This window comes from Aquimarina algiphila (genome assembly GCF_947494415.1).
In the GTDB taxonomy this organism is placed as follows: domain Bacteria; phylum Bacteroidota; class Bacteroidia; order Flavobacteriales; family Flavobacteriaceae; genus Aquimarina; species Aquimarina algiphila.
The window spans coordinates 403,700-461,370 of record NZ_CANLVC010000009.1; the positions used below are offsets into that span (position 1 = coordinate 403,700).

The window sequence follows — 57,671 nt, forward strand, 5'->3', positions numbered from 1 at the left end:
CCATTTTGTTCTATATGTAAAACATAAAAACCATCAAGTAACTTATGGGTGTCGATAGTAATAATATCTTTATCTAGCACATTTTTAGTTCGTTGGGTACGTCCATTTGTGCCAATAAGCTGTATAGAACGAACTGCTTTTTTAGACGTAATCCCTTTAATAGTTAGTTTATCGTTAAAAGGAATAGGAAATACTTTTATTCCATCAAAATCACTAAGATCTACAGCTGGAGGAGGAGTATTTAAAATCTTTTTACTAGCAAATCTGCCAGCATTTTGTGACGGAGTGTATCTTACTGTAAATTCTGCAACCGATGCCCATCTTTTGTCATCAACTTCAGAGAGTGCTCTAAAATAAATATAGCGACATCTGAAAGTGTCAAATTCTACAGTTTGTTTAAGTGTAGATTTTTGAAATGTTCCTGTTGATAACTGTTGCCAACTATTACCATCCCAACCAAATATAATATAGTCTTTTACCATTCCAGTTGTACCAGTCTGTCTTCCTTGATAAGAAAATCCGACTAAATCTCTTTGTTGACCGAGATCGATAGCTATAAAATGTGGGTGTGAAGTATTATCATCATACCAGTTACTATGCCAATATGTACTAGGATCTCCATCGGCAGCTTTTTCTTTTGAATGATCTGCATTACTAATTTCCTCGCTATTGGTGTCATAAACAGTGCAACCTTCGCAATTGTCGATGACATCTGGTGGAGTTACGATATCCTCTATAATTGCTTGAATAGTATTAGAATAACTTGAATAACTATCACTGTCATATGCTCTAACTCTATAAGTGTACGTGCCGTTTGATAAACCTTTGTCTGTATACGTTTGAATACCTGTCCCAACAAAGTCTATTCTTTCATAAGCATTTCCATCACTTCTTTCAATTGTAAAACCATTTTCATTGGTCGAATTATCTTTCCACGTCAATGTGACATCTTTTTCACTTACCTGTATACTCAGGTCAGTAGGTGGATTTATTTCTTCACTATTTTCATCATAAAGGTCAGATTCCCAAATTCCTCTACCATACGTTGCAACACGAATTTTTCGTGTAGGGTAGTGGATTTCTAAATCTGTAGTTTGTACTCCGGGCAAATTGGTTGAAAACGGAACCCAGGAACTAAGATTATCATTAGTATAATACACTCCAGATTGCATACCTACATATAACCCATTGGCTGCGGTGTCATCAAAAACCAGACATTGAGCAGAAATGTTGGGGAGATTTCCTCTAATATTGGTCCATGTACTTCCTGCATCTATTGATAGGTAAACTCTTGACCCAGTAGCAGCAAGAGCTACTCGTTCAGGATTATTAGGGTCAACAGTAATAAAATTAACATCACCTCTAAAATTGCTTATTTCGGTCCAGGTTGGGTTGTTGCGTTGTCCATTTTTGGTTCTCCATACCCGACCTTTTTGAGCTATGTATATATAGTTGTTGTCCGAAGCGGCTATTGCCATTTCATCAAGATTACCACCAACATTTATACTGCTTGTTAAATTCCTCCAGCTACCTCTACTACCACCATTGTTGCTTCGGTACAAATCTCTATATCCAACATAAATATTGTTGTTATTAATAGGATCCATCATAAAAGGTGTTACCCATTCTCCACTGAAATTCCCAGGTTTACTAATGTTTCCTATACTATTTCCACCATCTGTACTTTTATATAAAGAACCAAACTGAGTGGTTCCATACACGATATTTCTATTTTTATGATCTATAAAACACTCCATACCATCGGCACCTAGCCATTCTTTAAATTGTCCTTTTGCTCCTCTCATAATATTGGTTCCATTATCTTGAGCTCCTCCTACTATCATATTGGCATCTGTAGCAGCACCGCCAATACGATAATATTGTCTTACTGCTAATCCTCCTTGTGTTAAATCGGTTGTATTAGCTCCACGATCTCTACTTCTAAAAATACCTCCATCTGTACCTATGTATATATTGCCGTTTATATATTGTAAAACTTCTATATCTGCATGTACATAGGATCGGTCATTGGGTTCATTCCAAGCGGCTAGTGTTGTAAAACTTAACCCGCCATCTAATGATCTTGAATAGTTCATTCCCCCTAAATGTACTTCATTAGCATTGGTATCTGATACAGCAATGGCCATATCACGAGATGCCTGTGTAAAATATACCTGGTTTGTAGATACACTGTTATAATTTGCACGAGTACTAAAACTTGATCCACCGTCTATTGATCTGTATAAATATCCAAAACTACTTTGTCTTTTTTGAACTAAGTACACAATATCTGGATTTGCAGGAGTTACAGCCATTTTCATTCGCTCAGTTCTGGAGATCCCACTAGTGATACGACTAAAAGAACGACCTCCGTTAGTCGATCGATAAAAACTATTTCCGCAAGCATAAACCACATTAGTATTCCCTGGCTTGAATTCAATATCCTCGGCTCTGGAATTTAATACTGAACTAAAAGAATTCCCTGAATTAACCGATCTGTATAATGCTTCTGTAGTACCCACAAATATGAGAGTGCTGTTTGGATGAATGAGAATTCTTCTTGGAGTACCACTTACTCTGTAAACTTCTGACCATGAATCTCCTCCATTTGTTGATTTCATAATCTGACCAGCAGAGTTTCCTAAATATACAATACTACTATTATTTGGATCGATGGCTATAGCCCAAATGGACATATTGGTCATTCGGTCACCAAGAGGTTTCCAACTTTGACCCGCATTTATAGATTTCCAGATGCCACCTCCTGGAGATCCAGCGTATATTATTTTTTGATTTGTAGGTTCTACAGCTATGGCCGTAATCCTTCCTAGTCCTGGAGACCAACTTCTTGTGCGGGTCCAGTTAAAAGGACCTAATTCTTCCCAGTTACTGCTTCTTTGTACATTTCTTGCCGTTTGACTATTGTTTTGATTCCATGATTTCAAAAATCTATCATATTCATTCACAACTTGACGATCACTTATTACACGACCGTTAGCATCAGCATTTCGTTTGGCCCAGTATAAGTTTCTCATATACAATTTATAGCCACTTCCTTTACCTTTTTTATTTTTTTTGTAGTATTTGGTTCCTAAGCGTTCTAGTTTTTTTATGCTGAGGTTATTTTCGTTTTGCATCATTTGAAATAATTCTTGAGCAGAACCTGTATAATTCATTGGGTTGATTAGCAAGAAAAGAACCAGAAGTAATCTCCATTGAAGTAGAGATAATTTTTTGAGTTGTGTCATTGGTTTTGTTTTTAGAATTGATTAGAAGGGTATGTATTTTTATTACATACCCTCACTAAAAATTGATTATAAGAGTTTATTTGATATGAATCTTTTTGGTGAGTGTTGCATCACCGCTAATTATCTGTACAAAGTAAATACCGCTATTGAATGACTGAATATTAAGAGTTTCTTTTATATTTCCGATTGGAGAAGTTTGATTGATAGTTTTAGATACAATATTCCTACCCTGTATATTCCTAACAGTAATGATCGTATTTTCACTATGTACATTCTCAATTTCAAAAGTGATAAAATCTTTAGCCGGATTAGGATAAACTAAGATATTAGAATCTTTTACTGTCTGCGAAGTTGAAACTATGGGTACGGATGCAGGGGTGCCTGCACAAGTTGCTATTTCAATCCAATTAGCTCCGTTCCATTCAAAAACTTTCCCTTCAAATACAACTTGATCACCCACACGATAATTTACACCTTCTGTCCAGGGATCTACACTAGAACATGGATCAACGGTGTTGCTATCACAGTCTACGTATTCCCAATCGTTATTTTCTGTCCTTATCCATACATTACCATTATATATTACAACATCTCCAGGTGAATAGATTGTGTTTTCGGTCCATTGCACGGCTACAGAACATGGATCCGAGCTACATTTCCCTAAATCGTTCCAACCGTTATTTGCTGTTCTCTCAAATAGCCTACCTTGGTAGGTTACTTTATTTCCAGCTACATAGGTTACATTACCAGACCATTCATTAATACCTACGCAGCTTACTTCACCACCACCTCCTCCTGAGCCTTCACAAGTATCTACACAACTGGCTCTGCTGATTGCTCTTCGAATTACATTTCTGGGCTGAGATCCAAAACCTTTTCTTAGGTTTGTTCCCACACTCGTTAAGTGGCAATAACTCATGATTGTTCCTCCATCCGAAGGAATTCCTGGGCGCCCGCAACCTCCTTGGGTATTGTAACAACCATCAATTGCGGTATTATTACCATTCCATACACAAGAATGCGTATGATTTGACCCAAAATTATGTCCTAACTCATGCGCGATTGTAGAGATATTCCAAGAATATCTTGGAACATCTTGATAACTACGGTTTATGCCCGATAAACCATATTTATATGAACCACAAAGAGCATCTACCCAAGCTACTCCCCCAGAGTAATTATAAGTCACAAAATGAGCAAGGTCACCGTTAAAACCATATCGATTTCTGTAATTTCTAAAGCCATCTAAATCATTAAATGGAGTAGATGATGTCCAAACCTTAATGCCAGAAAGCTTTATTTTTATGTCATCATTAGCATACAATATAGCTACTTGATTAAACATAGCCTGTACAAAGTTACTGGCTGCCTGACTTCCTCCTTTATCTCTTACCACATCATTGCCAATGTCAAAAAATATTTCGGGACATTTAACTTGATTTGCTGCTGGAGTTTGTTTTGAAAAATCGTTTTTTTGGATTTCTTCAGTATGTGTATCTACAGTTTGACAAACAAAATCGTTAAGATGACTGATATCTTTATCTTCATATAGGATATGGTGATTACTATTGTCTAGTTTACCAAGTACCAGATTACCACTTTCTCCGTCAAGACTAATTATTCCTGATACTTGATCATCTTGGATGGTAATGGCAGCAATTGAATTAGGACTGTTTTTTACGATTCCACGATAATGTGCGATATTCATATTGGGTTGAATAACTTTTCCAGAAGGCATTTCTACAATTGAAAAGTCATCTGTAGCAATTTCCACTTTTACTAATTCTAAAAGCATTGATGATTTTTTTCCAGGTAAAGAAAGATTCATTGCCTCTGGAGGGGATGATTCAAAACTTTTCATAGCAGAAGAGCTCAGTGATAAAATTGAAAAATCTTTAAATTCTTTTGGAATAGAGGCATTAGATTTTTCATTCTTTAGAAGAAACAAAGAGACTTCTTTAAAAAAATTTCCTGAGTGTTTTGCCGCTGCAATTTGTTGTTTTGGTTGAATGCTCTGGGATTGAGCAAAAAAAGATGTTGTCATCAATAAAATGACGAGAAATGTAAAAATACGTTTCATAAGTTTAGGTTTTAAGATTTAATAATGTATTTATGTTAAGTTGTTGGGTTTAAAAATCATGTATTTTTTCATTGTATCACAGGGGTAATCTTGTGAATAGAGAACCTGATTTGAAAAAATAATAATACAAACACAAAATCATCAATAAAAGACATTATACCATTTTTGGTCAGTGTTTTAGGATGAAAAAGTGTACAACAATTTTTTAAAGTACTTCATGATATTTAATCTGAAATTTGGTTACAATTCAGATGATAGTACTTCTATTTGTATTCGAGAATTCAGAAAACTACAGAATCAATCCGTAGAATTGAGAAAGAATCTAGAAGAGGGTTGGGGTGATTTTTCATTTTAAGAGGTTTTGGGTTAGTTAGAAAGATGGTTATGTAATTTTTACGTTAAATTGGTTAACCAAAATTACACTTTTTTAATTTAATTAGAATATCATAAAGTTAAATATTTTTTTAAATTGTTTTTGTAATTAATTGTCATATAAATCGAGAAACTAGTCTTTTAGAATAATCGTAATTGTCCATTTTTATACTCTTCATGCATGTGACAATTTAAATGCACTTTTTGTGTCTCTGGAAAGTATTTTTTTCTTGCTAAAGAGAATAGTTGATGAATCTGATCAGCGATATTTCCAGACCCTTTCATTCTTCTACCAAATTCACTGTCATTTAAATTGCCTTCGTGACACTCCTTAATTTGATGAAGAATTTTGTCTTTACGATCTGGGAGAGTATTTTCTAACCAAGTGGTAAAAAGTTGCCCAATTGCACCATTAAGTCTTACAATAGTATATCCAACACTTTTTGCTCCTCGCTCAGAAATCTCCTTTGCGAGTGGTAATATTTCATGACTATTAATGGATGGAATTATTGGTGCCATCATTACATTTGTTGGAATTCCAGATGTATTTAAGAGTTCCAGAGTTTCTAATCGTTTCTTAATACTGGCTGTTCTGGGTTCCAAAATTCTTCGGGTTTCTTCTTTTAAGGAAGTGATAGATAGAAATACAGATACAAGATTGTGTCTTGCTAATTCTGTTAAAATATCCAAGTCTCTTTGGATCAATGCGTTTTTGGTTATGATACCAACAGGATGTCTGTATTTTAAAAAAACTTCAAGTAATTTTCGTGTTATCTTAAGCTTCTTCTCGATGGGTTGATAACAATCTGTGTTTCCCGAAAGTGAGATAGGGTATGCTTTCCATGTTGAACTTTTAAGTTTTTTCTCAAGCAATTCAGGAGCATTTTTCTTTACCAAAATTTTACTTTCAAATTCTAAACCAGCTCCATAACCCCAATATTCATGAGAATTTCTTGCATAACAATATACACAACCATGTTCACAACCTTGATAAGGATTTAAAGAGTACATCATACCCACATCTGGGCTGGTCACTTTGTTCACTATAGTTTTTGGAAAAGTTTCAATAAAAGTAGTCTGTGGTTTATCTATTGTTTCTCCTTGTGCAAGACAATAATTAAGAAAGTCATCTCTTGTTTCATGATGATTTTTAAGGAATCTATTGTTGATTTTTTCCTGGGCACCTCTGCCTTTTATATGTTTTTTAGGTTTCATGAGTGTAGTTTTTTTACGGTTTAAAAGTAAAACTTTTGTTGGAATATTTCCTAGTAAAAATGGAAATATTCCAACAAAAGAAAGTAATTTTGTATAAGTGGTTTTTAATAAAAGAATAAAGTCAGTTTTAGGTTAAAAAGAAAAAGTGGTCAGTGATGAAAAACAAGAATTATGAATATGATGTTGCGCTTTCTTTTGCTGGAGAGAATAGGGCATATGTCGAAGAGGTAGCTAATAGCTTAAAAATAAGAGGAATTAAGGTCTTTTATGATCTGTTTGAAGAAACAAACCTATGGGGTAAAAATCTATATGAATATTTATCAGAGATTTATCAAAATAGAGCAAAATATACGGTGTTGTTTATTTCAGGGTTTTATAATCAAAAACTATGGACAAATCATGAAAGAGTTTCGATGCAGGCAAGAGCATTTCAGGAAAGTAGAGAGTATATTCTTCCGGCAAGATTTGATGATACAGAGATTCCGGGAATTTTAAAAACAGTGGGATATATAAACCTTACAGATAGAACTCCAGATGAGTTTGCTGGTTTGATCGAAAAGAAAATAAAGAAAGACCAAACGTTTTTAAAAAGTAGATGGTCCAAAATTTCTACTTTGATTAATCCAAAACCCTACATATTTACGATCAAAATAGAAAGCGAAAGTGGAGAACTCATTAAAAATGCAAAGATTGTATTAGTAGCTAATAATTTGACATACCTCGAAGGATTTACTGATGAAAAAGGACTTGCGCATTTTATTATTCGAACGCGTAAATTGTATACTGCGCTTATCGCACATCCCGAATATCCAGGTGTTATGTTTAAGGATTTAAACCCTAAAGAAGATATATTAATCACAATCGAAAAAACAAAAGGATCAGGGTCTACAATTCTTAATAAGTCAGGAGAAATCCCTTTAATTTCGGGAAGAATTAAACCTGTAGTAAAATCAAATAAAGTATTGTCATTATATGCTGATAATATTGCGATCGAAGGAGGGGTACATCAACCGTATGACTTTGAGTTAAATAAATCTATATGCCTAGAAGATAATGGTGGAAATATCATACATTTAACCTTCAGATTCTTTCAAGGAAGGATCGCTTTAGTAGATTATTGTAAACACAAATCATAGTAATTATGCAAAGAGTAATCATATTTTTAAGCTTAGTGTTGTTTCTGGCATGCAAAGAACAGTCCAAGGAAACGGCCAAAGCACCAGTTGTTGAGACTACAACAGAAGAACTTCAAAAACCTGGAGATAGTTTTGGAATTGTTATTCATGGGGGAGCAGGAACGATCTTGAAAAAGAATATGACGCCCGAAAAAGAATTGGCATATAAAACTAAGTTAGAAGAAGCAATAAAAGTGGGGCATACGATTCTTAAAAATGGAGGAACAAGCCTAGAAGCTGTAGAAAAAACAATAAATATTCTAGAGAATTCTCCTCTTTTTAATGCAGGTAAAGGTGCTGTTTTTAATAGTGAAGGAGTTAATGAATTGGATGCTTCAATTATGGATGGAAGTACCCTAAATGCAGGTGCAGTAGCTGGAGTAAAGACAGTTAAGAATCCTATAAATCTAGCTCGGGAAGTTATGGTTAACTCCCCGCATGTATTACTTTCAGGAAGCGGAGCAGAGTTATTTGCTAAAGAAAGAAATATTGAAATGGTAGATCCAGCATACTTTTTTACAGAAGATCGTATGAAATCTTTAGAAAGAGTAAAAGAAAAGGAAAAAGCAAAGGAAGCCAATACCACAACAGCTTTTTACGACCCTTATATCAAAGACTCAAAATTTGGAACTGTGGGATGTGTGGCATTAGATAAAAACGGAAATTTAGCTGCCGGAACTTCAACTGGCGGGATGACCAATAAAAAATGGAATCGTATAGGTGATTCTCCAATTATAGGAGCTGGAACATATGCAAATAATGCCACTTGCGCTGTATCAAGTACAGGATGGGGAGAATATTTTATTCGCGCGATGGTTGCTCACGATATTTCTGCTTTAATGGAATATAAAGAGCTTTCCCTTCAAGAAGCAGCTCAAATAGTAATACAAAAAAAACTTAAAAACCTGGGAGGCACTGGAGGAATTGTAGCCATAGATAATAAAGGTAATATTGCTATGGAATTTAATACTGCAGGAATGTATCGCGCTACTATGAATGCTGCCGGTGAACTTACTTTAGGAATCTATAAACAATAATAACATAGATTATACATTAGAAAGATAAAAACCCCTCTGTTAAGAGGGGTTTTTGTTTTTTTAGAAATAAGTATTTTTAACAAATAAAAAAAACACTATTTTCAGGGGGTAGTACTACCAAAAATCATTTTACTTTTATCAAACTATTGTAGTATTTTCTAAATGATAAATAAAAACAATATTTGGGGATGGTGTTTTTGTTTTTTAGAAATGTTTGTAGTGAAGTGGAGGGGAAACCACATAGAATGTACAAGAACTAATTCAAAATAAAAAGTAAAACATGGATTATCAAAAACATTTTGATGCTTCTTATGAGAAGCGCAATTCTTTCTGGAAAGAAATAGGAAATCTGGAAAGCGATGTATTGTCTCATTTAATAAATCCAAGTTTTATGGGAGGGCCTACCTGGCCTTCATTAAGACAGTCGTTTATAAAAATAGATACTCCTGGATCAACATTTTTGGCAACCGATGGATTAAGTGATCCATATAGTGATTACGATACCAATGAAAAAAATCAAGCATATAATGGATTAGGTTTTGAATTGTATATAGAAACAGAAAACCTGGAAAATCTAGATACGGTCAAAAATTCGTGGCAGTTTGATATGCTATACCAAGCAGGCTTATTAGCAGCAGATAATGGAAATTTAATCAATCTGTTTCAACAGTATACATACTTGTCTACAGAATTATATAATATAAAAGTACCAGATAATTTTGTTAATGAAGATGGTCGTGTAGGGGTTCTTATGGGATTACAAAGTGATCGAATTCCTAAACAAATAGAGTTAAGTATTGAACCAATCCTTTTAGTAAATGTAAAACTAATCACCCCGGATGAAGTAAAATATATTACAGACCATGGTACAAATGGAAGAAATGAAATAGTAGAAAAGATAATGCAACAAGGTAATGCTACATTCTCTTCCTTGGATCGAAAATCGGTACTATTATAATGTGAAGAGATAGATTATGATTAAAACCTTAATCTCTGTATGAATCATTTGTGTATTTGGCAAGGTAACAGCTCAAAAGAAAATAGATGTAAGAGAAATGTAAGTTATTAGATTCTTCATCCTGAGAAGGAGGAGATAGTCTTATTATTCTCGAATATGGATAAAATCTAAACGAATATAAATTAGATCGTTGCTCTAATTAAAAAAGAATATATTTTTAAATATTGATAGGTACTAAAATTCATAACAAGGGATATACAATAAGATAATATTGGATAGAATTAAATTTATACTACCTTTAATCAGCTAAACATCAACTATATGAAATCATTACGAATTCTTTATATGCTACTTTTTGTAGCATTAGTATTTTCTTGTAAGAAAAAAGACGCTCAAGCTATAGCTGAAGCAAATGCATCTGAGCTAAATAAATATCAGGACTATATTTCAGATGTATCTTCTGGAGTTATTTCGGTATTAGATAATGTGTATGTTGTCTTACAAACTCCGGTAGAAGGATGGAGTGATAATCAGGAATTACCAAAGGATTTATTATCAGTATCCCCAAAAGTTAATGGAAGAATAATTGCAGTAAACAACCGTACAATTTCATTTCAACCCGATGAAAGTTTTGATGAAGATACTGCATATACATTTACATTAGATTTAGAAGAGTTAGTAGAGGATTTTGAAGATGATTTAGACGAAGAATTTGTATTCACCGTAAAAACATTAAAACAGCAATTCTCTGTAATCACTGATAATTTACAATCTTATAGTAAAGATTGGCAATATATTGATGGTACAATTACTTCTAGTGATCAAATGAAGTTTGACACTGCTAAGCAATTGGTCACTGCTATGCAAAAAGGTAAGGAAGTCGCTGTAAAATTTAGTGAATCAATAGATAAAAGTCGTCAGTTTAGTTTTAGAATTGATAGTATTCAGCGTTTTGAAGATGACTCTGAGGTAGAAATTAAATGGTCAGGAGACTCATTTAATATAGAGACCGAAGGCTCAGCAACGTTATCAATACCTGGAAAGAATAATTTCTCGGTGATTAGCATTTCTGTAGCAAATGTGGATAATCAATACGTAGAGATTAATTTTTCTGATCCACTTAAGAAAAATCAAAATTTTAATGGACTGGTTACTATATCAGGGGCTAAAAATCTAAAATATACTGTAAACGGAAATGTTCTAAAAGTATATCCAAAAATTGAACTTAAAGGAATATTAGAAGTTACTGTTTTTGAAGGAATTCGAAGTACAGATAATTATAAACTTAAAAATAAGTATACAGAAAATGTATCTTTCCAACAACCAAATCCAGAGATAAGATTATTACAAAGTGGAGTGATTTTACCAACTTCTGATAACCTCAAGTTTAATTTTGAAGCTATAAACCTTCGTGCTGTTGAAGTGCAAGTAGTTAAAGTATTTGAAAATAATATGCTTCAGTTTTTACAAAACAATAACCTTGATGGATCTAGTAATTTGAGAAGTGTTGCAAGACCAGTCGCCAAAAAATTGATTAATCTTAAAGAAAACCCTTCGTTAAACCTTAGTAAATGGAATGCGTTTGCGATTGATTTAAAAAAACTCATTTCTCCAGACCCCGGAGCAATTTATAGGGTAGAACTTAATTACCGTAAAGCGTATTCACTATACAAGTGCGAAGGAGAAGGAGCAGACGATACACCAATTAAAGATTTAACCAATAATTATGATGAAGAAGAAGAAACAAGTTTTTGGGATAGTTCTCAATACTATTATGATGATTATTATGATTATAGTTGGGAAGAAAGAGAGAACCCATGTAGCACTTCTTACTTTAGGGATAAAAAAATAAGTGCGAACATATTAGCTTCCAATTTAGGAGTTGTGGTGAAGAAAGGATTAAATCAATCCTATGCGATTACTGTTAATGATATCGTAACCACGAGTCCGGTTTCTAATGCCAAAGTAGTTTTCTATAATTACCAGCAACAAGAAATAGGATCGGCTACAACCGATGCAGAAGGAATGACAGGATTTGATGCTGATCGCCCGGCATATTTTGCTATTGTAACATCAGGGAAACAACAAACCTATGTAAAATTAAATGACGGTAATGCACTATCAGTAAGTAAATTTGATGTTTCTGGAGTACGACTTCAAAAAGGAATTAAAGGATTTATTTATGGAGAACGAGGTGTTTGGCGCCCGGGAGATACATTATTTTTATCTTTTATGCTTAATGATAATGCAAATAAACTTCCAAAAGGACACCCTGTAAAGTTCGAATTGCGAGACCCCTACGGAAAAGTAACACATCAGGAAACAAAGACAAACGAAACCAATAATTTCTATAAATTTATAGTCAATACTTCTGATGAAGCCCCTACAGGGAACTGGCAGGCAAAAGTCAAGGTTGGTGGAGCCAGCTTTAGTAAAATACTTAAGATAGAGACCATAAAACCAAATCGTCTTAAGATCAAAACTACATTCGATGATGAAGTATTGGTGGCTGATAAGAATATTAAAGGAAATCTAGAAGTGCTATGGTTGCATGGTGCGATTGCAAAGAATTTACAGACTGATATTAATGTAAGATTTAATCCTGCGCAAACCAAATTTAAAACATTCCCGGGCTATGTTTTTGATGACCCAACACGAAGGTTTGGTACAGAAGAACAAGAAGTGTTTCAAGGAAAAATTTCTGGAGAAGGAAAAGCTTCCTTTAACCTTACCCCTAAACTTGAAAATAAGGCAGCAGGGATGTTAAAAGCTTCTTTTATTACTAAAGTTTATGAAAATGGAGGAGATTTTAGTACCGATGTTATCAGTAAAGACTTCTCTCCTTATAGCACGTATATTGGAGTAAATACACCTAAAGGAGATAAAGCTCGTGGGATGTTACTCACCGATACACAACATAATTTTGAGGTGGTTTCAGTAGATGAAAAAGGAAATCCTAAAGCAGTAAAAGATCTTGAGGTTTTTATCTATAAAGTCGATTGGAGATGGTGGTGGGATTCTTCAGAAGATAATTTGTCTTCGTATAACAGAGGTTCATATCATAATGAAGTATTCAAAACAAAAGTTACAACCAGTAATAGTGGTAAAGCGAATTTCAAATTTGAATTAAAATATCCAGAATGGGGGAGATACCTGGTAAGGGTTGTAGATCCAAATGGAGGTCATGCTACAGGAAAAATAATGTATATTGATTGGCCAGGTTGGGCAGGGAAGTCAAGAAAAAATGACCCATCAGCAGCAACTATGCTTTTGTTTTCTACAGATAAAAACACCTATAATGTTGGTGAGAAAGCAATAGTAACATTTCCATCAAGTGAGGGTGGTAGAGCATTGGTAACTGTAGAAAATGGCACAGAAGTATTATCTTCTCAATGGGTGATTCCTCAAAAAACAGAAACCAAGTTCGAAATTCCAATCGAAGAATTACATACGCCTAATGTGTATATTCATATTACGTTATTACAACCGCATGCCACAACTGCCAATGATTTACCAATACGATTATATGGCGTAGTGCCGATCTCTGTCGAAAATCCAAATACCAAGGTAAAACCTAAGCTAACTATGCCAGATGTGCTTAGGCCAGAAGAGACAATTACACTCAAAGTTGGAGAAAATAATGGTAAAGCGATGACCTATTCTATTGCAATTGTAGATGAAGGGTTATTGGATCTAACAAGGTTTAAAACTCCAAATCCATGGACTAGTTTTTATGCACGTGAAGCGCTGGGTGTAAAAACATGGGATGTATACGATGATGTAATTGGGGCCTATGGTGGAAGTATTAATCAAGTATTTAGTATTGGTGGTGACGCCGAAGCAGGAGGAAGTAAATCTAAAAAAGCAAATCGATTTAAACCAATGGTTGTATTCGAAGGGCCTTTTGAATTAAAGAAAGGAGAAACTCGTGCGCATAAAATCAAAATCCCTAAATATATAGGATCCGTGCGTACAATGATTGTAGCTTCAGATGCAGATAATGCAGCGTATGGTAGTGCTGATAAAACTACTCCGGTTCGAAAACCATTGATGGTATTAACTTCGATTCCTCGAAAAATTACTCCAGGTGAAAAAGTGACAATTCCGGTTACTGTTTTTGCAATGGAAAAGAAAGTGAAAAATGTAAACGTTACTTTAAAACCAAATAAAGGGTTTAAAGTAATTGGCGAGACACAACAGAAATTATCATTTCCACAACCCGATGAGAAAATGGCATACTTTGATATCGAAGTATTAGAAGGAGCTTCGATTACAGATATTGAGGTGGTAGCCAGTGGAGGTGGAGAAAAAGCTTCATATAAGGTGCCAATTAATATTGTGAATCCAAATCCGATGACAACAGAGGTAACCTCAATTGTTCTGGAACCAAATAGTGAACAAGAAGTTAGTTTTGCTGCGTTTGGAATTGAAGGGAGTAATAGTGCGACCATAGAACTATCATCATTACCACCAATGAATTTTGAAAGTAGATTAAGCTATCTTATTCGGTATCCACATGGATGTGTAGAGCAAACTACTTCTGCAGCATTTCCACAATTATATTTGGGAGAAGTATTTAATTTATCCTCAGAAAAGAAGCAGAAAATCCAAAAAAATATAGAAGCAGCTATTTATAGATTGAAACGTTTTATTCAACCTGGTGGTGGGATGTCGTATTGGCCTGGCTATAGTAATCCTAATGATTGGGGAACAACCTACGCAGGGCACTTCTTATTAGAAGCAAATAAGCAAGGATATGTCTTACCTATTGGTTTCAAAAGCAATTGGATTAATTATCAACAGCAACAGGCTAAACGATGGAGAAGTGGTAACAATGATTTGGCACAAGCCTATAGATTATATACACTTGCTCTTGCAGGGAGTCCAGATCTGTCTTCTATGAATAGGTTAAGAGAAACATCGGGATTGTCTAATGATGCCAAATTAAGATTAGCAGCGGGATATGGATTGATAGGTCAGTCTAATGCTGCAATTCAATTATTGAATTCTGCTAATATCGATTTCCAACCAAGAAAGAATAACCATTATACTTATGGTTCTACAAATCGTAATCGAGCAATGGCTTTAGAGACGCTAGTAACATTAGATCAAAAAGCCAAAGCACAGAAAGTGGCAGTAGAATTAGCCAAAGAGTTGTCTTCCAAAAATTGGATGAGTACACAAACAACTTCATATGCATTAATGGGAATGGCAAAATATGCAAAATATGTAGGAGGAAAAGGTGTGAATGTAAATTATATTCTTAATGGTAGATCAATTACTGCTAATACAGGTAAAACATTAGCAACTTCTGGAGAAGTTGCCATTTTAAAGGATAATAAATTAGTACTTAAAAACAATAAAGACAATACTATTTTTGTACAATTAGCTACAAGTGGGATTTTGCCTGTTGGAGAAGAGAAAGTACTTGAGAGTAACTTTAAAGCAATTGTAGATTATAAAACCAAGGACGGAAACATCATTAACCCAATATTACTGACCCAGGGAACCGATTTTGTTGCAGAGGTAACAATTACAAATACAACAGGTTCTAAGGTGAAGGATATTGCATTAACCGAAATTTTTCCATCTGGATGGGAAGTAGTAAATACTCGTTTTACCGATTTTGGATCGTTTAAAGCAAATGCTGTTACACATACAGATATTCGTGATGATCGGGTGAATTTCTATTTTGATTTAAAGCCAAAAGAAAGTAAAACAATGACTATCTTACTTAATGCATCATATTTAGGGAAATATTACCTGCCAGGCATTCAATGTGAAGCGATGTACGATAATGATTATGTTGTGCGAAGTAAAGGAAAATGGGTAGATGTTGTAAAATAGAAGCTTTAGTGGGGTACATGGTCTATGCTATGAGTGTTAATTCAACCATTTTAATGCTATAAGTTGGCAAAAATTAAACACATGCAAAAAAATAAATTAATACTAATTTTAGGATTAGCTCTTCTAATTTTAAGTTGTTCGAAAGGTAAGAAATTAGAATCCAAAGGATTTGCTGTTAGTGAGGTTGCAGAGGATGAAGAAGGAAAGCCTATAGATGGATTAAAAACAGATACATTAAAATTTGAAACCAGACCAAGAAATGTACTATTAACAGCTAATCCTAATCATAGATTGACTCCTGTTTATAAAGTAAATTATACTAAGAAAACAAAAAAGCCATTTACGGGATCAAATAGTTTTCATACCAATTGGAGTGAATATGGTGAAAGTAAAGGGAATCAATGGAATCACAATTATATGCCAGGATTTGAAGCCGTTTATGGGTATAATTTTGTTAATGTTTCTCATTATAATCATCAGACCAAAATAGAGAATAAGTTTTTTAAAAAACCTGTTTTAGTTAAAACGTTATATTACCCGGCATTTTCAAAAGACACTTTAAATGATGTGCCAATTACACGAAAATTCCATATGATTTCAGTATATGATGAGGATACAAATAAAGACGGATTTATAAATGTAAAAGATCTTAGACGTTTTTATTATTTTGACATAAACGGAGAAAATAAAAAACCATTAGTTCCCAAGAATTTTTCGGTGATGAGTTCTGAATATGATCCTGCAAATGATTTCATGTATGTATTCGCAAAATTGGATCAAAATGAAAACGGAAAAATTGAAAATAATGAGGAAACTCAAATCTTTTGGATTGATTTAAATACCCCAGAAGAAAAAGGAGTACAGTATCAAAATAAATAAAAACAATAATAAATTAGAATCAATGAAATTGGTAAAAAAGACAACACAAGTTTTGGCTGCAATGTTTATGCTTGTTATGGTATCATCTTGTAATTCGACTGCAGAAAAAATAGAGGACGAACAGTTAAGTAGCTTTATGCTTGGAGGGATTTATTTTTTTAATGGATACGGTGGAATTGATGAGGTGAAGGAAATGATGAGTTCTGCAGGGTATACAAGTAATGAAGAATTGGTAAGTGGTTACAAAGAGATTTTAGAATTTCCGTTTGAATCATCACAAGCATCAGGAATCAAGAGTATGTTTAGAAATATGTGGGAGATTACAAATAAAGCTACTCTGCTTGAAACTTTGGAAGATTTGAAAACAAGAGAGTATAAATACAAATCATGGGATTATGCAAGAATTGTAAACAATGCTTGTATGGGGTACGCTGCAAATTATTTAACAAAAGATGAGGTGCTTGAGATTATAAAAGAAATTCTTCCGTTGGCAAGAGAAAAATATAAAAATTGGGAAGCATACTTTACCGATTTTAATTTGGGTAGAGTAGATTGGAACCCGAAAGACGAAGAAGGAGAAGCGTTTGAATTTTTATCAAAAAACATAACCAAAGGAGAACAATCAATTTACATGATTTTACCCCTAAATTCTGATAAAGAATAAGATTCTTATGATATAATATTCTCGATTATAAAAGTTAGGATGAATTAGGATTGAGAATTAATATAAAAACAATCATAATATAAAAATGGACAACTACTGCACGATATATTCTCATGAATTATATTTTGATAACATCGTTCCAGAGATACAAAAGGTATTTCCAAAAGGAAAAGTATCAGTCTCAGAACAAGATGGGCAAAAAATCATATATGTATCTATTAAAGAAGGACTTTTTAAACCTAAAAAAGAATTTCAGATCTCGTATCGGGAAAGAGCACAACCTTCTTATCAAATCTCTGAAATAGATTCCCCATTAACGCAAAATTTATCAGGAATGTCTGGTTTTGTAAATTCTTTACCTAGTAGTAATGAAAAGGTTAAAGAGCTATTACTTCAAAAAATACAGACCCTAAATAGTGAATTTCCGATTTTATCAGAAGGAAATCTGGATGAAGAATTAAAAATATTGACCAAAAATATGTGTCAATCTTGTGATGGGATACTATTTATTCGACCTGATACCAATATTAGTAGATCAGAAACACAACATTTTTTGGATAAAGATTTAAACCTAATTTTAGATACTAATGGGAATTGTGATATAGATCATCTAGACGTAAATATAAATGCTGCTTATTTTGATGAAGAACAAACAAAGGTGACAGAAGATCAAAAAAACAGAAAATCTAAAAGTGAGTCTATTATAAACAAACGACAGATTAAATTAAACAGTAATCTGCCCTGTATAGCATCTGAGAATACTACAATTTTACGAACTTCAAAAGAGATCGCTGAACGAGTTGCCATACTAGCAACAACTAATATGGTTGCATTTAATAATATAACCGGAGAACAAGCTATCGATTATTTAAAAAACTATGATCTTCTGGAAAAAGTAACCGAAAAAGAGTTAAGTTTCTTAAATAACCCGACCGATGAAGCCAAAAGTTATGAAACCTGGAAATGCGAATGTATTTGGGTTCTGATGTGGGCATTAGAAATTGTAGAAGAAATTGGATTTCCTGATACTTTGGCGAGTTTGGATAATATTCCGTCAGAGCAATATCCTATTGGAGAAGGAAAAGACCCTAATATTTTTATTAACGGCATTAATTCCGCTAGAGGGAAAACAGAGATCCTAGATGCTAATGATTTATATTATAGATTAGATTGGACTTGTGTTGATGCCAGGGTTAATGGAATCGAACTAGATAATCTGCATCCGGGAGTTGTTTATGAAAGACATTATGCATTAAATTGGTTAATACAATACAGAAACCAGAATTGGGATGATGTTTCCTGTGATACATAGAAAACATAACCTTTGTAAAGAGTTCTACAAATTCTTGTTGATTTCATTTTGAAGAGACATTATTTTAACCAAACCATAAACCTAACGTATTGTTTTTTTTAGTACCATTGTCAAAACATCAAAAAGATAATGAATACCAAGTTTTATATACCTATACTCAGTCTTTTCTTTTTAGCAAGTATTTCTGCCTGTAAACAAGAACCTATTACGGTTAGTAAAGTTTCGACAAGGCAAAAAAAGATTGATTCTACAATAGCTACAGATAAAACGATAGATTCATTTATAAAGCCGTTTAGAAATCACCTCAATAAAACATTAGATTCTACCCTTTGTATTGCGACAATTACCTTTACCAAAAATGATGGAGGGTTAGAAAGTACTCTGGGTAATCTTATGGCTGATATTTCATTACAACTTGCACAGCCTATTTTTAAAGAAAGATATCATAAAGAAATCGATTTTGTGTTGTTCAATCATGGTGGTATGCGGGCACCTATACTTAAAGGAGCAGTAACCTCTAGAGCTGCTTTTGAGCTGATGCCTTTTGAAAATGAACTAGTAGCCGTAGAATTATCTTATGAGAAAGTAAAAGAATTAATTTCGTATCTGGCAGAAAAACAAAGGGCACATCCAATCTCGAATATACAATTAAGCATACTAAAAGATGCAAAAACAAGTAAAGAGGTAACGATTAATGGTCATCTTTTACAAGAAGGGAAAAATTATATTGTCCTTACTACAGATTATTTGCAGCAAGGAGGGGATAGTATGAATTTCTTTAAAGACCCAATCCAATTATATAAAATAGATTATAAACTCAGAAATGCTCTGATAGATTATTTTAAATCAGTAGATACATTGCAGGTAAAACTGGATAAAAGAATGCATTATGCAAAATAGAAGAAGATTTATACAGCAAATGGCTTCGGCAACAGCTTTTGCCAGTTTGGGAGGATTAAGTTTAGCATCTTGTAGCCAACCGATATCAAAAAAGATTACGGTACTGCATAGTAACGACGTACATAGTCAAATTGATCCACTACCAAATAACCACTCCAGATACCCTGGTTTAGGAGGATTTGCCAGAAGAGCTTCTGTAATAGAGCAGGTTCGAAAACAAAACCCCAATACGATCTTGTTAGATGCGGGAGATATATTTCAAGGAACTCCCTATTTTAATTATTATGGAGGAGAAATAGAATTTAAATTAATGTCTAAGTTAGACTATGATTTGGCTACTATTGGAAATCATGATTTTGATAACGGCATCGATGGATTTTTAAGCCAATTACCAAATGCTACTTTTGATTTTGTTTCTGCCAATTATGATTTTACAAATACGGTTTTAAATGATCTTGTAAAACCTTATAAGGTGCTGATTCGAGATGGAATTCGTATTGGAGTATTTGGATTAGGCGTTGAGCTGGAGGGGTTAGTTAATAAGAATTTATATAAAGAAACCGGATACCTTGACCCCATTGAAATAGCACAGGATATGTCCCGAATTTTAAAGGAAGAAGAACACTGCGACCTTATTATATGTCTTTCTCATATAGGATATGATTATAAACGTAATCCAAATAGAGTTTCAGATTTGCATTTGGCAAAAAAAACAAAAGACATAGACCTTATTATTGGTGGCCATACACATACACTATTACCTGAACCTACAATCGTGGATAATGCTTTGGGAGAAAAAGTGTTAGTGAATCAATGTGGTATGGGTGGAGTATATATTGGGCAAATTGATTTTTATTTTGATAGTACGGGAGGCAAGACTTTTGAAGGAAAATCTATTGAAGTTTAATTCTTTTTGAAAGAAATTATAATAGATACGCAATGATACTAGAAGATTTTGTGATTTCTAAAGATTAAATTTAAAATCTAAACTGATATTGCTTCAAAAATTAAAAACCTATATAAAAAGACATCCAAAACGCTTCATTCTTCTGGGAATAGTATTGGTATGGTATTATTTTTTATTACCTAAGCCTTTATTTGTCGATCCAACTGCAACAGTAATCGAAACCAGAAATGGAGAACTACTAGGAGCCAAGATTGCTAATGATGGGCAATGGCGTTTTCCCGAAACCGATAGTGTTCCCATAAAATTCGAAAAATGTATTATTGCTTTTGAAGACCAACAGTTTTACCGTCACCTTGGGTTTAATCCTGTGGCCATGGTTGAGGCTATTGGCGAGAATATTAGAGCAGGTAGGGTTGTTCGCGGCGGAAGTACACTTACACAACAGGTAATTCGACTTGCTCGAAAAGGTAAGAGACGTACTTATTTTGAAAAGTTAAAAGAGTTAATATTGGCAACGCGTCTAGAATTAGGAACTTCTAAAGAAAATATTCTAAAACTATATGCTTCTCACGCTCCTTTCGGAGGAAATGTTGTGGGAATTGATATGGCGTCGTGGAGGTATTTTGGATTACCAGCACATCAATTATCATGGGCAGAAAGTGCAACATTGGCTGTTTTGCCTAATGCCCCTTCATTAATCTATCCCGGAAAAAATCAAATTCGTTTACAACAAAAGAGAAATCGATTATTACATACGCTATTGCAAGAAGGTACTATTGATTCTTTAACCTATGAGCTATCCATAAGCGAAGAATTACCTCAGAAACCATATTTTCTACCGCAAACCGCTAAACATTTATTAGAAAGACTAGCAAAAAAATATAATGGAGAACGAATCCAGACAACCATTGATCCAATACTGCAAAAACAAGTTAATCAGGTTGTACAAAAACATTACGAAGTATTAAAACAAAATGAAGTACATAATATGGCTGTTTTGGTACTGGATGTTGATACTAGAGAAGTGTTGAGCTATGTGGGTAATACCTCTACAGATAAAGCCCATCAGAAAGACGTAGATATTATTCAGGCAGGACGAAGTACAGGAAGTACATTAAAACCATTATTATACGCAGCTATGATGGATAAGGGTGAATTGTTACCAGAGCAATTGGTTTCAGATATACCTACTGTAATTTCTGGGTATAGCCCTAAGAATTTTGATGAAAGCTATAGCGGTGCCGCCCCAGCCAATAGAGCATTGGCACGGTCATTAAATATTCCTGCAGTTCGATTGTTACAACAATACGGATTGCAGCGATTCAGAGATGAAATGAATGCCTTTAAAATTAAGGATTTAAAGTATAGTGCAGATCACTATGGTTTATCTCTTATTGTAGGTGGTGCCGAGGGTAACCTATGGGATTTATGTAAAACATATGCAGGTTTTGCTGGAACATTGAATCATTATCAGGATACTTCTAGTGAATATTTCACCAAAGAATTTACAGAACCAATCATCTTAGCAGAAAAGAAGGTTGACTTTGGTAAAAAAACACAACAGAAATCTGTATTTGGTGCCGGAAGTATCTGGTTAACTTTTGAGGCGATGAAAAAAGTAAATAGGCCAGAGGGAGATGAAGCATGGGAATTTTATGACTCCTCAAAAAAGATTGCCTGGAAAACAGGAACTAGTTTTGGTAATCGAGATGCTTGGGCGATAGGAAGTAGCAAAAAGTATGTTGTTGGTGTTTGGATTGGTAACGCCGACGGAGAAGGACGACCAGAATTAACAGGGCTAAATGCAGCTGCACCAGTGTTATTTGATGTGTATAATCTGCTACCCAATTCAAAGTGGTTTTTGACTCCGTATGATGATTTGGTTCAAGTAAAGGTTTGTTCTAAAAGTGGGTTTTTGGCAGGGAGTAATTGCCCAACTAAAGAAATGTATGTGCCAATTTCGGGAGATCGAACGAATCCGTGTCCTTATCATCAATTAATTCATTTAGATGCAACTAGACAATACAGAGTAAATTCCTCTTGTGAACCCGTAGCTAATATGACTCATACACCCTGGTTTGTATTACCTCCCTTACAAGAGTACTTTTATAAGACTAATAATGCGGATTATAAATCATTACCGTTATATAGATCTGATTGTACAAAAGAGTCTCAGGACCGAATGGATTTTATTTTTCCAAAACCCAATAGTAGTGTGTATCTTCCCAAAGGCTTTGATGGTAAGACAAATGAGGTTGTGTTTAAAATTGCACATACTAATCCAGAAACTCAAGTATTCTGGTATATCGATGATCATTTTATTGGTGCTACAAAACAATTTCATGAAATGCCTGTATTCGCTAATCCAGGAATGCATATCATTACCGTTTTGGATGAAAAAGGAAATGAATTGAAAAGGAGCATAGAAATCAAGGAATAGTGTTTATCTGTAGTATTATAAATTATTGTTTTTTTCTTAATTAAATTAAAATTAGTACTAAAATTTGTGTTAAAAACGAATATGTGTTAAATATTTAACAATTATCTTCTTACCTTAAGTAGTGTATTTTATGAATTAACCAGCTAATTTTTAATTTATTACACAAACCTAACTCTTAAAACCAATGAGAAAAACAATTGTATTGCTTGGCATAGCTATATGTTCAAGCATTAGTGCCTATTCGCAAATAGGTCAAGGAGGAGAACCAGCGTTCTCAAATGAAAATATTGCGAAATCTAGACAAATTCCTAGTGTAACATTACCTGGGCTGGATATAGCAAAGCTTTTAAAAGAAGATGAACTTGAGTCGAGTAAAGATGTACCAATGCGCTTTGCCTATCCTCATGAAACAAACCTAAATCCAAATAATTCTGGGAAATGGTATACTAATTCTAAAGGTGATCGATACTGGTTAATTGAGATTGAATCAAAGGGGGCCTTGTCACTTAACCTTACATTTTCAAGTTTTCAAATTCCTGAAGGAGCTAAGTTATTTATCTATAATGAGGATAAATCAGATGTTCGGGGAGCTTTTACATCTGCAAATAATAAAAATTCAAAAAGATTAGGTTTAGCTCCTGTAAAAGGGGATAAACTTATCGTTGAATATTTTCAGCCGGCACGTATTAAGGGACTTCCTGATTTAAATATTTCTACAGTCGCTCATGACTATAGGGGTATTATGGGAATGGCAAAGGCTTTTGGTAGTTCTGGGTCTTGTAACAATAATGTAGTTTGCTCTGAAGGAGATCCATGGAGAGATCAAATTAGATCTGTTGCATTAGTAATATTAGGAAACGGAACCCGATGGTGCTCAGGATCTTTAATCAATAATACTGCAAATAATGAAACGCCATATTTTTTAACAGCGAATCATTGTACCGCTGGTCGTGATGTGACCAACTGGGTTTTTGTATTTAATTATGAATCTCCTGGTTGCAGTAGCTCTGACGGTTCAACGAGTCAATCTATATCTGGTTCTCAGATGATGGATAGTGGTTCTGGTTCTGATTATGCATTATTAAGACTTTCTTCTACACCACCATCCAGTTATAATGTATATTACTCGGGATGGGATGCTACAGGAAGTATTCCTACACAAACCACAGGTATTCATCACCCTGCCGGAGATGTAAAGAAAATATCATTTGATAGTGACCCATCATCTATTTCTGGATATTTAGGAGGGCAAGGAACCTCACATTGGCAGGTTACAGATTGGAATGACGGGACTACCGAAGGAGGATCATCTGGTTCTGCTCTTTTTGATCAAAACAAAAGGATTGTTGGTCAGTTACATGGTGGATATGCTGCTTGTGGTAATGACAGAGGAGATTGGTATGGCCGTTTATCAGTTACATATCCAAACATCTGTCAATGGTTAGCTCCTGGCTGTACTACAAAGATAGTTAACGGTTTTAATCCTGGTAGTGGGGGAGATACACAAGCACCATCTGCGCCTTCAGGATTGACAGCATCTAATGTAACAGCCACAACATTATCATTATCATGGAATGCTTCTACAGATAATATAGGTGTAACCGGGTATGATGTATATCAAGGTAACTCGATTACGACTTCAGTAACAGGAACGTCAGCAAATATTGCAGGATTAACATCGGGTACAGCATATCAGTTTAAAATAAAAGCGAAAGATGCTGCAGGAAATATTTCTGGCTTTAGTAATACAGTTAATGTAACAACTACAAGTGGAGGTGTTACGTATTGTTCTGCAAATGGAAATAATGCAACAGAAGAATATATCAGTAGAGTTCAACTAGGATCTATTGATAAAACTTCTGCTGCCGGAAATGGGGGATACAATGATTTTACATCAGAATCCACAAATTTATCTAAAGGAAGTTCAAATACGATTACTGTGACCCCAACGTGGCCCGGAACAACATATAATGAAGCCTATCGCGTATGGATAGACTATAATCAGGATGGTGATTTTGCAGATGCAGGAGAGCAAGTTTGGTCACAGTCATCAACCCAGGATGCTTCAGTCAGCGGAAGTTTTACAGTACCATCATCGGCTACTAATGGAGCTACAAGAATGAGAGTTATTATGCGATATAATACCGTTCCTTCTTCATGTGGATCATTTAATTATGGAGAAGTAGAAGATTATACTGTGGTTATTGGAGGATCTACTGCTAAACAAACGAATAGTGTATCGATTTATCCAAACCCAGTGACCAGAAATATACTTAATGTTTCTTTTGGAACACAATCAAAAGAAATTTCATATTCGGTGATAGATGTTGTAGGAAAAACAATCATTACAATAACCGATCAAAATAAATCTGCGATTGATGTCGGAGGTTTAAAACAAGGAGTTTATTTTTTGAAATTTACTGATGGAAATAAACAATATACTAAACGTTTTGTGAAGCAATAAAGTTATTTTTTGGCTGGATAATACATAAAATACTATAATAGAGAGTGAAGATTCTTAGATTTAATTAGGAATCTCACTCTTTTTTAATTTTTCATTACCTCAAAGGAAAACCTTTTGCCGCCCACCAGGGATGTATTTCAATAATTAAACGCCCTGATTTGACCATTGGATCCATATTGGCAAGACTATCTGCCATTTGTTGTGTAGGAGTATTATAAATAGTAATACCTCGAATATCACCATCATCTCCAAAAGGTCCAGAAATATCAGCAAACCCTTCTTTATACATTTTGCCTAAATGTCCAAGATGTAATTTTTGTAGACTATCTGCTTCTTCTTTACTTTGAGAACGATTAGGCCCTCTTTTTAGGAAGGCTATAAAATATTGTTGCATAATCACAGTGTCACCACTTTCCTCATCTACATAATCAAAAATTTCAAACCCATCTTTTAGTAACTGTTCTTTAATAGCCCTTGCAGAATGTTTTATTGATTCTACATCATCTACAATAGTATCTATTTTTTCAACGTGTTGTTCTTTGGGTTGTTGTTGGCAAGATATAGATACTATTAACATAAGAAAACCAAATAGCTTTGGTATAAGTGAAGTTCGTATTGTACTCATAACAAACATCTTTTATAAAATTAAACGCTATCAAATATACTGATTTGATAGCGTGTTTTTATAATGTAATATTATATGTTCTAATTAGCTTTATAAACAAGTCCTACAGAAAAAGAAGATGCTCTATCATAATTTCTACCTTCCATATTAACAGCATATCCTGTCGAAATCCCAAAGTTATTTTTATATACAGGAACATATAGATCCAAATTAAGATTGGTATAGTCGACTTCTGTCTCGGGTAAAGCTCTGGCACCACCGGCAGCTATAAATTCTTGAGAACCTATGTCAAATCCACTTAAGGAATTTTGAACACCTATTTTGGCATGAGCATAAAACCATTTATTGTAATATCCAAGTTTAGCACTGTACATTAAAGCATTAGGAACTTCAAAATCTGAATTGTTTTTTAAGCTATAGACTGCTTGTAACTCTACAAATAGATTTGACGGAGTTGTAAATTGTACAAATCCGCAACCATCAAAAACGGTAGCACCACTACCTAATGATAAAATCCCAGCTTCTTCATATCCTCCCACAGGAACAGTGATACCAGTTGCACCTCCCAGCGCAATTTTTGCATTATTGTTGAATTTTTTATCGATAACTTTAGCCTTAAGAAAGACATTTAAATCCTGGAAACCTTCAACTTGACTGGTTCCCTGAACCGGGTCTAGGGCACCTGTTTCATTTTCAATAGATATATATGGTACGGTCGCAGATGTAGATAACCAATCTAAAATTCCATATTCTCCATAAACGCTATAGATCGTGGATGATATTGTACCCATATTTGCAGGATTATTTTTGGTAGCAGTTTCTCCTCTAAAAAAGTTGTCATAACTTTTATAGGAGTAAGATGAGGCTATTGTTAAATCCTTCTTTTTTGGAAAAAAACCATTTATAATGGTCTGGGCTGTAATGGATGAAACAGATAATAAAAATACTATCAAAATCATCTTGTTGAAGCTTGTAAAGTTGTTCATAATATTTATGTTATTGGTTAGCCTGACTGAAAATCAACCCGTAATTAGCACACTGTAAGCGTTAATATTATGTGAAAGTAAAAATTTAAAGTATAAAAAAAATCCACAAAAAACAAATTTAACCGATAAAGTGCGGTTTTACCATTAAGGTTTAACGGTAGCTGTAGCTTTCTTCTCTAGGTGAGTCTTTTTATCTATACGAGTTTTTTTACTTTTAAAGTATAAACATCAAAGAATGGTAGTGCTATGAATATCTAATCACCATCATATGGATTATGACGATGATTAGATGATGTGTAAATATGATATTTATCTTGCAGTATAGACTAAACCAAAAGAGATTGCAGATTCTTTATTATAGTTTCTTCCATCAAGTGTAGTCCCATAACCTGCAGAAACACCAATACTATTTTTATATACGGGGACATAAAAATCAAAAGAGAGGTTTGTGAAATCCACTTCTGTTTCTGGAAGAACAGCTGCACCTCCTGCAGCACCAAATTCTGGAGTTCCTATATCTAATCCAGACATAGAATCCTGTATATCTAATCTAGCGTGCAGATACAGAAACTCATTATGATATCCAATTTTTGCACTATATAACATAGCATTGGGGATATCGAAGTTGTCACTATTTCTAAGACTATATCCTAATTGGATTTCGCTAAAAATTTTAATCGGAGTAGAATATTGAAAAATAGCAGATCCATTAACAGTAGTTGCTTCATTACCAAGAGAAAGTACTCCCGCTCCTTCATAATTGCCAACGGGAAATGTCATTCCCGAAGCACCTCCCAGGCTTATTTTTGAAGAATTGTCGAATTTCTTTTCCAGAATTCTTGCTTTTAGAAAAATACCTAAATCCTGTACACCATCAACCTGATCAACGTTTTGAATTGGATCAAGTTCTCCATCCTCACTTTCAACACTAATATATGGTAAGGTAACCGTAGTCGATAACCAGTTTAATATGGCATATTGCCCATAAAAAGAGAAAATAGATGAAGAAATCTCTCCTAAACCTGCTGGATTTCCTTCTGATAATGTAGAACCTCGGTAAAATTGATCATAGCTCTTGTATCCATAACTAGGAGCAATTGTAAATGTGTTTTTTTCAGGATAAAATCCATTAACAGGAATTTGGGCAAGAATGGTTAAAAAAGGGCAGAGAAATAGTACTATCCCCAGAAGGGATTTTTTTGATTTGTGTAACATAATTGTAATTTTTGGTTAATAATAAGTCCGCTTAGACGTACTAAAAAACTATGCCTTACGAGCAATTTATGTTACACTTTTGTTAAGGTTTTTTAATACCTTGTTAATCAATGCGAAAGACTTAAAACGCTTACTTTTTTACCATAATGTATATGGTTTTTTACTTAATTGAGAATTATAATATCGAGAATCACCCGTGACCTCATTTCCAATCCAATTAGGTTTAAGAAAAGATTCATTTTCATCACTTAGTTCGATTTCTGCAAGAATTAAACCATTGTTTTCTGCAGAAAAGACATCTACTTCTATAGTGTGATGTCCAGAAGGTATTTCGTATCGAATTTTTTCAATTATTCCTTTTTCACATAAGGGTAAAAGTTGTTCTGCTTCTTTGACAGAAATCTCTTTTTCCCATTCAAACCGAGAAGTGCCAGATGCATTACTAATTCCTTTGACGGTGATAAAAGCCTGTTCTGCTTTTATTCTAACTCTAACAGTACGTTCTGGATGTGTATTAAGGAATCCTTGGACGATTCGAGTACTTTTTTGAGCTTCATTTTTAAAATTCTCGGATGTGACCAGAAACTTACGTTCTATTTCGATCATGAGTTATTTAGTTTTGGCGATTGTATATATTTCATCAGAAACAATTCTTTTTTGATCAAACTTATGATTTGCCAACCAAATCATAGATGAAACGATCGTTTCAGGATCAATAGTACGATATTTTTTCATTGCACCTATGAGCAGTGGATTAAAAACCTTCATGATTTGCTTAAAAAAATACTCTCCTGGTCTTTTTTCATTTCTTTTTCCTCCAATAAGCGAAGGTTGCAAAATGTGGGTTTTTGGAATTTCTAAAGCAAGAACTCTTTCTTCCATTTCACCTTTGGTACGATTATAAAAGACTCGACTTTTTGGATTGGCACCTAATGCCGAGATTATCAGTAAAGTACTAATGTTATTTTTCAAACATAGTTGAGCCGTATCTACTGGAATTCCGAAATCAATTTTATGATATAACTCCTTATTTGGGGTTTTGGCATTTGTAGTCCCAATGCAACAAAAGACTTCATCTGCAGTAAAATTTTTGGAATGATCGTTTAATTGAAACATATCAATCAAATATTCTTCTATTTTTGGATGGGATATATTAACACTCTTTCTTGAAAAAAGCTTGATCTTGTCATACCTATTGTCATGAAGAAGTTTTTGTAATAAAACTCCTCCCGTAAGTCCGGTTGCGCCCAGTATGATAGCTGTTTTCATTAAAAGGGTTAGATTTTAGGTTCTTTAAAAACGAGAAATTAATGCATCATAGACAAATTAAACATACGATAAAGATATTATAATTTGAATCACCAATATCTATTATTTTTGTATTGTGGAAGAAGTAAGGGCACATAGAAAAATTATTCATGTAGATATGGATGCATTTTATGCTTCTGTTGAGCAAATGGATGACCCCAAACTTAGAGGAAAACCTTTGGCAGTAGGAGGAGCAGGCAAGCGCGGAGTAATAAGTGCAGCCAGTTACGAAGCTCGCGTATTTGGTGTGCGGTCTGCCATGCCAGGATTTAAAGCAAGAAAATTGTGCCCTGATCTCATTTTTGTTCGGCCACGATTTGATAGATATAAGGAGATTTCGTCTCAGGTTCGTAAAATATTCTTTGAGTATACAGATTTAGTAGAACCGTTATCACTGGATGAGGCTTATCTGGATGTTACAGAGAATAAAAAAGGAAATCCGAGTGCGACATTAATTGCCCAACAAATACGGAAGCAGATTTTTGATGAGGTGGGCTTAACAGCCTCTGCTGGGATATCCATAAATAAATTTATTGCAAAAGTTGCTAGTGATTATAATAAACCCAATGGACAAAAAACAGTAAACCCCGAAGATGTAATTGAGTTTTTGGAAGTGTTAGATGTTAAAAAGTTCTACGGTGTGGGTAAAGTAACTCAAGCCAAAATGTATCAAATGGGAATCTATACAGGCAAAGATTTAAAATCTAAATCTGAAGAATTTCTTACCCAGCACTTTGGTAAATCGGGAGGGCATTATTACAGAATTGTACGAGGAATTCATTTGAGCGAAGTAAAACCTAATCGAGAACGTAAGTCTCTTGCAGCGGAGCGTACGTTTAGCGAAAATATTGCTTCAGAAATCTATATGCTTGAGCGGTTAGAAAACATTGCCGAAGAATTACAAAAACGTTTAAAGAATAACAAAGTTTCTGGCAGAACGGTTACATTAAAGATCAGGTATAGTGATTTTAGCCTTCAAACACGAAGTAAAACTTTACCTTATTTTGTTAGTGATGCTGATATTTTGTTAGAAACAGCAAGAGAGCTATTATATCAGGAGAAAATGAGAGATTCTGTACGTTTACTCGGGATTTCACTGTCTAATCTCAATACAGGTAAAGAAAAAAGAAAAGAAAAGGAAAAAGAAGAAGTAGAGATTATACAGTTACGGTTTGATTTTTAGATTCAAATTTTACATAAAACCTCAGCAGCACGTTTTAAAGTATCTTCAGTTTTTGCAAAGCAAAATCGCAAAACCTTATCATCTTGTTGGTTTAAATTAAAGACTGAAACTGGTATTGAAGCGATATTATGTTCTTTGGTTAGTCTTTCAGCAAAAGCCACATCTCCTTCATCTGTGATTGCTGAATACTTTAATAACTGAAAATAGGTTCCTGATGCTGGAGTAAAAGAGAACCTGGAATCTTTAACAAGAGATAAAAACAAATCTCTTTTTTCTTGATAAAAATTTGGGAGAGAAAGGTAGGTGTCAGCATTTTTTAAATACTCAGCCAAAGCATATTGCATAGGATGACTACTACAAAAGACATTAAACTGGTGAACCTTTCTAAATTCTGCCATCAATTCCCTGGGAGCGAGACAATAACCCATTTTCCACCCTGTGGTATGAAATGTTTTTCCAAAAGAAGCTGTGATAAAAGAACGCTCGGCTAATCCCGGAAATTTAGCAGCGCTTTGATGCGCTAGGCCATCAAAAATAATGTGCTCATAGACTTCATCACTCAATAAAATAATATCAGTGCCTTCTAATAGTTTTTCTAATTGCAGCATGTCTTCTTTAGATAAAATACTTCCACTGGGGTTATGCGGTGAATTAATAATCACCATTTTGGTTTTAGAAGTGATTTTTGTAGCTACCTCTTGCCAATCTATAGTAAAATCAGGCATTGATAGTTGTATGGGAACGATCGTTCCTCCAAATAACTCAATAGAAGGTTCATAAGAATCATAAGCTGGTTTAAAAATAATTACTTCATCATTAGGACGTATAAATGCCGAAATGATAGTAAAAATAGCTTGTGTAGCGCCAGAGGTTATAGTAACCTCTGTGTTGGGGTTATAATTGCTTTGATATAGCGTGTTCGTTTTTTGAGCAATTATTTCTCTAAGAGATAATAATCCTGGCATTGGAGCATATTGATTGTGGCCTTTTTTCATTGCAAGAGTCACAAGGTCAATAAGACCTTTATCGGTTTCAAAATTTGGAAACCCTTGAGATAAATTTATTGCCCCATATGTATTAGCTAAAGTGCTCATTACAGTAAATATGGTGGTAGAAACCTCAGGAAGCTTAGAATTGATATTTTTCATAGGGTAAAATTAACATTATTGTAAAAAAAAGTATTGTTTTTTGTTTAAAGTTAATTATAGATTTCAAACGTTTTAGTGAAGAATAGTAAACAAAGTTTTTTCTTTTTTATATTCATTATAAATAGTGAAATAAACACAAGCTAAAACTTGGCTAAAATGGCACTGAGCCCTATTTTTGTTGAACAACTAATTAAACATTTTAAATAATGGGTGGATTGATAAAATCTTCAATAGCTAGAAAAGTTGCCATGGCACTTTCGGGACTTTTCTTAGTTTTTTTCTTATTACAACACTTTACTATCAATTTCACTTCAATTTTCAGCGAAGATACCTTTAACGAATTATCTCATTTTATGGGTACAAATCCGTTAGTTCAATTTGTATTGCAACCGGTATTGATTTTTGGAGTAGTTTTTCATTTTGTAATGGGTTTTATTTTAGAAATTAAAAACAGAAATGCCAGAGCGGTAAAGTATGCTAAGTATAATGGAGGAGCAAATGCTTCGTGGATGTCTAGAAATATGATTTATTCTGGATTAGTAGTTCTTGCATTTTTAGGATTACATTTCTATGACTTCTGGGTTCCAGAGATGGTTCATAAATATGTAGATTTTGCGCCGGAGGACCCAACACGATATTATACAGAATTGTTGCATAGATTCGAAAGCCCGGTGCGTACTGGGGTATATATACTTTCATTTGTGTTTTTAGCGCTTCATTTATGGCATGGGTTTGCCTCTTCGTTTCAATCTGTTGGATTTAACAATAAATATTCAGTAGGAGCAACTAAGTTTGCCAAAGCTTTTTCAATTGTAATCCCTTTAGGATTTATTATTGTAGCTATAGCGTTACATTTTACTCATTAAAAATACCACAGTATGTCAATTTTAGATTCTAAAATACCTGAAGGTCCACTGGCAGATAAGTGGACAAAACATAAAAACACAATTAACCTGGTTAATCCTGCTAACAAGCGTAACATTGATGTTATTGTTGTTGGTACAGGATTAGCAGGAGGAAGTGCGGCAGCAACTCTAGCTGAACTTGGTTATAATGTAAAAACATTTTGTTATCAGGATTCCCCTCGTCGTGCACACTCGATTGCTGCTCAAGGAGGAATTAATGCCGCTAAGAATTATCAGGGAGATGGTGATTCTAACTATCGTTTGTTTTATGATACAGTAAAAGGAGGAGATTATAGATCTCGTGAGGCAAACGTATATCGATTAGCTGAAGTTTCTGGAAATATCATCGATCAATGTGTTGCACAAGGAGTTCCTTTTGCTCGTGAATATGGTGGATTACTTGATAATCGTTCTTTTGGAGGAGTTTTGGTGTCCAGAACATTTTATGCCAAGGGACAAACAGGTCAGCAATTACTTTTAGGAGCGTATTCTGCAATGAATCGCCAGATTAATAGAGGAAAGATACAGGCATTTAACCGTCATGAAATGCTGGATTTAGTAAAAATCGATGGCAAAGCAAGAGGGATTATAGCACGTGATTTGGTTACCGGAGAAATAGAAAGACATTCTGCTCATGCGGTTGTTTTGGCTACTGGTGGGTACGGAAATGTATTCTTTTTGAGTACTAATGCAATGGGAAGTAATGTAATGGCAGCTTGGAGAGCACACCGTAGAGGAGCATTCTTTGCAAACCCTTGCTATACGCAGATTCACCCAACGTGTATTCCGGTTTCGGGAGATCATCAGTCTAAACTAACGTTAATGTCAGAATCATTACGTAATGATGGACGTATTTGGGTGCCAAAAAGAGTAGAAGATGCAGAAGCAATACGAGCTGGTAAATTAAAACCAACACAACTATCAGAAGAAGAGAGAGATTATTACCTAGAACGTCGTTATCCTGCATTTGGTAACCTAGTACCACGTGATGTGGCATCTAGAGCAGCCAAAGAGCGTTGTGATGCTGGTTTTGGTGTAAATAAAACAGGAGAGGCTGTGTATCTTGATTTTGCAGCGGCTATCCAACGATACGGAAAAGAAAAAGCATTGACTTCTGGAATGCATAATCCAACAGCAGATCAGATTCGGGAATTAGGAGAAAAAGTTATCGAAGATAAGTATGGTAACTTATTCCAGATGTATGAAAAAATCGTTGATGAGAATCCATATAAAACTCCAATGATGATTTACCCCGCAGTACATTATACAATGGGGGGATTATGGGTTGATTATAACTTACAAACTACTGTGCCTGGGTGTTATGCAGCTGGAGAAGCGAATTTTTCTGATCATGGTGCAAACAGACTAGGAGCATCAGCATTGATGCAAGGATTGGCAGATGGATATTTTGTATTACCATATACAATCGGAGATTATTTATCTCATGATATCCGTACCGGAAAAATCCCAACAGATACACCAGAATTTGATCAGGCAGAGAAAGATGTTAAAGATCGTATCGAAAAATTAATGAGCGGATCCGGAGAACATTCTGTAGATTATTACCATAAGAAATTAGGTAAGATCATGTGGAACAAATGCGGAATGTCTCGTAATGAAAAAGGACTAAAAGAAGCGATTGGAGAAATTGCAGCATTACGTGAAGATTTCTGGAAAAATGTAAAAGTTCCTGGAGAAGCAAATAGCATGAATCCAGAATTAGAAAAAGCAGGAAGAGTTGCAGATTTCTTAGAATTAGGAGAGTTGTTTGCAAAAGATGCTTTGGATCGTAATGAATCTTGTGGGGGGCACTTTAGAGAAGAGTCAGTAGAGCAGGATGGAGAGCAAAAAGGTGAAGCCTTACGTGACGATAAAAACTTTAAGTATGTATCTGCATGGGAGTATAAAGGAGAGCCTAAAGATGCTAAGTTGCATAAAGAAGATTTGGTCTTCGAAAATATTGAATTAAAAACACGTTCTTATAAATAAAAAAGCTATGAATCTTACACTAAAAATATGGCGTCAAAAAGACGCTACTTCAAAAGGAGCGATAGTAGACTATCAAGTGAAAGGAATTGAAGGAGACATGTCTTTTTTAGAAATGTTAGACGTGTTAAATGAGCAACTCATTACTAAAGGAGAAGAGCCGGTAGTATTTGATCATGATTGTCGAGAAGGTATCTGTGGTGCTTGTTCATTACAAATTAATGGAGAACCGCATGGACCTGATCGTTTGGTAACTACTTGTCAATTACATATGCGTAAGTTTAATGATGGAGATACCATTTATATCGAACCATTTAGAGCAAAAGCATTTCCAGTAGTAAAGGATTTAATGATTGATAGAAGTGCATTTGATAGAATTCAGCATGCTGGAGGATACATTTCTGTAAATACTTCTGGTAATACGATTGATGCAAATGCAATCCCTGTAAATAAAGATGATGCCGATGAATCATTCGAAGCTGCAACCTGTATTGGTTGCGGTGCTTGTGTAGCAGCATGTAAAAATGCTTCAGCAATGTTGTTTACATCTGCCAAAGTTTCTCAGTTTGCATTGTTGCCCCAAGGACAAGTAGAAGCTACAGATCGTGTATTAGCAATGGTAAATCAAATGGATGAAGAAGGTTTTGGTAACTGTACCAATACTGGAGCTTGCGAAATCGAATGTCCAAAGGGAATTTCGTTAGAAAATATTGCACGTATGAATCGTGAATACTTATCTGCAAGTTTGAAAGGATAATAAAAACAACTTTTCTAAATAAATTAAGATCCAAACCTTTATAAGAGGTTTGGATTTTTTTATACACGTAATTATTGTAGCTCCAAAAATGAGTTCTAGATCTTCAACTTTCTAAATATGCAGAACTTCAATTTTTTTTAAAAGACTATAATTGTCAGAGCATTGTCAAGAATTTTTAACAAGATTAGGTAAGTTTTGATCGATCAATCAAAACAATGTATTAGGCGTAAACCGAAAAGCCTTTAAGAGAGTAGGTAATTACAATAAATTAAAAAGAATATGAATCAATTATTAATTAATACTATTAAAAAAGAAGAAATTGGTATTATCTCTAAAAAATCTCTACGGTCAGTAGTTGGAGGAACAGAGACTAGGCCATCTCTTTCAGAAATTACAATTACAAAGGAAAAGAAAATCCCTTCGGAAGAATAATTTCTTTTTTTAGATAGTTGTGATTGGTTCGTTGAACTAATTATATTAAAAAGCCCTCTGAAGAGAATCAATCTTCAGAGGGCTTTTTACATATCTTCAAAATGACTTATTTCATTCATCCTATACTAGTCTCAGCTGTGTTTCCTTTTCCTATTGCAGCATTTATAACTCCACCTTGTTCTATACTCGTGTTCATATCAAGATCACCACCAATAGTACTGTTCCCCCCAAAAATGCTTGATAAATTGTTTACTTCATAATTAGTAAAATTATCAATTGCAGTATTCTTTACTTGTCTTTTCATAATTTTGAATTTTAGTTCTGTGATTTTACTTGATTTAATCAATTGTACTTCAAGTTTAAGCTAAAAATGTATAGTATACAAATGTTATATATTTTTAGTGAATTGAAAAGAGAGTTGTGAAATCAGTTTTTTAGAATCAATTAATTTTCCTTTTGAAGGGGTTTCGAAATCATAATCTGGTTTGGGTAATCCCATTTGAGCACATACTTTTTCATAATAGATTGCTTTTTCTGGATGATCAGGGTACGATGCATTAAATACGGTATTCCAACTATGGGTTTCGATGATCTTTTTGATAATACCAATACAATCATTAAGATGAATAAGGTTTACTGGTGCTTTTGGGTTTTTAATACTTGTTTTGCGAGATAGCATATGGGCAGGATGTCGATCTGGCCCCAGTAAACCTGAAAACCGTATTATGGTAGTTTTGAAACTTTGATTGTTTTGCAGTAGTTTTTCAACCTGAAACAGCTGTTTTCCAGCGTTAGAAGTTGCGTTTGGTGTAGTTTCTTCAGAAACTAAAGGAAATCCATCTAAATCAGCAAAAACGGACGTAGAGCTCACGAAAAGAACATTTTGAATATCACTCTCTTCTATAAATGGAATAAGTTTTTGGATTTTTGCTACAAAATTAACTTCTGGGTTTCTCCTTAAACCGGGAGGAATGTTGATGATTAATGTTGTGCTTCCTTTTAAAAAAGAAATAATATCACCCGCTGGTCCCGATTCATAGAGGGAAATACAATATACATCTATCTCTTTATTCTTTAAGTACAGTAATTTGTTTTCAGAAGTAGTAGAGCCTTTTATTATATACTTTTCCTTTATTAAAGTTTCTGCGAGAGGTAATCCTAACCACCCTGTACCTAGAATGCTAATCTGTTTATTCATTTCTAATTGAAGTAATTTTTAAGCATAAATTCGGCAGAGGCATACTTATTTCTAATTTCTCTAATGTTATTTTTGGCATTATCTATTTTTCGTTTTTCATTATAATAAGAGCCTCCTATACCTCCGAAAATTAGAGCTAAGATACCTATAACTCCTGAAGGTTTTATTTCTTCTTCCAGATTTAGATCAGGTATTTCATTAATATAATTTAATACAAAATCATCTTTAATTATACTCAATAGAAAAGATTTTATTTCATCTGAATATTGAGCAAATTGTGAAATTTGCTCAAGACTGACTTTTTCTTTTATTAACCGATCAGCTTGCACTTGGATATCAGTTACTTGCCTTAGAATAGAATTATTCATTAGTAGTAGTCTGAGCAGGAGAAACGGAATCGATAACGGCATTATCCACTTTTATTTCTTTATATTTTTCTATGGCAAAACTTTTTTTGATGACCACAGCATCATTTAAAATAAAAGGTTTAGGCATCATATCTTTTTCTCTTGTAGGAATAGAGAAATGTTCATTTTTAAGTAGATCATATGAAGATTCGTATAAAATAAACTCGGGTAATGAATCTTTATGAAATCTCATTCGAAGTTCCAGTGGTTTATTTTTGCTGACAAAATAAGTGAGTAGATTTTGACTCCATCTTTTTGTAAATGCATTATAGGTATTGTTGTCAGAATAATTAAAATCCAGAGCAGTTTCATCATCAATATGTAATGCATCAAAATTAAACAGTGTTTTGGTATATAGATCGATTCTTTGGATATCCCTTTGAGGAGCAATACACAAATCCAGATGTCTCTGGTCACCTATAATGGTATCTTTACTGATATCCAACCTTGGTTGTGGTACTTTTTTTAGTGGTGCTTGATTAGCATAGGTAAAAGCTCTTCCGTATTTACTTTGTAACGTATTTGCATTATATGCTTCTGCAATATTTTCTTCGGGGTTAATATAATTCTCTGTCCAGGAATCAAGAATATTATCATAAGAAGCCCATACTGCCTTATTTTGATCTATATCCAAAACATAAACCAAACTGTTTGGTTTTTGACGTTCTTCTGTAAAATCGGATTTAAAATGCGCAATAATCAGAAAAACCAATGTGAATAATAAAGCAAGATTTCCTAACAAGTTTTTTCTTTTATAAAATGAAAATACAGGGAGTAACGCACCAAATAATAACACTGATAAAATTGAAGAAATAAAGATAATCTTAAGACCTAAGGCTACAGGAAAAGTAGCGATGAATGGCGATAAAATAAAAATAGATGGCACAGCCAAAACTACCATTAAAAATGGATTTGGCCTTTTTTGTCGAATGAGAACGAATAATGAAATCAGCCCAAAGAATACTATAATTATAAAATAACTAGCTCCTTTAAGGTATACTGCAGACATGGTAGAAACCACAAGCCATATAAATAAAGGTGCAATCATTAAACTCGGTGTTTTTACAGGAGTTTTAAATTTGGCATATACCTTAAAACAAACGGCTACCGCAAATAAGATAAAAGCAGAAATATAAACATATCCATTGTAGGTAAACCCATGCTGAATTTCTTTATATTGAGGATAAACAAGTTTAATTAATTGCCACATACCAAAAGATAAGAGTCCCGTAATACTCAATACCAAAAGGAACAAACCAAAACCTTTAAAAACAGTAGGAAAATCAATTCGATAGGTGATTTTACCATAGAAAATTAATCCTATAAATAGAAAGATAGCAATGCCAAGGAGTACAAATATCCAACTAAAAGGATATTTGATAAGATTAAAAACAGGTGCATTAAAATAAATATAATCACGATCCGATTTTAGATTGGTTAAATCTACTTCAGAGAAATAGGAGAGTAGTGGCATTAAGTAGCTTCCTTGGTGTTGTAATGTATTTTGATCAAGGTTTTGCCAAGTATCATTAGCAGTATGGTAATCAAAGTGATCATCAATAAAAGCAAAATTAAACCCTTCAATATCTCCTTGCTCTCTAAATACTGTAAGATCAGTATCATTGGGTAGCATTTTATAAATGCTGTATGCCAGAGAATTGGTTACGGGATATGATGCTCCGGCTTTAGAAAATTCACTGATCATTTTTCCATTCTTACCATTTGTCTCGATAAGCATATAAGAATTTCCTCCACTTCCTCTGGCTTCAAAATTAAGGGCAAGTCCAACATTTTTAGCTAATGGGTGTTTTTTAATAAAGAGATCGGCGCCATTAAGCCCTAGTTCTTCTCCATCAGTTATACAGATAATAATATCATTTCTTGGGACTTTGTTTGTTGCCAAATATGCTCGTATTCCTTCCAAAATTGTGGCAACGCCACTACCAGCATCACTAGCGCCATATGAGGAGTGTGGTGAGCTATCATAATGAGACATTAAGACTAAGGATTTGGTATTATCACTACCTTTAATTTTGGCAATAATATTTTGAGGGTTACTTATTCTACCAGTTTTAGAAACAGAGGTTCCTTTTTGGACTTCTGGCTGTAACCCCATCTTTTTTAACTCATTTATGATATACGTTTTAGTTTCTTCATGAGCTGTACTGCCCAAATAATGACATTCTTTAGCGATGTTTTTTACATGTTCTAAAGCTCGGAGTGTCGAAAACTCTTGTTTTGGTGTGTCAAGATCGGTTATTCGTTGTGGTTTGCTGCTGTAAAAGGTGTAGATTAATGAGATAATGATAAGGAGAAACGTAAGTAAAGAGGAAAACTTTCTCATGTGTGTGTATTGATTTATGCTAAAGGTAAGAAATAAGCCACAATTATTAAACTAATGCTAAATGAAATGAATATTAACTTTTAATGTATCAAGGGATTTAATAATTAGAATGAAATAATTATGAATGCATTAAAAATAGGGAGTTAAGAACGTAAAACTTAAAATAGTACTTGAATAAGTTATTGAGAATCACTATATTTAAGATTCACTAAATCATTAAATATTATGGGGATAATCAGTTTTCAAGGAGCCCGTTCCAAAACGAAGAAGCAAGATGAGAGTCCGATAAAAGTCTCGGATTATATGTCAAGAGATCTGATTACATTTAGTCCTAATCAGTCTGTAATGGAGGTCATCGAGACTTTGGTAAAGTATAAAATATCAGGAGGACCTGTTGTAGATGACAGTAATCGATTGTTAGGTATAATTTCTGAAGGAGATTGTATAAAACAGCTCAATGAAAGTCGATACTACAATATGCCTATTGATGATGCAACAGTAGAAAAATTTATGGTTAAAGATGTCGAGACTATAGATGGAAATGTTAATATTTTTGACGCAGCAAATAAATTTATCGAAACAAAGAGAAGACGTTTTCCGATTCTTGAAGACGGTAAGCTAGTTGGCCAGATTAGTCAGAAAGATGTTATGAAAGCAGCACTAAAATTGAATAGTCAAAATTGGTGGGAGAAGTAGTGTAATCTTTACACTTTTGCTTTTGGGTCATCTGTAATTAATAGCTTGTTTGTTTTATTACCAGATATAAATAGATTTTGAGTAGAGTATTTGTCAAACATGTGGTCAGATACTTTCCAATTTGCTGTACCCAAAACAGAAATTTCTTCGCCTATTTCTATAATTCCTTCTTGAAAATGCATTGTTTTATTAAAACCAAAAAAACCAGTGCTATCTTTACCATGAGAAGCGAGATAGTTTTCTAAAAATTTTGGAGGATCATTCAATATACCCGATTCACGTTTAACATCTTTTACAAGATGTACCATTTTATAATTTGAAGAAGAATAAGCCTGAACGATAGCTTTTTCACCAGAAGATTCAATACTAAAATCAATGGCTTTTTCTTCATTAATAATAGTATGCCAGGATTTATTTTTTCCTCCACTTCTTTCTTCTACTTTGATTTGGTAATAAACACATTTTCTTTTACTTATAGGAGAAATTAATGGCGTGTCAATGCAATGGGCTTTTCCGATAATCTTAAGGTACTCGTTTTCTTTTGCTAATTGTATCTGCTTAGAAGGTATTTTTTTCATGCTTCTAAGTATTTTATTTCGTTTACTGAAATAGAATGTAACGGCTACTATTGCTATAACTATGAGGACAAATAAAATAATATAAAACATAGCGTCTTCTGATGTTCGTACAGTGTAAATAAGAGGATGCATATTAACTATTTCGTTTTACTAAAGCATAGAATTCATTTTCTAAAGGAAGATAGCCTTGATCATATACAAAATAATAGGTGTTACCAGTTTTGGTAACATAAATGCTTGTGAAGTGTTGAAAATCAAAACCCTTTGCAATAAGTTTTGTTTTGGTTGTTTTTGTTTTGTCTTTAGGGTTAAGTTCTCCCAGAATGCGATAATTTTTACGCAATAGATTATTAATATTACGTACTAGATTTTTACTATCCTTATTTAACTGGTTGTTATAAGCATTACGACAGTAATCGCTACAGAATTTTTTATCTGCACGACCTACGATTTTATCACCACAGACAGGACATTCTTTTTGCATAGAAAAGAAAATTGAGAATCGAATATACGATAAATATCCGTTTACAAATGACTAATATGTTTTAAAAGAAAATATCTTGAGCTAATCTAAAGGTATTAGCATGTGCTTCAATAATGATTTTAATGTCTGGAGAATATCCACCTCCCATAGAACACATTACGGGAATGCTAAGATCTTTGCAGGTTTGCAGTACAAATCGATCTCGTTCTGCACAGCCATCAATAGTACACCCCAGCTTTCCTAACTTATCTGTAGCTAATATATCTACACCAGAGAGATAATAGATGAAATCAGGTTGTTGATCTTTTATAAGTTTGGGGAACCTTTCTTTTAGAATCTTAAGATAGGCTTGATCGTCGGTTTTATCAGGAAGGTCAATATCCAGGTCTGACTTTTCTTTTTTGAAAGGATAATTATTGGCTCCATGCATCGAAAAAGTAAACACAGAAGGGTTATTATCAAATATCTCTGCTGTTCCATTACCTTGATGTACATCGAGATCTACAATCAGTATTTTTTTTGCTAAACCTTGCTGTAGAAGATATTTTGATCCTATTGCTTGATCGTTGAGTAAACAGAATGCTTCTCCTCGATCGGTATATGCATGATGAGTACCGCCTGCTATATTCATAGCGACACCATGTTTAAGAGCATATTCTGAGGCTTTTATGGTGCCATCAGCAATGATTACTTCACGATTGACTAAGGCTTTAGATAGTGGAAAACCAGTTTTACGAACGGCTTTGGGTGATAAAGACAATGAAACAAGACTGTCATAATAAGCAGCAGTATGCACAGCCAAAATGTGTTTGGGATCTGGGATTTCGGGTTTAAAAAAATTTTCCTTGCTACAGGTTCCTTCATGAAGCAATTGCTCTGGTAATAGCTCGTATTTAATCATCGGAAAACGATGCTTCTCTGGGAGAGGGTGTGTATAAATAGGATGGTAAGCTATTTTGAGCATAAAAAAACTGTTAATTGACCACAGCTTTTAAGTTAATATCTATGGTTTTTTAAAAATTTAAAACTAGCTGCCAAATGTAACTCAAAAAAATCAAAAAAAATCACAACCGAGATGGCACCAATATATCATAAGATGATAATGCCAGATTTTTAATGAACACTTATACAAAAGTGTAGATTATAAAGATATTGAATAGTGTTTGTATTGTGTTTTTAGAGAGAAAATCACAAAATACAACTCTTTATCTCTTTCGACGTATTCTACGTTTACTTTGTACTACATTATCGAACCAATAAACTTCTTCGGATAAATTGTCGGAATAGTTTTTTGAGGGTTTCGTGTGATCTCTAACATCAAAAAAGATATCAATTTTAACTGAAGTAGTAGATTTTGGAGTGTCCGAAAAATTAAAAATAGCTGTGCGCCATGTATTTGCTTTTCCTGAATAGATAAAATCCTTTTCAACACCTTTTTGAAATTTTAATGTAATCATTCCCTTTGGCCTTGGCGAAAAAAAGTCTATACTAAAAAATCGTCCTTCGTCAAAGCTAATTGTTTGACCAAATTTATTTACAATAGTAGAACCCCAATATTGACATTCTGCAAATTCGATCACTTTTATGGCATTTTTTGATGGATTGATTCCATCAGTAACAGGATTATCATCTATATATGCAACAAGTTTTGGTGTATTGGAAGTGATATTTTGCGTTAATATAGCTTCAAAATCTAAATTCAATTGTGCACTCGCAAGGTTAAGACTCAGCAACGCGAATATTAAAATGTTTTTTCTCATGATTGACTTAATTTTGTTGGAAAATTACAAATCAGAGGAAGTATAATCTATACATATGATTAATTTTATATGATATATGTTTTTTACTAGTAAGTGTGTTAATTTAATAGTTATACTATTGGATTATGTATTGTTTTAAGCATGGTTAATATTACATGGGTTTAATCTTCGAACTTTCTAAGAAAGTATTTATGTAATAAAGAATCATAATATCCATAAACATAATATCCATTAAATTTGAATACGGTTTCAGCTTTTTCGTTATATATATCTTCAGAAAAATCCTTGATTTTATCAAAAGCATTCGTTGGCACTTCACCTTCTAGATGAGACATTTGTTCATCAAATAGACAATGGATACGAGTGGATATTGTTGATGCATAGCTAGCATAAGCATAATATGTTGGAGTCACAAAAGCATTTGTCATTCCAATAGCAGCACCCCCAACACCTCCAAATCCAACCATGGGGACACCTCCTGCTCTTATTTCTTTTACTCCTCCTAAGGTGAGTTGTATTGTATCTTTTATATAGTGAGCAGAAACTCCAATTTTTCCCGATGCGATTTTTCTCAAAAACTTTTGTGTTTTTTCCATTTCTCTATAACCATTATACATTGCTCCTTCCTGTATAATAGGTGTATTCTTAAATGTAATAGTGTCTTTTCTTTCTAAGGCTATTTCTTTAACGATTTCATTAGATGTTAGGTTGGTAGCTTTAAATTTCATTTGCCCTCTAATACCAATGATTTGATATAACCTGTTTCTTGATAGAAAAGAGTTCGATTTAATGAATATTTTATTATTTCTATTAATATCTTGTAATACAGGTTTTTCTATATTGGATATTTTATAATTAGCAACATCAAGATTAAGAGTTAATACTTGGGTATATTTATTCCCGTTGTCCAGTGTTACTATAATAGAATTATCGCGTTTATAAAGTTTGGTAGGTTTAGAATTCACTTCCAAGGAATTAGGAATATCATCTTCTATATATTCTGTATCAAATATAGCTTTGCTAGGACCTCCTTGAGATATTAAAAAAGACTTATATAATGATGTTATTTTATCATATTTATCAAAGAACTCTTCATTAGTGAGATCATAAGTTAAAGTCTCTTTTTCTCCATTTGGCTTTATCTTGTGGATATTTAGTATTGAAGTCTTTTTGGGTATGGCCAGGATAAAAATTTGATTTTTATAGATAAAAGCTTTTAGAAAACGTTCTGTTTCTGATAAAATTGGAGTAGTAATGAGCTTAATTTTTGCTTCTTTGGTGTCTATTTTAAGAAGCTCCAGTTTCTTTTTAGAATCATTCGATAGTAAAAATAGATATTCGTTTTCACCGGGATTTACTTTTTCTAAAATATTTTTAGCCTTTGACTTTGGTCTTTCAAATTTTTGTTGATCTATGATCTCAAAACCTGAATTGTACTTATTAAAATAAATATCTTTCCTGTCTGCAATGAATAGTGATAATTCGTTGCTTAACGAGTTAACAATCGGGATAGATTCTCTTCTTTCGCTTAGATTTGATTTTAAGCGCAGCTCATCTTTAGAAATTAATTCTTGTGAGAAAGAAAATAAGACAAAGGAAAAAATCGATATTAGGGTAAGAATATTTCTTTTCATAAAATAACATTATCTTCTTATGAATGTCATAAGAATCAGATTTGTTACCAATTTTGCAACTTTTTTTAAAAAACTAACTAACGATCGCGCCTGGATTTACGTTGTCTTCGTCAGGATTTAGAAATACGATTTTACCTTCAGGATTTTCTGTCATAAGGATCATGCCTTCGCTTTCTACACCACGTAGTTTTCTTGGGGCAAGATTGACCAGTACGGTTACTTTTTTACCCACGATTTCTTCAGGAGTAAAATGCTCAGCAATTCCAGAAACTATCGTTCTTGTGTTAATTCCTGTATCCACTTTAAGGACCAGAAGTTTCTTTGCTTTAGGCATTTTTTCTGCTTCTACGATGGTTCCTACCCTAATATCTAATTTGGTGAAATCTTCGAAAGTAGCAGTTTCTTTCTGTGGCTCTATGGCTTTGTTTTCTGCAGCGTTTGCCTTTTTAGTAGCTTCTAATTTATCTAATTGGCGTTGTATTTCTGTATCTTCTATTTTTGAAAATAATAATTCTCCTTTTCCAATTTGATGTCCTTCAGGGAGTAATACATCTTTTGTTGCAATTTCTTCCCAGTGTAACCCAGAATGATCAAGAATCGATTTTAGTTTGCTACTTGTGAATGGTAGAAACGGTTCTGATAATGTGGCAAGTGCCGAAGCAATTTGTAGTGCTACATACATAACAGTTTTAGTACGTTCTTCATCAGTTTTAATGGTCTTCCATGGCTCTTCATCTGCTAGATATTTATTTCCTAACCGGGCTACATTTAATAATTCCTGACTAGCTTCTCTAAATCGATATCGTTCTATAGAACTCGAGATCACAGCAGGGTAGGCTTTAAGCTCTGCTAGGGTTTGTTTATCAATTTCAGATAATGTGCTTGGCGCCGGTATGATACCATCATAATATTTATTGGTTAATACAACCACTCTATTAATAAAGTTACCAAATATGGCTACTAACTCATTATTATTACGCGCCTGAAAATCTTTCCAGGTAAAATCATTGTCTTTGGTTTCAGGAGCATTTGCTGTAAGCGCATATCTTAAAACATCTTGTTTATCAGGAAATTCCTCAAGATATTCGTGTAGCCATACTGCCCAGTTTTTTGAGGTAGATAATTTATTTCCTTCAAGATTTAAAAACTCATTGGCTGGGACATTTTCGGGTAATATGTAACTTCCTTCTGCTTTGAGCATACTCGGGAAAATAATACAGTGAAACACGATATTATCTTTTCCTATAAAATGAACTAATTTGGTATTTGAATCTTTCCAATAAGGTTCCCAGTCTTTTCCTTCTCTTTCTGCCCATTCTTTAGTAGAAGATATATATCCAATAGGAGCATCAAACCATACATATAACACTTTTCCTTCGGCCCCTTCTACTGGCACAGGAATACCCCAATCTAAATCACGAGTTACTGCTCGAGGACGAAGTCCGTCATCTACCCAGGATTTGATTTGCCCATACACATTAGTTTTCCAATCTTTTTTATGACCTTCTAAAACCCATTCTCTTAGAAAACTTTCGTATTGATCTAATGGCAAAAACCAATGCTTTGTTTGTTTGGTTATTGGTTCTGCTCCGGAGATAGTAGATTTTGGATTAATTAAATCTGTGGCATTAAGAGAACTACCACAGTTTTCACATTGATCTCCATATGCTTCTTCATTACCGCATTTTGGACATGTACCTGTTACAAATCGATCTGCAAGAAATTGATCAGCTTCAGGATCATAGAGCTGTTCTGAAGTTTCTTCTATAAACTTACCATCTTTATAGAGTTTTTTGAAGAATTCTGAAGCAGTTTCATGATGGATAGGAGCAGAGGTTCTCGAGTAATTATCAAATGAAATCCCGAACTCCTCAAAGGATTTTTTTATAATAGCGTGATATTTATCAATAATAACTTGAGGAGAAACTCCTTCTTTTTTAGCTCGCATTGGGATTGCAGCACCATGCTCATCACTACCACAGATAAAAGCAACATCTTTGCCTGTAATTCTTAAGTAACGTGAATAAATATCTGCAGGGACATAGACACCTGCAAGATGGCCTATGTGAATTGGGCCATTGGTGTATGGTAAAGCTGCTGTAATCGTGTATCTTCCGTTTGTGCTCATAATGCTAAAAAAATAAGGCACAAAGGTAATAAAAACACTTGCAAAATATGACCACAGCAACGTCCAATTATTTTGGACACTTACTGTGGTCTTGTATGTTGATTTATGAGATTACAATCGACCTGCTAAAATTGCCGATATTGGTCTGAATTTGATATACATATGGTCCTGTACTTAATCTCGTACTTGCCGCTTGTTTTACGTCAATTACCAAATCATCTCCTTCCATAAGCATCTCATTACTCAATATGGCAACTTGTTGTCCAATTACATTGTATAGCGATACTTCGACATGCATTGTCATCGGACTTACAATATTAATATACGTTTGATTATCACTGTACGAAACAATATGAGTAAGATTTTCTCCATCATTTGGGATGTTAGAAGTGGTGCCAGAACAGTTAAATCCTAAATCTAAAGATTCAAAAGGACCACCATCGGTATCTAATAGTGCTCTTCCTACCATTCCTTCATCAATACATAGCCAATCTTTCATAACCGAGGCATACACTCTTCTAAAGTCCATGGTATTGGTTACATTTCCTCCTCGTGTCAAACTATTTAAGTCAGGATGTTCACCTACAAAACCATTTCCGTTAAGCGCAGTTCCAAAGAACATGGTTGGTGCCGCAGTACCATGATCTGTTCCCAGAGAACCATTTTCTCTAAATCGTCTACCAAATTCTGACATGGTCATAGTAAGTACTTTATCATCCCATCCGGCAGCGGTTAAATCTGCATAAAAATTATTTACAGATTCAGAGAATGAATTCAATAACTCCTGGTGTCTTAGCGGTTGATTATTATGAGTGTCAAACCCACCTAAAGTAATCAAGAATACTTTGGTACCTAGGTTTCCTTTAATTAATCTTGATATGATACTGAATTGTCGTCCTAAACTATCATCCAGATATCCGCCAAAATCAGAAGATCTATTGTAAGCAGCACTAATCACTTCGGCATAATTGAAGGTCGTATTTGTTGCTTCTCTTAGGAATCTTAATCTATCACCATAAGTACACTCATCAAGTCCTTCTAAATCGTAAAAAGTTTCATTTTCTATAATTTGAAGTAATCTATCCGGATTAGAAATCGCAAAAGAATAATCACTTTCAGGGCCTTTAAAAATTAAATTTCCAATACTTCCTATTTGAATAGAAGGAGGACTTGGAGGTGGATTAAAAAAGTAATCAGGATAAATTTCGCCAAAATATCTACCCATAAACCCGGTACGATCATCTTCTCGTAGATTAGTGTTTGCATAAATATCTGATCCTTTAAAATGTGATAACGATGAATCTTCATATCCAACACCATGAACTACTTTCATTTTTCCGTCACCCCATACACTTTCAAGCTTATTCATGGGTTTTGGCATAGCAAAATCATCATCAAGAGTAATAAATTCACTGGGTGGTATTCGTATTAAAGGTCTTGCATTGGCATATACATCATAATCATAAACTGGGATTATGGTATTAAACCCATCATTACCTCCACTTAAACGTACAAAAACACAAATATTCTCATTTGTAGATTGACTTAGCGCTATAGATAATGGAGAAGGTCTTGAAACAGAAAGCGGTGTATTAGCAAGCATCATCGATCCTCCACCTGCTAGCCCTAAGGCTTGTAGAAATGATCGTCGGTTCCATTTTTTATGATCGTCGGTATTACAGTTACCGTCTTTATCTAATTTTATATTTTGATTGTGATTAGTTTCACACATGGCAATTTTATTTAAGTTGAAATTCAGGGATGTCTACAATGTAGTCTAAGAACGCAAGAAATTGTTCTGATACCTCGGGTCGGTCTAGTCTCCATATCGCAGGGTCAGTAGCTCCTACGTCATAATAACTGGGAGGAAAGGCTGGAACATCTCTAAAGACACCAGAAATTTCATTAAAAATAACAGGGTCAGCTATACCTCGAGGGAAGAAGTAATTTACTAATGCTCGAACTACAATGTCCACTTCTGAACCACTTAGCGTATTGACAAGATTTCCTTCAGATAATTCTCCTATGGGTAAACCTACAACAAAATCTCTAAATTGTTGCTGATCCTGAGCCCATGCTCTATTGACAATAAATCTTGCACTTTCCCAACGACCTATTAAAAGATCGGGACTAATCCAATCTTCGTCACCTTGCCAACCTTCTACATCTACAGGATTTAACACGTCCTGTCCCAAAATGCGAACAGTACCTCGTACATAATCATTAACGTCTGTATCAGATAATGTAAACCCTAATTCATTAAAAAAGCAAATCATCAAATCACAAGGACTTTTAATAATTGATCCTATTGCATTTTGATCAAAAAAGTGTTCACTTTTAAACAGCTGACTAAGTACCGGTGCAATTTGAAAACCATTGGTGATAAAAGTCTGAGCCATTTGATCAACTATAGCTTCATTACACGTAGGGCTCACAAAATATGCATATAATTTGGTGCAAATAAAAGTGGCTACCTGAGTTTCTCTCTGTGTAAATAAAATATTGATGACATCATCATATGTCCAGTTTCCGGTTTGCCCGAAAATAGTTTTAGATTCGTTACTAAACTGTGCTGGATTAAATAGAATATCACCCCATGGTATATCATTGGTATTTACATACCCGGTAAGTGCTTTTGACGTTTCCTGAATATCATCTTCAGTATATGCATTATCGACACCAAGAGTGAATAGCTCGTATAATTCTCGAGCATAATTCTCGTTAGGACGATCTCGTATATTTTCATCACCATTAAGATATACCAACATAGCATTGGTAATTCCTATATCTGATACAAAATCTCTAAAATTCCCCAATGAGTGCATCTGGAGAAGATTATAATATTGGTATTGATAAGCAGGACTTCTATAAACATCGTCTTCTGTAACAAAATGATTGCTCCAAAATAGCGTTAATCGATCTCTAACTTTGTTTTGTATCAAATCACCAACCATTTGGTTTTTCCATTGGCGGCGGTAGAATCCAACAGTGTTTTCTTCATTAGCGTTTTCGGCCGCTTCAAACTGGTCTCTATTCCAATTCCACCACAAAGGTTGAGCTGTAGGAATTAAAGCAAGAGCGTCACCAATTAATTGATCTATTAACGCAGAAGGAGTCTGCGTTAAGGCAGCCGTAACTTCGGCTTTTGATGCTCCAAAAGCAATCCTACGATACAAATGATGAATTTTGTTTACGTTCCAGGGATTAGCTGGAGAAGGGACATATTCGGCTAAGGAAGCTAGATTACATGTAGTATCTGACATCATAGACAACAGGTTTATTAATAGAATTTAGGGACAAAATTGTGTACAATATAATAGATTATAACGAAAGTCTTTGTTAATTAGTATCGTAAAATTGAAAATTTAAGAAATGTTTACCCCTGATTCTGTTAAAGTTGGAGATAAAATAGCTATTGTTTCTACGGCTAGAAAAATTAATATGAAAGAAGTGCGTGAAGCAATAGCACTGCTAAAAAGCTGGGAACTAGACCCTATACTGGGTTCAACAATAGGAATAGCAAACAACCAGTTTGCTGGGACAGATCAAGACAGAATAGAGGATTTTCAAAGAATGCTTGATGACAAAGAAATTAAAGCAATTTGGTGTGCACGAGGGGGTTATGGTACAGTAAGAATTATTGATCAGATAGATTTTTCTAATTTTTGCAAATCCCCAAAATGGATTATTGGATATTCTGATATTACAGTATTGCATTCTCATATTCATACTTTGGGAATACGGTCATTACATGCTCCTATGCCAATTGATATTCATAAAGGGACCAAAACAGCGCAAATTTCTTTGAAGGATACTATTTTTGGAAAAAAAATAAAATATACTATCCCTTCTTCAAAAAAGAATATTGCTGGAGCCTGTACAGGTCAATTGATAGGAGGAAATTTATCTATTCTATATTCTTTATGCGGTTCAGCATCTTCCTTAGATACTTCGGGTAAAATTTTATGTATCGAGGATTTAGACGAATATTTATATCATATTGATCGAATGTTATATAACCTTAAACGAAACGGCTATTTTGATAATCTATCAGGATTAATTGTGGGAGGGATGACCAACATGCATGATAATAATATCCCATTTGGTAAAAAGGCAAAAAGAATCATTTTGGATATAGTTTCAGAATACGATTTCCCGGTTGCATTTAAATTTCCATTTGGGCATATTGAGGACAATAGAGCTCTGGTTTTTGGTGCAGAAGCCTCTCTTACAGTAAAACATGATGAAGTGGTATTAGAATATATATAATTATGGCAGAACATAATGCTCTAGGTAAAAAAGGAGAAGAATTAGCAGTTAACTTTCTTATCAATAAAGGATATAATATTTTGGAGAGAAATTATAGATATTTAAAATCCGAAGTAGATATCATTGCCAGAAATGAAGATATAGTAATAGCAGTAGAAGTAAAAACACGAAGTACACCAGAGTTCGGAAATCCACAAGACTTTGTAAAGCCTAAGCAAATGCAATCGTTGGTTAGGGTTATGGATCATTATATTACAGAACATGATTTTGATGTAGAAGTACGTTTTGATATTGTAGCGATTATAAAAAATAAACAAGGGACCAATATTGAGCATCTTGAGAGTGCATTTTATCATTTTTAGAAGAATAAAATCGTGCTAATGTATACCCTAGGTCGAGAATTATTTTTAATCAAATAATTTTACGTAAGTTTTAATTTCTTTTTAATACAAACTATGGATGTTATTGATTTTGTGGTCTTTTTGGGAATTAGTCAAGGAATATTTTTGGCAATAGTACTTCAGGTATTACAAAATAAAAACAGGTTAGCCAATAGAGTATTGTCAATGATTTTAATTATCGCTTCTATAATGCTGACAGGTCGATTTTTCTTCACTGTGGGGTTTCCCAATATATTCTTTTTTAGACTTGCTCTCTTTGTGGATATACTAGTGTTTATATTTGGCCCCCTATTCTACCTTTATTATCGAAGATTGATATTTAATGAAAAAACAAAATATATCTTAAAGTACACCTATTTTATTCCGGCATTAGGGATGGTAATATATCATTTATGGACATATCAGTATTCCTATGATGAATTTTTTTTGATGTTTCAGAACGGAAGCCTTACGGGACCTTTTTTAATTGTAGAAACCGTTGGAATCATTTTTAATTTTTATTTTGGTTATCGTTGTTTTCAATTATTGAAAATGTATCAAAGAGAAGAAAAAAATAACGTATCATATTCTCAACATTTAGCCACATATCTCAAAACAATTTTAGTTATAAGCGCTTTGTTTTTATTGCTTTGGATCGCAAGTTATATATTGGCATATTTCTTTAATATTTATTCATCTTTCTTAAGTTATAATGCAATATGGATAGTAGTTTCTGTTTTTATTTATGTAATAGGTTTTTATAGTCTCAAACAACCTGATATTTTTAGAATGCCACTATTGCGAAAGGAACAAGCTAAAAATAGAGAAAGATTAGAAGGGCAGATCTTACAAGAATTAAAAGCAGGATTAGAAAAACTTATGATTGAAGAGAAAATATATCTGGACCATAAACTAACCCTAGTTGATCTGGCTAAAAATTTAGAAACCTCTACTAATAATGTTTCATGGCTTCTTAATAATATTCATAAAACAACTTTTTATGAGTATATTAATACGTATAGAGTGGGAGCATTTGTAGAAAAGATTAAGAGTGGCGAGCATCATCAACATACACTACTGGCATTATCAATGGATTCTGGTTTTAATTCTAAATCTACTTTTAATAAGGCATTCAAAATGATAGTTAAAGATACCCCAAGTGGTTATGTGAAAAAAATAGATTCTTTATAGATGTAAAAGGGTTTAGATGTACCCAAGCGGTCGATTTTTTTGTTTTTTGAAAATACTTTTATTGAAACTTTAAAAAACAAAGAAATGAGAACACTTTTAAAAAAGGTCGCGTATGTAACAACTTCGTTAGCTCTCTTATTTAGTATTTTGCTATTACATCTATCTTGTAGTGGAGATGGGATTAATCCTGATCCCGAAGTAAAAACATTAATTAGTGATTTTGCAGGGAATGGTGCAGTATCTGTTGATAGAATTGGGAATGTATATGTTTCAGAATACGGACGGTTTGTAGATACAGGAGGTAGTGGTACTCGAATTTTTAAACTATCTCCAAAAGGAAAAATTTTGGATACAATACTTGGCCTGTCAGGACCTATGGGAACTGCAAAAGATTCTAAAGATAATTTGTACGTTAATAATGCTAATAATACAGTAAATGGTCAAGTATTACAGATAAAACCTAATGGAGATCGTGAAATTATTGCAACTATAGATGGATGGCCTAGTAGCATGACTATAGATTCTTATGACAATTTGTATATTTCTAATTATACGGCTCCTACGGTTCATAAAATTTCTTCTAGCGGCGAAAAGACAGTATATGCAAACGATCCAAGATTATTAGGAGGTGTGGGGATTGATTTGGATAGTAAAGGAAATGTAATTGTTGCTAATTTTTATACGGCAGATATTTACTCTATTGATAAAAAAGGTGAGATTTCTTTGATTGCTAATATACCAGATATTGTAATTCAGAATTTTGGTATTGGTTATATTACTGTAATAAATGATACTATTTATGCTACAGGAATTGCTGTAAATTATATTTATAAAATTTCAATGAATGGTGAAATAGAAATTCTGGCAGGTACTGGTGAAGTTGGACAAGTCGACGGCCCTTTGTTAGAGGCATCTTTTCATAATCCAAATGGCATAGCTGCTAACAAATACACTAAAACTTTATATATCTCAGAATATACAGGAAGTGGAGGTGTGCGTAAAATAAAACTGTAACCAAATTAAGTCTTTTTGATAATTTGTTTGGTAACTTAATGTAATAGCTGCTAAAAAAGAAAAATACATAATTTACATTTCTGGAAGTGTGATTTGATCCATTCGGTCGAAAAATATAAGATAATATGATAGCTTTGTAGTAAATCATAATCATTTTTTGATGCCAACTTTTGAATTCATTGACCTTATACTTTTTTTTGGAATAAGCCAGGGTGTTTTTTTAGCAGCTACTATTCAGATTATAAAGAATAAGAACAAGGCTGCAAACAGAATACTGTCGATAATGTTGATGCTTGCAGTTTTTATGCTATTAGGCAGAATGATTTTTTTTAAATTTTTGACGGCTAGATTATTTCAATGGGCTATTCTTATTGATTCGGTAATTTTTATTTTCGGGCCGTTATGCTATATGTATTTTAGGCGATTGATATTTTCTAAAAATGATACATTTAAGCTTTCATGGCTTCATTATGTGCCTCTTATTCTTCATTTTTCATTCTCATTGTATATTTTTTCTTTTCAAGTCGATGATTTTTCAGATAAGTTATTATCTGGATACTTCAATATACCTTTTTTAAGTATTGAAGGAGCAGGGATTGTTTCTAATATATACTATTGGATTCTTAATATGAAGATTTTAAAATCATATATTCATAAAGAGAAAAACCATGTTTCTTATACTCAAAGTCTGGTGTCATTTTTAAAGTTTTTTCAAATCATAATCTTTATCGTTATTACGATTTGGATGATTAGCTTTACTTCGATGCAATTTTTTAGTTATTCTATAAAATTCATTAATTATAATTCAGTTTGGGGTACGATTTCTGTATTCATATTTGTAATTGGGTATTATAGCCTTAAAGAACCGGAGTTGTTTAGAATACCTTTTCAAAAAGAAAAGACAAAATCACAACAACGGTTACCACAAGATCAGATTATTTCTATAGGAAAAGAGCTAAATTACCTCATCCAAAAAGAAAAGATATTTTTAAAACCGAATTTAACGCTTCGCGATCTTTCCATACAATTAAATACTTCTACTCATAATATTTCGTGGTACCTTAATCATGTATCAAAAAGTAATTTTTATGACTACATCAATCATTTTAGAATAAAAGAATTTTTATCAAAAATTGATAACGATGAACACCTTCATCATACCATACTTGCCATTGCTATGGAGGTAGGCTTCAATTCAAAATCTACTTTTAATAAGGCCTTTAAATTCGAAGTTAATGATACGCCAAGAAATTATATTAAAGGATTAAAAGTGGCTTAAAATAGGTGCGAATACATCCAAACCGTCGATTTTTAGAAAGGGTCTAGATACTTTAGAGCAAAACTTAAAATCATTCATTATGAAAACATGTATTAAAAACATTAGAGTAAAAGCATTGATGCTTTTTATGGTATCTACAATATTAGTATCCTTAATTTCTTGCCACGGAGATGGATTTGATCCTGATCTCGAAGTAGAAACTGTAGTTTCTCCTTTTTCTGGTAACGATGCAGTTAGTGTTGATAAGCATGGTAACATTTATGTCTCTGAGTTTGGTCAATTTGTCGGGTCAAACGGTAATGGAACCAGGCTTTTTAAAATATCCAAAAATGGAGATGTTACAGAACTAGCTTCAGACTTAACAGGGCCATTAGGAAATGCAGTTGATGCACAGGGTAATCTATATGTCGTTAACGGGAGTGGAGATGGAGCAGGGGATATTCTAAAAATTACTCCGGATGGTACACAAACTACGGTAGCTATTATTGAGGGTTTCCCATCAGGACTCACTTTGGATCATGATAATAATTTGTATGTATCAAATTTTGCAACTCCAACAGTCCATAAAATTACTCCAGAAGGCGAAGTAACTGTATATGCATCTGATCCAAAATTAGCAGGTGGAGTAGGTGTGGATTTTGACCGTAAAGGAAATCTAATTGTTGGAAATTTTGCTACGGCCGATATTATATCAATAGATCAGGAAGGAAATGTTTCTCTTATCACTACTATTCCTGATGTAGTGGTTAATGGCTTTGGAATTGGATATATCACTGTTGTTGGAAATTCTGTTTTTGCTACCGGGATTGGAGTAAATAAAATATTCAAAGTTTCTATGGATGGGACGACAGAAGAATTTGCGGGTACAGGAGACCCTGCACAAACTGATGGGTTACTAGAAGAAGCTTCGTTTAATGGACCAAATGGTATTTCTTCTGATCCTTATAATAAAGCAATTTATATTTCAGAATTCGGAGGAACCGGTGGAGTGAGAAAAATTAAACTCTATTAATTTGATATTAAGGGGTTTTCCTGTATACATTCGGTCGAATTAATCAATAACACTACTTAGATTTGTGATTAACTATAAGAATTGTAATGGGTAGACCAATCTGTTATAATATTAATTATTCATCTTAAAACCATAGTGTTATGTTACAATTAATTTTAAATCAAAAAGGAGTACATGTATTATGTAAGCATCAACAAAAATCAGTTAAAGGAAAAGGAGGAAGAAATTCTCCTTGTCATTCTGGGGATGATTGTGATTTTGGTTTGGTGTGTGCAGGTTGTTATTGCAGACCAATTGGAGGGGCAGTTTGATTAAAAAGGGTAGAGGTTAATTCAATTTTGAATAAGAAGTTTAGACCACTTCTAACAGTCAGTATTTAATATTCTAAAAAAAACAGGGATGAAATTTTCCCTGTTTTTTGTTTCATTTGTATATAATTTTATGCTTATACAATGACTTTTAGAAGCGCGATGATTAGTGTAATTAATAATAAGAGTATACTTTTCATAACATTAGGATTTAGATATAAAGAGTTTTGCGATATCATAGGCATATTTAAATAAGTCTGATGAAGAACCACTTCGGTTCATAAGTAAAGAAATACTCATATTATATTCTGGGAATAAAATTAATAAAGATGTAGATCCTAACGCCGTTCCTCCATGATGAATGATTTGTGTTCCTGATAATCCTTCTATCTTACTTTCTATGATATCATTGCGCCATCCAATTGCATAATTTTGTTTATTAATTTGCCCATTTTTTAGAGCAGTAGGTTGTATAAGAGCATGCATGGTCTCTTTTCTAAGTAATGTATGGTTTAGAAATGCATTTCCTACTGTAACCAAATCTGTTGGAGATGCTAAGAATCCTCCGCCGGCCCATTTATTACTATTGTTTACTTTATAAACCTCTTTGTATTTTTTGTTTTCAATATCATAAAATTTTGATAGATGCTTTGATGGATTCATTTCCTTTTCTGCTTCAATATTTACTCCCAATGGATCAAATACAGATACTTGCATAAAATCCCGAAACTCCTTTTGTGCTGCACCTTCAATCATTGCACTCAATAAGGTATAGTTGTATGTACTATAGCTAAAATCTGTCCCTGATGGAAATAGTAGTTCATCATCATTAAAAATGCTCACACTTTCTTCTACAGTAGCATATTCTTCATTATTATAATATTCCCATATGGGAAAACAAAAACAAGTTCCATAATTACGTATTCCCGAAGTATGAGAAGCAAGT

General features: G+C 33.7%; 46 protein-coding genes (2 of these 46 running past the window's edge). 24 read left to right on the plus strand and 22 right to left on the minus strand.

Translation table 11 applies throughout. The annotated features are described in order from the left end of the window. The 3 genes from PQF96_RS23260 to PQF96_RS23270 all read right to left on the minus strand — a co-directional run. Window positions 1–3,248, minus strand: the 5' portion of a protein-coding gene (locus PQF96_RS23260) for a discoidin domain-containing protein (RefSeq protein ID WP_271768789.1). The gene continues 37 nt to the left of window position 1, outside the view; the window shows 3,248 of its 3,285 coding nt (coding positions 1–3,248); its start codon is at window positions 3,246–3,248; the stop codon falls past the left edge of the window. A 76-nt stretch (window positions 3,249–3,324) separates the two neighbouring features. Continuing rightward, window positions 3,325–5,328 carry a M12 family metallo-peptidase gene (locus tag PQF96_RS23265; protein ID WP_271768790.1) on the minus strand — a complete coding sequence of 668 codons (2,004 nt, stop codon included), beginning with the start codon at window positions 5,326–5,328 and terminating at the stop codon, window positions 3,325–3,327. Between the two features lie 513 nt (window positions 5,329–5,841). Beyond that, on the minus strand, window positions 5,842–6,915 hold the full coding sequence (locus tag PQF96_RS23270) for a PA0069 family radical SAM protein (protein WP_271768791.1): 1,074 nt from the start codon (window positions 6,913–6,915) through the stop codon (window positions 5,842–5,844). A 155-nt stretch (window positions 6,916–7,070) separates the two neighbouring features. On the opposite strand from PQF96_RS23270, the gene PQF96_RS23275 reads away from it, so the two are divergent. The 11 genes from PQF96_RS23275 (at window position 7,071) to PQF96_RS23325 (ending at window position 25,498) form a co-directional block, all read left to right on the plus strand. Further along, complete coding sequence (locus PQF96_RS23275) at window positions 7,071–8,051, plus strand: toll/interleukin-1 receptor domain-containing protein (protein ID WP_109437909.1); 981 nt, start codon at window positions 7,071–7,073, stop codon at window positions 8,049–8,051. Between the two features lie 2 nt (window positions 8,052–8,053). After that, window positions 8,054–9,127 (plus strand): isoaspartyl peptidase/L-asparaginase family protein, encoded by a 1,074-nt coding sequence (locus PQF96_RS23280; protein WP_408629616.1) that lies wholly within the window; start codon window positions 8,054–8,056, stop codon window positions 9,125–9,127. A gap of 280 nt (window positions 9,128–9,407) precedes the next feature. Then, entirely contained in the window at window positions 9,408–10,085 is a 678-nt protein-coding gene (locus PQF96_RS23285; RefSeq protein WP_271768794.1) for a suppressor of fused domain protein, read from the plus strand. Between the two features lie 321 nt (window positions 10,086–10,406). Next, entirely contained in the window at window positions 10,407–15,932 is a 5,526-nt protein-coding gene (locus tag PQF96_RS23290; protein ID WP_271768796.1) for an alpha-2-macroglobulin family protein, read from the plus strand. 81 nt (window positions 15,933–16,013) lie between these two features. Then, window positions 16,014–16,811 (plus strand): EF-hand domain-containing protein, encoded by a 798-nt coding sequence (locus PQF96_RS23295; protein WP_109437913.1) that lies wholly within the window; start codon window positions 16,014–16,016, stop codon window positions 16,809–16,811. Between the two features lie 22 nt (window positions 16,812–16,833). Further along, window positions 16,834–17,475, plus strand: a complete 642-nt coding sequence (locus PQF96_RS23300) for a DUF1266 domain-containing protein (RefSeq protein ID WP_109437914.1) — start codon at window positions 16,834–16,836, stop codon at window positions 17,473–17,475. An 85-nt stretch (window positions 17,476–17,560) separates the two neighbouring features. Continuing rightward, window positions 17,561–18,787, plus strand: a complete 1,227-nt coding sequence (locus PQF96_RS23305; RefSeq protein WP_271768800.1) for a DUF4272 domain-containing protein — start codon at window positions 17,561–17,563, stop codon at window positions 18,785–18,787. A 129-nt stretch (window positions 18,788–18,916) separates the two neighbouring features. Further along, the gene (locus PQF96_RS23310) at window positions 18,917–19,687 is read left to right on the plus strand and encodes a 5'-nucleotidase C-terminal domain-containing protein (RefSeq protein WP_271768802.1); all 771 of its coding nucleotides are present in this window, start codon (window positions 18,917–18,919) and stop codon (window positions 19,685–19,687) included. Further along, entirely contained in the window at window positions 19,677–20,594 is a 918-nt protein-coding gene (locus PQF96_RS23315; protein ID WP_109437917.1) for a bifunctional metallophosphatase/5'-nucleotidase, read from the plus strand. The genes PQF96_RS23310 and PQF96_RS23315 overlap by 11 nt, the downstream gene beginning before the upstream one ends. A gap of 88 nt (window positions 20,595–20,682) precedes the next feature. Continuing rightward, the gene (pbpC, locus tag PQF96_RS23320; protein ID WP_271768804.1) at window positions 20,683–23,034 is read left to right on the plus strand and encodes a penicillin-binding protein 1C; all 2,352 of its coding nucleotides are present in this window, start codon (window positions 20,683–20,685) and stop codon (window positions 23,032–23,034) included. Window positions 23,035–23,218: 184 nt separating this feature from the next. Next, window positions 23,219–25,498: a GEVED domain-containing protein gene (locus PQF96_RS23325; RefSeq protein WP_271768806.1), complete on the plus strand. Its 2,280-nt coding sequence runs from the start codon at window positions 23,219–23,221 to the stop codon at window positions 25,496–25,498. A 94-nt stretch (window positions 25,499–25,592) separates the two neighbouring features. Here the strand turns inward: PQF96_RS23325 and PQF96_RS23330 are convergent, their stop codons facing one another. The 5 genes from PQF96_RS23330 to PQF96_RS23350 form a co-directional block, all read right to left on the minus strand. Continuing rightward, a complete protein-coding gene (locus tag PQF96_RS23330) occupies window positions 25,593–26,123 on the minus strand; it encodes a YciI family protein (protein ID WP_407933698.1) in 531 nt (176 codons plus the stop codon). An 80-nt stretch (window positions 26,124–26,203) separates the two neighbouring features. Beyond that, the gene (locus PQF96_RS23335; protein ID WP_143917349.1) at window positions 26,204–27,109 is read right to left on the minus strand and encodes a hypothetical protein; all 906 of its coding nucleotides are present in this window, start codon (window positions 27,107–27,109) and stop codon (window positions 26,204–26,206) included. Window positions 27,110–27,418: 309 nt separating this feature from the next. Next, on the minus strand, window positions 27,419–28,324 hold the full coding sequence (locus PQF96_RS23340; RefSeq protein ID WP_271768809.1) for a hypothetical protein: 906 nt from the start codon (window positions 28,322–28,324) through the stop codon (window positions 27,419–27,421). Between the two features lie 138 nt (window positions 28,325–28,462). Further along, on the minus strand, window positions 28,463–28,930 hold the full coding sequence (locus PQF96_RS23345; RefSeq protein ID WP_271768811.1) for a CYTH domain-containing protein: 468 nt from the start codon (window positions 28,928–28,930) through the stop codon (window positions 28,463–28,465). Between the two features lie 3 nt (window positions 28,931–28,933). Next, the gene (locus PQF96_RS23350) at window positions 28,934–29,593 is read right to left on the minus strand and encodes a Rossmann-fold NAD(P)-binding domain-containing protein (protein ID WP_271768814.1); all 660 of its coding nucleotides are present in this window, start codon (window positions 29,591–29,593) and stop codon (window positions 28,934–28,936) included. Window positions 29,594–29,708: 115 nt separating this feature from the next. On the opposite strand from PQF96_RS23350, the gene dinB reads away from it, so the two are divergent. Beyond that, the gene (dinB, locus tag PQF96_RS23355) at window positions 29,709–30,815 is read left to right on the plus strand and encodes a DNA polymerase IV (RefSeq protein WP_255412248.1); all 1,107 of its coding nucleotides are present in this window, start codon (window positions 29,709–29,711) and stop codon (window positions 30,813–30,815) included. Window positions 30,816–30,817: 2 nt separating this feature from the next. Here dinB and PQF96_RS23360 read toward each other — a convergent pair whose 3' ends face one another. Then, complete coding sequence (locus PQF96_RS23360) at window positions 30,818–31,963, minus strand: methionine aminotransferase (RefSeq protein ID WP_143917352.1); 1,146 nt, start codon at window positions 31,961–31,963, stop codon at window positions 30,818–30,820. A gap of 206 nt (window positions 31,964–32,169) precedes the next feature. Between PQF96_RS23360 and PQF96_RS23365 the strand changes: the two genes are divergently transcribed. The 4 genes from PQF96_RS23365 to PQF96_RS23380 all read left to right on the plus strand — a co-directional run bounded on the left by PQF96_RS23365 (window position 32,170) and on the right by PQF96_RS23380 (window position 36,043). Continuing rightward, window positions 32,170–32,829 carry a succinate dehydrogenase cytochrome b subunit gene (locus PQF96_RS23365; protein ID WP_109437926.1) on the plus strand — a complete coding sequence of 220 codons (660 nt, stop codon included), beginning with the start codon at window positions 32,170–32,172 and terminating at the stop codon, window positions 32,827–32,829. 12 nt (window positions 32,830–32,841) lie between these two features. Next, on the plus strand, window positions 32,842–34,857 hold the full coding sequence (locus PQF96_RS23370) for a fumarate reductase/succinate dehydrogenase flavoprotein subunit (protein WP_109437927.1): 2,016 nt from the start codon (window positions 32,842–32,844) through the stop codon (window positions 34,855–34,857). A gap of 7 nt (window positions 34,858–34,864) precedes the next feature. Further along, a complete protein-coding gene (locus tag PQF96_RS23375) occupies window positions 34,865–35,611 on the plus strand; it encodes a succinate dehydrogenase/fumarate reductase iron-sulfur subunit (protein ID WP_109437928.1) in 747 nt (248 codons plus the stop codon). 279 nt (window positions 35,612–35,890) lie between these two features. Then, entirely contained in the window at window positions 35,891–36,043 is a 153-nt protein-coding gene (locus tag PQF96_RS23380) for a hypothetical protein (RefSeq protein WP_271768817.1), read from the plus strand. 115 nt (window positions 36,044–36,158) lie between these two features. Here the strand turns inward: PQF96_RS23380 and PQF96_RS23385 are convergent, their stop codons facing one another. The 4 genes from PQF96_RS23385 to PQF96_RS23400 form a co-directional block, all read right to left on the minus strand. Continuing rightward, window positions 36,159–36,347: a hypothetical protein gene (locus PQF96_RS23385; protein ID WP_143917353.1), complete on the minus strand. Its 189-nt coding sequence runs from the start codon at window positions 36,345–36,347 to the stop codon at window positions 36,159–36,161. Between the two features lie 84 nt (window positions 36,348–36,431). Further along, window positions 36,432–37,241, minus strand: coding sequence for a Rossmann-fold NAD(P)-binding domain-containing protein (locus PQF96_RS23390; RefSeq protein ID WP_271768820.1), 810 nt, complete (start codon window positions 37,239–37,241; stop codon window positions 36,432–36,434). A 2-nt stretch (window positions 37,242–37,243) separates the two neighbouring features. Then, window positions 37,244–37,609 (minus strand): hypothetical protein, encoded by a 366-nt coding sequence (locus PQF96_RS23395; protein WP_109437931.1) that lies wholly within the window; start codon window positions 37,607–37,609, stop codon window positions 37,244–37,246. After that, window positions 37,602–39,992, minus strand: coding sequence for a M28 family peptidase (locus PQF96_RS23400; RefSeq protein WP_271768823.1), 2,391 nt, complete (start codon window positions 39,990–39,992; stop codon window positions 37,602–37,604). The genes PQF96_RS23395 and PQF96_RS23400 overlap by 8 nt, the downstream gene beginning before the upstream one ends. A 225-nt stretch (window positions 39,993–40,217) precedes the next feature. On the opposite strand from PQF96_RS23400, the gene PQF96_RS23405 reads away from it, so the two are divergent. Next, window positions 40,218–40,688, plus strand: a complete 471-nt coding sequence (locus tag PQF96_RS23405) for a CBS domain-containing protein (RefSeq protein ID WP_109437933.1) — start codon at window positions 40,218–40,220, stop codon at window positions 40,686–40,688. A gap of 8 nt (window positions 40,689–40,696) precedes the next feature. On the opposite strand, the gene PQF96_RS23410 is transcribed toward PQF96_RS23405, so the two are convergent. The 8 genes from PQF96_RS23410 to PQF96_RS23445 form a co-directional block, all read right to left on the minus strand. Further along, the gene (locus PQF96_RS23410) at window positions 40,697–41,266 is read right to left on the minus strand and encodes a hypothetical protein (protein ID WP_271768826.1); all 570 of its coding nucleotides are present in this window, start codon (window positions 41,264–41,266) and stop codon (window positions 40,697–40,699) included. A 133-nt stretch (window positions 41,267–41,399) separates the two neighbouring features. Next, window positions 41,400–41,750 (minus strand): DUF2116 family Zn-ribbon domain-containing protein, encoded by a 351-nt coding sequence (locus PQF96_RS23415; protein ID WP_109437935.1) that lies wholly within the window; start codon window positions 41,748–41,750, stop codon window positions 41,400–41,402. Between the two features lie 61 nt (window positions 41,751–41,811). Further along, complete coding sequence (locus tag PQF96_RS23420; protein ID WP_271768829.1) at window positions 41,812–42,714, minus strand: histone deacetylase family protein; 903 nt, start codon at window positions 42,712–42,714, stop codon at window positions 41,812–41,814. Between the two features lie 241 nt (window positions 42,715–42,955). Continuing rightward, on the minus strand, window positions 42,956–43,510 hold the full coding sequence (locus PQF96_RS23425; RefSeq protein ID WP_271768833.1) for a hypothetical protein: 555 nt from the start codon (window positions 43,508–43,510) through the stop codon (window positions 42,956–42,958). A 161-nt stretch (window positions 43,511–43,671) separates the two neighbouring features. Further along, window positions 43,672–45,144 carry a hypothetical protein gene (locus PQF96_RS23430; RefSeq protein WP_271768836.1) on the minus strand — a complete coding sequence of 491 codons (1,473 nt, stop codon included), beginning with the start codon at window positions 45,142–45,144 and terminating at the stop codon, window positions 43,672–43,674. 73 nt (window positions 45,145–45,217) lie between these two features. Further along, window positions 45,218–47,272, minus strand: coding sequence for a methionine--tRNA ligase (metG, locus tag PQF96_RS23435; RefSeq protein WP_271768838.1), 2,055 nt, complete (start codon window positions 47,270–47,272; stop codon window positions 45,218–45,220). Window positions 47,273–47,375: 103 nt separating this feature from the next. Then, window positions 47,376–49,004: a DUF1501 domain-containing protein gene (locus PQF96_RS23440; RefSeq protein WP_271768841.1), complete on the minus strand. Its 1,629-nt coding sequence runs from the start codon at window positions 49,002–49,004 to the stop codon at window positions 47,376–47,378. Between the two features lie 7 nt (window positions 49,005–49,011). Beyond that, window positions 49,012–50,538 carry a DUF1800 domain-containing protein gene (locus tag PQF96_RS23445; RefSeq protein ID WP_109437941.1) on the minus strand — a complete coding sequence of 509 codons (1,527 nt, stop codon included), beginning with the start codon at window positions 50,536–50,538 and terminating at the stop codon, window positions 49,012–49,014. 106 nt (window positions 50,539–50,644) lie between these two features. Here PQF96_RS23445 and PQF96_RS23450 point away from each other — a divergent pair, with 106 nt between their 5' ends. The 7 genes from PQF96_RS23450 to PQF96_RS23480 all read left to right on the plus strand — a co-directional run bounded on the left by PQF96_RS23450 (window position 50,645) and on the right by PQF96_RS23480 (window position 56,728). Further along, window positions 50,645–51,541, plus strand: coding sequence for a S66 peptidase family protein (locus tag PQF96_RS23450; RefSeq protein WP_109437942.1), 897 nt, complete (start codon window positions 50,645–50,647; stop codon window positions 51,539–51,541). Window positions 51,542–51,543: 2 nt separating this feature from the next. Continuing rightward, window positions 51,544–51,903, plus strand: coding sequence for a YraN family protein (locus PQF96_RS23455; RefSeq protein WP_271768848.1), 360 nt, complete (start codon window positions 51,544–51,546; stop codon window positions 51,901–51,903). A gap of 93 nt (window positions 51,904–51,996) precedes the next feature. Further along, the gene (locus tag PQF96_RS23460; RefSeq protein WP_271768850.1) at window positions 51,997–53,112 is read left to right on the plus strand and encodes a helix-turn-helix domain-containing protein; all 1,116 of its coding nucleotides are present in this window, start codon (window positions 51,997–51,999) and stop codon (window positions 53,110–53,112) included. Window positions 53,113–53,196: 84 nt separating this feature from the next. Beyond that, window positions 53,197–54,126, plus strand: coding sequence for an NHL repeat-containing protein (locus PQF96_RS23465; RefSeq protein ID WP_271768851.1), 930 nt, complete (start codon window positions 53,197–53,199; stop codon window positions 54,124–54,126). Window positions 54,127–54,286: 160 nt separating this feature from the next. After that, complete coding sequence (locus PQF96_RS23470) at window positions 54,287–55,405, plus strand: helix-turn-helix domain-containing protein (protein ID WP_271768855.1); 1,119 nt, start codon at window positions 54,287–54,289, stop codon at window positions 55,403–55,405. Between the two features lie 79 nt (window positions 55,406–55,484). After that, a complete protein-coding gene (locus PQF96_RS23475) occupies window positions 55,485–56,417 on the plus strand; it encodes a virginiamycin B lyase family protein (protein ID WP_109437947.1) in 933 nt (310 codons plus the stop codon). Between the two features lie 140 nt (window positions 56,418–56,557). Next, entirely contained in the window at window positions 56,558–56,728 is a 171-nt protein-coding gene (locus PQF96_RS23480) for a hypothetical protein (protein ID WP_160114284.1), read from the plus strand. A 201-nt stretch (window positions 56,729–56,929) separates the two neighbouring features. On the opposite strand, the gene PQF96_RS23485 is transcribed toward PQF96_RS23480, so the two are convergent. Beyond that, on the minus strand, window positions 56,930–57,671 hold the 3' portion of the coding sequence (locus tag PQF96_RS23485) for a serine hydrolase domain-containing protein (RefSeq protein ID WP_271768858.1). 449 nt of this gene lie beyond the right edge of the window; 742 of the gene's 1,191 nt are visible here — the last part of the coding sequence; the start codon falls outside the window, past its right edge; its stop codon occupies window positions 56,930–56,932.

What these genes read in the sequence shown, in the direction of transcription:
- PQF96_RS23265 (WP_271768790.1), bottom strand. Translation starts at nt 5,328, where the DNA reads ATGAAACGTATTTTTACATTTCTCGTCATTTTATTGATGACAACATCT.
- PQF96_RS23270 (WP_271768791.1), bottom strand. Translation starts at nt 6,915, where the DNA reads ATGAAACCTAAAAAACATATAAAAGGCAGAGGTGCCCAGGAAAAAATC.
- PQF96_RS23275 (WP_109437909.1), top strand. Translation starts at nt 7,071, where the DNA reads ATGAAAAACAAGAATTATGAATATGATGTTGCGCTTTCTTTTGCTGGA.
- PQF96_RS23285 (WP_271768794.1), top strand. Translation starts at nt 9,408, where the DNA reads ATGGATTATCAAAAACATTTTGATGCTTCTTATGAGAAGCGCAATTCT.
- PQF96_RS23290 (WP_271768796.1), top strand. Translation starts at nt 10,407, where the DNA reads ATGAAATCATTACGAATTCTTTATATGCTACTTTTTGTAGCATTAGTA.
- PQF96_RS23295 (WP_109437913.1), top strand. Translation starts at nt 16,014, where the DNA reads ATGCAAAAAAATAAATTAATACTAATTTTAGGATTAGCTCTTCTAATT.
- PQF96_RS23300 (WP_109437914.1), top strand. Translation starts at nt 16,834, where the DNA reads ATGAAATTGGTAAAAAAGACAACACAAGTTTTGGCTGCAATGTTTATG.
- PQF96_RS23305 (WP_271768800.1), top strand. Translation starts at nt 17,561, where the DNA reads ATGGACAACTACTGCACGATATATTCTCATGAATTATATTTTGATAAC.
- PQF96_RS23310 (WP_271768802.1), top strand. Translation starts at nt 18,917, where the DNA reads ATGAATACCAAGTTTTATATACCTATACTCAGTCTTTTCTTTTTAGCA.
- PQF96_RS23315 (WP_109437917.1), top strand. Translation starts at nt 19,677, where the DNA reads ATGCAAAATAGAAGAAGATTTATACAGCAAATGGCTTCGGCAACAGCT.
- PQF96_RS23325 (WP_271768806.1), top strand. Translation starts at nt 23,219, where the DNA reads ATGAGAAAAACAATTGTATTGCTTGGCATAGCTATATGTTCAAGCATT.
- PQF96_RS23330 (WP_407933698.1), bottom strand. Translation starts at nt 26,123, where the DNA reads ATGAGTACAATACGAACTTCACTTATACCAAAGCTATTTGGTTTTCTT.
- PQF96_RS23335 (WP_143917349.1), bottom strand. Translation starts at nt 27,109, where the DNA reads ATGAACAACTTTACAAGCTTCAACAAGATGATTTTGATAGTATTTTTA.
- PQF96_RS23340 (WP_271768809.1), bottom strand. Translation starts at nt 28,324, where the DNA reads ATGTTACACAAATCAAAAAAATCCCTTCTGGGGATAGTACTATTTCTC.
- PQF96_RS23345 (WP_271768811.1), bottom strand. Translation starts at nt 28,930, where the DNA reads ATGATCGAAATAGAACGTAAGTTTCTGGTCACATCCGAGAATTTTAAA.
- PQF96_RS23350 (WP_271768814.1), bottom strand. Translation starts at nt 29,593, where the DNA reads ATGAAAACAGCTATCATACTGGGCGCAACCGGACTTACGGGAGGAGTT.
- PQF96_RS23360 (WP_143917352.1), bottom strand. Translation starts at nt 31,963, where the DNA reads ATGAAAAATATCAATTCTAAGCTTCCTGAGGTTTCTACCACCATATTT.
- PQF96_RS23365 (WP_109437926.1), top strand. Translation starts at nt 32,170, where the DNA reads ATGGGTGGATTGATAAAATCTTCAATAGCTAGAAAAGTTGCCATGGCA.
- PQF96_RS23370 (WP_109437927.1), top strand. Translation starts at nt 32,842, where the DNA reads ATGTCAATTTTAGATTCTAAAATACCTGAAGGTCCACTGGCAGATAAG.
- PQF96_RS23375 (WP_109437928.1), top strand. Translation starts at nt 34,865, where the DNA reads ATGAATCTTACACTAAAAATATGGCGTCAAAAAGACGCTACTTCAAAA.
- PQF96_RS23380 (WP_271768817.1), top strand. Translation starts at nt 35,891, where the DNA reads ATGAATCAATTATTAATTAATACTATTAAAAAAGAAGAAATTGGTATT.
- PQF96_RS23385 (WP_143917353.1), bottom strand. Translation starts at nt 36,347, where the DNA reads ATGAAAAGACAAGTAAAGAATACTGCAATTGATAATTTTACTAATTAT.
- PQF96_RS23390 (WP_271768820.1), bottom strand. Translation starts at nt 37,241, where the DNA reads ATGAATAAACAGATTAGCATTCTAGGTACAGGGTGGTTAGGATTACCT.
- PQF96_RS23395 (WP_109437931.1), bottom strand. Translation starts at nt 37,609, where the DNA reads ATGAATAATTCTATTCTAAGGCAAGTAACTGATATCCAAGTGCAAGCT.
- PQF96_RS23400 (WP_271768823.1), bottom strand. Translation starts at nt 39,992, where the DNA reads ATGAGAAAGTTTTCCTCTTTACTTACGTTTCTCCTTATCATTATCTCA.
- PQF96_RS23405 (WP_109437933.1), top strand. Translation starts at nt 40,218, where the DNA reads ATGGGGATAATCAGTTTTCAAGGAGCCCGTTCCAAAACGAAGAAGCAA.
- PQF96_RS23410 (WP_271768826.1), bottom strand. Translation starts at nt 41,266, where the DNA reads ATGAAAAAAATACCTTCTAAGCAGATACAATTAGCAAAAGAAAACGAG.
- PQF96_RS23415 (WP_109437935.1), bottom strand. Translation starts at nt 41,750, where the DNA reads ATGCAAAAAGAATGTCCTGTCTGTGGTGATAAAATCGTAGGTCGTGCA.
- PQF96_RS23420 (WP_271768829.1), bottom strand. Translation starts at nt 42,714, where the DNA reads ATGCTCAAAATAGCTTACCATCCTATTTATACACACCCTCTCCCAGAG.
- PQF96_RS23425 (WP_271768833.1), bottom strand. Translation starts at nt 43,510, where the DNA reads ATGAGAAAAAACATTTTAATATTCGCGTTGCTGAGTCTTAACCTTGCG.
- PQF96_RS23430 (WP_271768836.1), bottom strand. Translation starts at nt 45,144, where the DNA reads ATGAAAAGAAATATTCTTACCCTAATATCGATTTTTTCCTTTGTCTTA.
- metG (WP_271768838.1), bottom strand. Translation starts at nt 47,272, where the DNA reads ATGAGCACAAACGGAAGATACACGATTACAGCAGCTTTACCATACACC.
- PQF96_RS23440 (WP_271768841.1), bottom strand. Translation starts at nt 49,004, where the DNA reads ATGTGTGAAACTAATCACAATCAAAATATAAAATTAGATAAAGACGGT.
- PQF96_RS23445 (WP_109437941.1), bottom strand. Translation starts at nt 50,538, where the DNA reads ATGATGTCAGATACTACATGTAATCTAGCTTCCTTAGCCGAATATGTC.
- PQF96_RS23450 (WP_109437942.1), top strand. Translation starts at nt 50,645, where the DNA reads ATGTTTACCCCTGATTCTGTTAAAGTTGGAGATAAAATAGCTATTGTT.
- PQF96_RS23455 (WP_271768848.1), top strand. Translation starts at nt 51,544, where the DNA reads ATGGCAGAACATAATGCTCTAGGTAAAAAAGGAGAAGAATTAGCAGTT.
- PQF96_RS23460 (WP_271768850.1), top strand. Translation starts at nt 51,997, where the DNA reads ATGGATGTTATTGATTTTGTGGTCTTTTTGGGAATTAGTCAAGGAATA.
- PQF96_RS23465 (WP_271768851.1), top strand. Translation starts at nt 53,197, where the DNA reads ATGAGAACACTTTTAAAAAAGGTCGCGTATGTAACAACTTCGTTAGCT.
- PQF96_RS23470 (WP_271768855.1), top strand. Translation starts at nt 54,287, where the DNA reads ATGCCAACTTTTGAATTCATTGACCTTATACTTTTTTTTGGAATAAGC.
- PQF96_RS23475 (WP_109437947.1), top strand. Translation starts at nt 55,485, where the DNA reads ATGAAAACATGTATTAAAAACATTAGAGTAAAAGCATTGATGCTTTTT.
- PQF96_RS23480 (WP_160114284.1), top strand. Translation starts at nt 56,558, where the DNA reads ATGTTACAATTAATTTTAAATCAAAAAGGAGTACATGTATTATGTAAG.